This window comes from Bacteroides sp. FSHCM14E1, assembly GCF_019633785.1.
In the GTDB taxonomy this organism is placed as follows: domain Bacteria; phylum Bacteroidota; class Bacteroidia; order Bacteroidales; family Bacteroidaceae; genus Bacteroides; species Bacteroides hominis.
This window is the reverse complement of the sequence record NZ_JADKYL010000009.1, coordinates 1-56,786: the sequence shown is the minus strand read 5'-3', so window position 1 is coordinate 56,786 and position 56,786 is coordinate 1. Positions and strand designations below refer to the sequence as shown.

Below are 56,786 nucleotides of genomic sequence, written 5' to 3'. Positions count from 1 at the left end.
CCGTCTTCCGGACCGAAAGACACCGTCTGTTTCCTTCGGGACGCACCGTCTTCCGGAAGATCTGCCGGTGATACCACAAAAAAAGGGAAGAGTTGCAACTCTTCCCTTTTACCTCATATTAAATTGAATATATTGTATGTATCTTGTTTACAAAGATAACGCATTCTGATCCTGAAAGCAAGTTTTTTACCTGTTTTTTAGGGCTGTTGCGCACAAATCCCTGTACGGCTTCCGGATTATCTCCGCATCAAGCCATAGACCATGCCTTGCGTGCTCCGAAGAAAGCGAGTACCAGAATGGCGATATAGAGAGATTTCGGATCGAATCCCGCCGTAAGCCCGTGTTGTACCATGGATACAAAAACTTCGCGCAGCGTACTGATAGTGGCTTGCAGACCTCCGAAGGCGAAGAACAGGATGACGCACAATACTGTGCAGACCGTTCCCCATACCTGGATCAACCGGTGGTTTCGTCCCGGTAGATTACGCATGACGCGGCGGCTGAACCCATTATCTTTTACTTCTTGTTTTTGCTCGCTGAAGAATTGCTTCAGGAGTTTATCATCTGTTTCCGTCATAACCGTTTTGTTTTAAGTAAATTGCCAATTTGTCTTTAGCCCTCGACAGGTGCGATTTGACCGTTCCTACCGGGCATCCCGTTATTCCCGCAATCTTTTCTATACTGACATCTTCCATATAGAACAAAGTGATACAGGTGCGTTCTATTTCTTTCAGCGTTCTGAGTGATTGGTAAACATCCATCTGTTCGCCCACGTTCACTTGTTCGGTGCTGTTGACAGCATCCACTTCACGGGCATCCAGATCCGTTGTTTCCTTTCGGCTGCGAATATAATCATAAAATACGTTATAAGCAATTCTGTAAAGCCATGTTGAGAAACTTGAAAGGTTTTTAAAGTTTGCAATGTTTGTGTAGGCTTTTATAAACGTATCTTGTGCCAGATCGTCGCTCAGTTCGCTGTCGCCGCAGGTCAGGTTCAGGAAGAAGCGCCGGACGGGCGACTGATACTTCTGTACCAATTGGTCGAAGGCCCTGGTGTTTCTGAACACCACGACCTGTGCGACTAACGATATATCATTGAGCTGGCTCATTTCTGTTCATTCTGGGTTTCGTCTCTGTGTGTAGGAGTTGTGAAAGGGTCTTCCGGGCGTCCGTGCTGCTGGTTGCGTGAGATGATCCATTGCCCGATTCCGGTGAACAACACCAGCAATCCGATACATCCTATGCTGAATTCGTCTGTGATGGTCCAAAGGAAGATGAACAGTCCGATTCCGGTACAGATGTTCTTGATGCCTTTCGTCCGGTAGTCCTGTGGCAGGCTATCTTTGAAGATTCCTTCCGGCAGGGGTTGTCCGGTTGCCAGTGCCTGTTCCATCAGTTTGTACTTTGCTTTCCGGTTTTTGTATCGGAAGTAGAAAGCAACGAATACGATAAAGAAAGGGAATCCGAATATCAGTATGACGACTATTAAACCTGTCAGTATACCTCCGTTAATAGCTCCTTTGCCCATATTGAACGGAAATTCGTTTCCGAAATCGAAGCTGCTGCTCTGGTAGTCGGTGTCTACGGTACTGCTGTCCACAATGTCCGTGTATTCAGCAACGAAGGTAGAGTCTGAAGAGTCATTGTTGTTTTGGGTGATGGTTTGGTTCTGTGCCATTGCCAGCGAACAGAAGGTCATAGCTACCATCAAAGCGATAAAGATACGTTTCATATTACTGTTGTTTTTTAATTGTTTTTGTTTATTTGTCTGTTAGACGTAGTTCATAGTGCAGAAAGTTGCAAAGAGACGAAATATTTTTGATATTTGCAGCTATTAATACACAAAAGTGATGGAGCTACAAATCATACAGAGCAAGATTTACGAGATACGGGGGCAGAAAGTGATGCTGGATTTTGATCTGGCAGGGTTGTATCAGGTAGAAACCCGTGTTCTGAATCAGGCAGTAAAGAGGAATAGTAAAAGGTTTCCTGTCGATTTTATGTTCCAATTGAATGCGGAAGAATGGGAAATCTTGAAGTCACAAATTGTGATATCAAGTTGGGGAGGTACCCGCAAGCTTCCTTTTGCTTTTACCGAACAGGGGCTGGCCATGCTTTCCGGGGTGTTGAACAGTGATATTGCCATCGAAGTGAATATCTCCATTATGCGCGCTTTTGTGGCTGTCCGCCAATTGGTTTCGGCTCTTCCGGTGAATGATATCACCAGGTTGCAAAATGAAATCAAAGAATTAAAAGAATATGTAGAAGAGGCATTTGCCGATTACAATGACATCAATGAAGATACGAGGATGCAATTAGAATTGATTAATCAGGCAATTGCCGAGTTGCAGGTCAACGACAAACGACCGGACGGGAAATCCCGTAATCCGATCGGTTTTATATCTTATAATAAAGGAGAATGAAATTACCTATATCATTTATCGAATCGACCCGTGCGCTGATGGGGGATGAAGAGTATCAGAAATTATCCGTTGCATTAGAGCAAGAGCCGCCTGTTAGTGTCCGGCTGAACAGCAAGTTTACTGATTCGCTGTCCTGTTCTTCCATTTCAGGGCGCATTCCCTGGGCGGCAGGAGGATATTATCTCAATCAGCGGCTGACGTTCACCTTCGATCCCCTTTTTCATGCCGGATGCTATTACGTGCAGGAGGCCTCGTCGATGTTTGTGGAACAGGTGTTGCGCCGGTATGTCACGGCTCCGGTGAAAATGCTCGATCTCTGCGCCGCTCCCGGGGGGAAGTCTACTCATGCCCGCAGCCTGTTGCCGGACGGGAGCCTGTTAGTGGCCAACGAGGTCATCCGTAACCGCTCGCAGATATTAGCAGAGAATCTGACGAAATGGGGACATCCCGATGTTGTGGTTACCAATAATGACCCTTCTGATTTTTCGCGGATCGGTTCCTTCTTCGATGTCATATTGGCTGATGTGCCCTGTTCGGGTGAAGGGATGTTTCGTAAAGATCCCGGTGCCATAGAAGAGTGGAGCCCTGAAAACGTGGAAATCTGCTGGCAACGCCAACGCAGGATTATCACCGACATCTGGCCTTGTCTGAAACCGGGAGGAATCCTGATTTACAGTACCTGTACCTATAATACTCGGGAAGACGAAGAGAACATTGCCTGGATCAGGCAGGAATTCGGAGCAGAACCGCTGCCGCTTACCGTTCCCGAAGAGTGGAACATTACCGGTGGTTTGCTCGTCGGGGCCGATGCGCCTGTCTACCGCTTCCTGCCTCATAAAACACAGGGAGAAGGTTTTTTCCTCGCCGTGCTTCGCAAGCCGGAAGAAGCAGAAGAAACGGATGGAGGCTTCCATTTTCCGAAGAAAAAGAAGCCGAAAGGTGAAACGGCTGCTTCATCGGTATCCAAAGAGAATCTGGCCGTTGCCAGAGGCTGGTTGCCAACTTCCGACAAATATGATTTGTTGGTGAACGGTGCTGTGATTACTGCTTTTCCTGCACTTTTTCTGGATGATTTAGCTATGCTTCGTTCGTCTCTCCGCATTGTCCAGGCAGGCACGGAAGTAGCCGAAGTCAAAGGGAAAGATCTGATTCCGGCACATGGGCTTGCCATGAGCCGTCTGCTGGAAACATCGCTTTTCCCGACCGAAGAGCTGACTTACGAACAAGCCATTGCCTATCTGCGGAAAGAAGCCATCACTCTCTCGCCCACTGTTCCCAGAGGATACGTGCTGGTCACTTATAAAAAGACACCTTTAGGATTTGTGAAGAACATCGGCAATCGTGCCAATAATCTTTATCCGCAAGAGTGGCGTATCCGAAGCGGATATTTGCCCGAGGACATACGGACATTATGATAGTTCACTCAATATTCACACAAACAAGCTTATTAATGAAAACAAACTTTTATCATCTTTTGGTCTGGCTGGTTGCTTTTAGTATAGGTGTTCCGGCTATGGCTCAGACTGGTACGGAAAGGGTAAAACCTTTCAGTCATTTATCTGTTTCGCTGAATGCGGGAACACTGGGAGGAGGATTGCAGGTGGCTGCTCCGTTGAACGATTATCTGGGACTTCGTGCCGGATTCTCTTTGTTGAAGTTCAATTATAATTATGATTATGACGGAACCTATGAAGGTCCGTTGCCGGCAAATGCCCGTGTCGGTAATGAGGATCCGGATAGATATTATACGGTTCCTTTGAAGGCCAAAGCAAATATGGCAAACGGAATGGTGTTGCTTGATTATTTCCCGTTCAGAAGATCAGTCTTCCATGTGACTGCCGGACTGCTTTTCGGAACGTCGTCCATCCTGAAAGTGTCGGGTGAGACAGACGAACGGATTGAGGTGGGAGATATTATCATCGAGCCGGGGGCTGACGGACGTGTGGAAGCTGCTCTGAAAACCAATGCCGTGAAGCCTTACGTCGGACTCGGATTCGGGCGTTCGGTGGCTCACTCACGCGTAGGTTTCAAGTTCGAATTGGGAGCTATGTTCCATGGCAATCCGAAGATTGAAGCAACTACCGGAAAAATCGTGGAAGATGCGGTTGACCAGGAACTGAGCCGTTTCAATAAATTCCTGAAAAACTTTAAGGCTTATCCCGTACTGAACTTCCAGTTATCTTATCGGATATTCTGACGGACTTTCAGTTGGGGTGTCAAAAGTCTTTTTTACCACGGACTACACAGATTCTCATAGATAATTCATTTTGATAATCAACAGCTTGCAATTCAATCTATGTTAATCTGCGTAATCTGTGGTGAAAAGGGGGGCAACTCAACTCTTATAGTTTATTCTTATATATCTTTGCCATGGCCTTCTGATACTGGTTCTCCAATTGCAGATAGTTCTGTTTGCTCTGATATACTACCGATACTTCTACAAAATATTCTATCATACTGATTTGTCCGCCTGTCAGTGCTTGTTTCAGCAAAGATAAATCCTGTTGTGCCTGAAAGGTTTTCTCGTATTCTTCCATTGAAGTACGTAGTGTGTGGGCTTCGCGGTAAAGTTGTGTCAGTTCCGATTCCACCTGTACCGAAGTATTGGCCCGTTGCAAGTCGATGTTCAGTGACTGTGCTTTGGCTATCTTCACTTTGTTGCGGTTCTCGAACAGGGGGAATGAGAAACCTACGACAACTCCGTTGAAAGGCTCGCCCGATTCGGTATTCCGACGGTATCCCAGTTCCAGCTTCGGAAGCCATTGCGATTTGTTGACTGTGATTTGTTTGCGGGCGGCGGCACTTTCACTGTTGAGAGCCTGCAGTGTGTAGTCCGATGCCAGAACTTCCGTTTTCAGTTCTTCGTAATTGGTAGGAAAGATAACAGCCGGATAGTCGGAGTCTTCAAACACGACCGGTATGTTTCCGTTCAGTGCCGTCAGCTCCTGTATTTTATTCCGAAGGGCCGTTTCGTTTAACGATGCTTCTGTTTTCACGTTCAGCAGTTCCAGATTGATCTTATTGGTTTCGATCACGTTGGCATCTCCTGTTTGCAAACGTTTGGCATACATGGCAGATAGCTCCTCGGCGTTTCGCAAACGTTCTGCCAGTATCTGTTGTTGCTTGCGCAACATGATGATATCCAGACAAACATCTTTAGCCTGTAACAGAATATTTTGGCGGAATACATTTTTTTGCCCGTCAAAAGCACCGGACTTCAGTCGGTTCAGTTGATTGCGGGTGGCATACAGGCTCGGAAAGTCGAAACTTTGGGAGACTACAAGCTCACCGATCGTATTATTCTTATCTTTGTTGTTCCACAAATGGGCATACGAAAGGGTAGGGTCAGGCAGATTATTGTCCGTTCGGGCTTCCAGCTTCTGTGAGGCAATCAATTGTGCGTTGGCTTGCAACTCTTTATTATTGGTTTCGATGTTGCGCAGTACCCCGTCTATACCGGTTTGTGCCTGCAATCCGGATAGCGCAAAGAGGGTGGCGGCAAGTATGGTTATTCGTTTCATATGATTATTGGGGTTTATGGCTTCACATCTCTGAGGGTATATCGAAATTCGTATTCACCACAGAGTATCACAGAGTTCCACAGATGACTATCAAGTTATCAATAGATTAAGGTAACTCTGTGGTGCATGATGACACACTCTCAGGAGTGAGGCCTTTTATTATTTTCTTTTTCCGTTCATCATCAGATAAACAATCGGGATAATAAATCCGTTCAGGAAAGTCGACGTCAACAGACCGCCCAGGATTACCTTTGCCATCGGACTTTGAATTTCGTTACCGGGCAGACTTCCGCTTAATGCCAGCGGTATCAGTGCCAGAGCGGACGAGAGGGCTGTCATTACAATCGGGTTCAGACGGTCGAGTGATCCACGGATAACGCTGTCGTATACTCCCAATCCTTCTACCTGTTGCAGGTGGTTGTAATGGCTGATAAGCAACATACCGTTACGTGTGGCGATACCAAACAGCGAAATGAAACCGATGATGGCCGGGATGCTGATTTCTCCCGTTGTGATCAGCAAGGCAAACACACCTCCGATCAGTGCCAGAGGCAGGTTTATCAGGATGACCGCCGACTCCTTCACGCTGCGGAACTCATGATACAGCAGCAAGAAGATCACTACAATGGACATGAATGAGGTCAGTGCCAGAGTGCGGCTGGCTGCCTGCTCGCTTTCAAATTGTCCGCCGTATTCAATGTGATAACCTTCGGGGAGCTTGATTTGTTCGTCCACCTGCTTTTGAATATCATTTACCACACTTCGCAAGTCACGATCGGCTACGTTGGCAGAAATGACGATTTTGCGTTTTACGTTTTCGCGGTTGATGGTATTCGGCCCCATAGCCGAAACTACGTCGGCAATGTAACTCAACGGCACTTTCTTTCCGTCCTGTGTGTCTACCATCAGGTTGCGTATCTTTTCGGCTTCGTCACGGAAATTGTTTTCCACTTTCACAATCAGGTCGAAGCTCTTACCCTGTTCGTATACTTGCGAAATCACTTCACCGGCCAATGCCACATTAATAAATTCAGAGAATTCCGGCAGAGTAATGCCATATTTAGCCAGCATTTCCCGTTTGGGGGTGATCTTCAATTGCGGACGTTCGATCTGCTGTTCTACGTTCAGGTCGGCGATGCCCGGAATGTTGCCGATAGCCCCTTTTATCTGGTTGCCCAGAGAGAACATCTTGTTCAGGTCGTCACCGAACAGTTTGATGGCGATATTGGCTTTGGTACCACTGAGCATAGCGTCGATACGATGGCTGATGGGCTGTCCTATTTCGATATTTGCTCCGGTGATGGTACCTAATTTCTCTCGTACATCCGCCATCAGTTCGGTACGCGAGCGGTCTTTCAGTTCGAATGGCGCTTCTATTTCCGATACGTTCACACCTAAGGCATGTTCGTCCAGTTCGGCACGTCCGGTCTTGCGGGCCACTGTCTGTATCTCGGGGATGGATAGCAGAAGTTCCTCGGCACGGTGTCCCATCTTATCGCTCTCTTCGAGTGAGATACCCGGCAACGAACTGATGTTGATAGTGAATGACCCCTCGTTGAACGGCGGAAGGAACGAGCGTCCCAAAGTGAAGAAGAATCCCAGAGCGATGATGAATAGCCCGATGGTACTTCCCAAAGTTACGCGTTTGTGGGATAATACCCAAGTCAGTGCTTTTTCATACCCTCCTTTCATCCAGCGCGCTACGAGGGCCTCTTTCGGGAGTTTGTCCCCTTTGTCTTTACCCAGCAGATAAGAGCAAAGTACCGGGGTCAGTGTCAATGCCACTATCGTCGAGGCAAATAATGCTACGATGAAGGCAATGCCCAGCGGAACCAGCATGCGTCCTTCCATACCGGAAAGGAAGAAGAGAGGCACAAAGCTGACGACAATAATCAGCGTAGAGTTCAGGATAGGCATACGAACCTCTTTGGAAGCGTTGAATACCACCTGGATAACTGAAAGGCGTTCACTCTCGGGCAGGAGGCGGTTCTCACGCAACCGTTTGTATACGTTTTCTACATCGACAATGGCGTCGTCCACCAGCGAACCGATGGCGATGGCCATACCTCCCAGACTCATGGTATTGATGGTCAGTCCCATGAAGTGTAAGGTAAGGATGGAGACAAGCAGTGAGAGAGGCAGTGTCACCAGTGAAATGACCGTAGTCCGAACATTGGCAAGGAACAGGAACAAGACGATGACTACAAAGATGCCGCCCTCAAAGAGTGACTTCTTTACATTGCTGATGGAACTCTCGATGAAACGGCTCTGGCGGAAAATGTCGGTAGATACTTTTACATCCGGTGGCAGATTCTTTTGCAGGTCTTTCAGTGAAGCTTCCAGTTTATCGGTCAGTTCCAACGTACTGGTGGAAGGTTGTTTGGTGACGGTCATCAGTACTGCGGGTTTTCCTCTTTCCGAGGCGGTACCCAGTTTGGGAGCTTTCGGGCCAATCCGGACATCGGCTATGTCTTCCAGCAGTACGGGTACGCTATTGATGCTTTTTACCACTGCTTTGCCCAACTGATCTACTTTGGCGGTAGAAAGTACGCCGCGTACAATGTACTCGTTGCCATACTCGTAAAGTACTCCTCCGTTTGCATTCAGGTTCATTCCCCGGGTGACGGTCATCACCTCGTTCATCGATACACCGTAATGACGCATACGTTCCGGATCGAGTTGAATCTGATATTCTTTCAATTCACCTCCCAATACGGCTACCTGTGCTACACCTCCGGTAGAGAGCAGGCGCGGACGGATGGTCCAGTCGGCAATGGTGCGCAGGTCGAGCATGGAAGTCGAGTCGGCTGTTAATCCGATAATCAGGACTTCACCCAGAATGGACGACTGTGGTCCCAGTGTCGGTTTACCTACATTCGAAGGAAGTTCTTCGCCTACGATGGCCAGCTTTTCGCTTACAATCTGGCGGGCGAGGTATATGTCGGTTCCCCAGTCGAATTCTACCCATACGACAGAGAATCCGTTGGTCGAAGACGAACGTACACGGCGCACACCGGTGGCACCGTTTACGGCTGTTTCTACGGGAAAAGTCACGAGTTGTTCCACCTCTTCGGCTGCCATACCGTTGGCTTCGGTCATAATGACCACCGTCGGGGCATTGAGATCGGGGAACACGTCTACTTCGGTATGCATGGCGGTATAAGTTCCGCCAATCAGCAACAGTACCGAGGCTACAAGCACCAGGATACGGTTCTGAAGTGAGAAATGTATGATTTTATTTAACACAATATTCTTTGTTTATAGTTTGTAACCTATGATTTCCGGACTTATTTCAATCGTTCGATTGTAAATCTTCCAATCGTAAATCTTTTAATGTTCGTGACTGTGTGCAGGTATTGCGTTGCTTGCTGAAGCCAGTTTTACCTGATAAGCACCTTGGGTCACTACCCGGTCACCGGCTTTAACACCCGAAAGTATCTGTACGCTCTTGCCGTTATCGGCTCCGAGGGTGACTTCCTGTTTCTTATATCCTTCTTCATCCAGTTGCAGATAGACGAAGAATAGGCCCTGTTCTTCGGTTAGTGCGGTGCGTGGAAGCGATATCACGTTTTCCATGGGTGACGACAGCAGGTATACTTCAACGAACGAACCCGGAATGATGTCACCCTTATTGTCGAATTCGAAAGTGACCGGCACGTAAAATGAATTGTCGCCGGCCGATTTGCCGAATGACAAAAGGCGGCCGTTCAATCCTTTCAGTTCGTATACTTTATCATCATACGGTGTCTTGAAATTGGCCGAACCGATGGTGCGCAGAGACGGATAGTATTTCTCCGAAACTTCGGCTCGCAGGAAGAGACGGCGGTTCTGTGTAACGCTGACCAATGGCTGGCCGATGGTCACGTAATCTCCTTCTTTCACCAGGATATTCTTTACGAATCCGGCAATAGGGGAAACCACAGCTTGTCCGCCTGCCGAATGATTCTTGGCAAGTGCTTCATAACTGATACGTGCATTTTCATAATTTTGTTCTGCTTGTGCAAACTCTTTGTCGGATACGATTTTGTTTTTTACAAGTGCTTGCATACGCTCGTACTCCTTCTTGGATATTTCGTAGGCGATGCGGGCACGTTGTACCGGGTCGCCATCGGCAATGTTGCTGGATGAAATGGTCACCAATGCAGTGCCTTTGCCCACACTCATGCCCTCGGTCACTTTACCGCGAAAACTAACGACACCGGCCACAGTAGCTACCGCTACGGATTCGTCTCCCTGTGCAGCCAGCACTTGCCCGCTCGTTTTTATCACTTGTTCAAAAACTTCCGGTGCGATGACGCTTGTTTTCACTCCGGCTGCTTCAGCTTTTACTTTCGGCAGGATGATTTCGTCACTGTGTCCGGCTGCCGGTTCGGTACCTTGGCTGTGTTCTTCACCCTCGTGATCATGCCCTTCATGATCTTCGCCTTCGTGATTGTGGTTTTCACCTTCATGGTCGTGGTCATGTGCTTCTGTTCCATGGTCGTGGCCTTCGTGATTGCCACCCGATTTACTGTTGCAGGAACCCAGGATAAACAATCCGAGGATTCCCATAAAGATAAGTTTCTTCATGATGATATAAATTCTTTACTTTTGATGATTCTGGGAAGTAGATCTGTGTAGTCTTTAAACCAAAGGGCATTTGGTTTAAAAACAAGGCATCGTTGGTTTTAAAGGAATATCCCATTGATTTTAAACCAACCAACGGTCAGTAGATTCCTAACCTTACGAAATAGGGCTTATAAGCCTATACAACAGGGTATGGAGGGGCACGAAGACCGAAGGCACAGTTGATAACCGTGCTGTGAAGAGATTCCCGGTAGGCGTAATAATTCTTAATACGCCGCTCTTGGGGCTTGAATAAATTCTCTATGATAAGGTCCGTAAATAAGATGGCAGTAAACAGATAGTGAGGGCTGTGGTCTGCCTGTACGGATGGGGTTGGCGAATTGAGACGTGTCATACATCCGTCATTGCAGCACGAATCGTTGCCCGGATGATGATGGTGTCTGGGACACTGGGGTTCCGGTGTCACGTCGTTTTTCATACAAATCACGCCGTTGGCATGGTGGTGATGGGGAATGACAGGTACCACCAGCATAATAATGCTGATGAAGAGCAGAAAAGAGAGTATGTACCGTTTATTCCTCATTCTTATTTTTATATTGAGCCACAAAGATAGTCTATCATCGGGTAAAAAACAAACAGTGTTACTTAAAAAACAAAAAGACAAGCAGATAACTACTTGTCTTTTCAGAAGAGAACGTCAGAAACGTTTATTTTTTCTTTCCTCCTTTGTCTTTGGTGCATTGGGCGTCTTTACATCCGGTTTTAGTTTTGCAATTGGCTTTTTCTTTGCATCCGTCAGATGTTTTCTTATCAGCTTCTTTTTTGCAACATGCTTTTTCTTCCTTTTTACAGCATGCTTTACCGTCTTTCTTGTCACATTGCTCTTTTTTGACTTCTTTCTTTTTCACGTCCTGAGCTTGGGCAGTAGTACCGGCCATGCACATTGCTGCAACAAAAGCAGCACAGAAAACTAATTTCTTCATACAGTTTCTTTTTTAGTTGATTAAAATGGGGTTTGTACCTCTCTGTTTTAATTAAACGGGTAAAAGTTACCATATGTTAGTTATCAAATATTAAATAAGATAAGGTGCGGCAATTTTATTTCTCCAGCTCCCGCAGCGAATCCATTTTTTTCTTTTCAAGGAATTCATAAATGCCACACAGGTGTTCTGTTACTTTTTTGTTGCCAAACTCATATACCTTGGTCACCAGCCCGTCCAGGAAGTCGCGGTCGTGTGATACTACAATCAGTGTACCATCGAAATCTTTCAGCGCCTGTTTCAGAATGTCTTTGGTTTTCAGGTCGAGGTGGTTGGTCGGTTCGTCAAGAATCAGCAGGTTTACAGGTTCGAGCAACAGCTTGATCATGGCCAGGCGTGTACGCTCACCTCCCGAGAGTACCTTTACTTTTTTCATCGACTCTTCCGGTCCGCCAAACATGAATGCTCCCAGCAGGTCACGTATTTTATTACGTATCTCTCCTTTGGCCACGTCATCGATAGTCTGGAATACAGTCAGGTTCTCGTCCAGTAACGATGCCTGATTCTGCGCAAAGTATCCTATCTGCACATTGTGCCCCAACGTCAGGGTACCGTCATGTTCTATTTCGTTCATGATACATTTTACCAACGTTGATTTACCTTCGCCGTTTTTGCCGACAAATGCTACCTTATCTCCGCGTTCGACTGTAAGTGTGGCATTTCGGAAAACAACATGGTCACCATAGGTTTTACCTACTCCCTCCATAATGACAGGATAGTTTCCCGAACGTGGGGAAGGTGGAAACTTCAGGCGCAATGCTGATGTGTCTTCTTCGTCCACTTCCAATATTTCCAGTTTCTCAAGCATTTTTACACGGCTTTGTACCTGAAGTGTTTTCGAGTAGGTACCTTTGAAGCGTTCGATGAAGTCTTTTGTCTCAGCGATAAACTTCTGTTGTTCTTCATAGGCTTTCTGTTGCTGTTCGCGGCGTTCTTTACGCAATTCCAGGTATTTGGAATAGTTTACTTTGTAGTCGTAAATACGTCCCATGGTCACCTCGATGGTGCGGGTAGTAATGTTATCGACGAATTTTCGGTCGTGACTGATGACAATTACCGCCTTTCCGTTATTGATCAGGAAATCCTCCAGCCATTGGATGGATTCGATATCCAAATGGTTGGTAGGCTCGTCCAGTAAAAGTACATCCGGCTTTTGCAATAAAAGTTTTGCCAGTTCGATGCGCATCCGCCATCCGCCACTGAAGTCACTTGTTTGCCGGTGGAAGTCTTCACGCATGAATCCTAAACCGAGCAGTGCTTTCTCTACATCCTCTTCGTAGTTGGTGGCATCGATGGCGTAGAACTTTTCGCTGAGGGCCGACACATTTTCTATTAGCTCCATATAGCTGTCGCTTTCATAATCTGTGCGTGTTTCCAACTCTTTGTTCATACGTTCTATTTCGGCTTCCATCTCGTGAAGGTGAGCAAAAGCTTGCGCTGTCTCTTCGAAAACCGTCCGTCCGTCTTCTGTCATCAGGTGCTGGGGCAGATAAGCAATGACGCACTCTTTAGGGGCAGATATTCTGCCACGGGTAGGCTGGCGTACTCCTGCCAGAATTTTGAGCAAGGTACTTTTGCCGGCACCGTTTTTTCCCATGAGCGCGATGCGGTCTTTTTCGTTAATGACAAATGAAATATCGCTAAATAAAGTGGTTCCGCCGAATTCCACGGCCAATCCGTCTACTGAAATCATATCGCTTCTTTAAATTTTAGCCGCAAAGATAATCAAAACTATGATTTTTTTTTATACCTTGCGGGCTGAATCGAATAAGATTGAATGTAGAATTAAAAGTAAACCTATTATATAAAATGGAAAATGAAGAAATAAAAAGTCTTCGTCCTCTTATTCTTGTGGCCGAAGATGATGATAGTAACTTCAAATTGATTAAAGCTATTATCGGTAAAAAATGCGACATTCTATGGGCAAAGAACGGTGAAGAAATGCTGAATTTATACCGTGATCACGGAAAAGAAGCGTGGGCTATTTTAATGGATATTAAGATGCCGATTATGAATGGACTGGAAGCAACCCGGATCATTCGTCAACAAGGAGCTACCCTGCCTATCATCATGCAGACTGCTTATGCCTTCAGTTCGGACCGGGATAATGCCATCGAGGCCGGTGCAACCGAGGTGCTGGTAAAGCCCATTACGGTAAGTGCTCTCCGGAATTGCCTGAATAGTTATTTCCCCGAGATTAAATGGTAAGATTATATCCTCTTAAAATAAATAGGGCTGACTTCAATAATGAAATCAGCCCTATTTATTTTAAGAGGATATTTGTTTTCAGATTTCTGTTTCCATTTGGAATTTACGGCTTACCTTCATTAGATTGATCGTGTAAGTCACTACGTTTTGTGCTTCTTGAATCATGGTCAGATAAACCATGCTCACTTTAATACTGCCTGTTTGGCTCTGGATACGCTGTAACTCCTGGCGCTTCAGATGTGAGAGTTGTGAGTTCAGTTCGTTTGCACGGCGCAAATCTTCCTCAAAGTTATTGTAATTGTTGGTTTCTAACTTCTGGCGGCATTGCTGGATCAGATAGGTGATGTCCTCGGCTACATCTCCGAATTCACCTTTCTGGATGGCATCCAGCGGATTGAAGTTATTGTCGATATGTTCAAGGCAGGGCTCGCACAGACGGCTGATACTGTATACCAATTCACTGGCAAAGTCATTTCCCTGATAGTAATAAAGTCCTTTTTCAAGTACGGTGTTATTATCCAGTTTGCACATTGCTACAGTCCCGGTGCGTTTCATCTGTTTGATCAGTTGTTTTTCGAATTTGGTAGATCCCATTGCTCTGCGTAGTCCGCGGAGGTTTTCGTGTAAGAACGATGTGACGGTCAGTTCGAAGTTTTGTTCTGCATATTCCAATACTTTGCCCAGTTCTTCACGTGTGTGTTTGCGCATCAACGACAAGGCTTCGTGGCTACTTGTAGCTTGCATCAGTTGTTTCAGGGTTTCATTGCCTTTTTCCTTTTCTTTTTTCTTCTTGTATATCAACTGGCTGCGGATCAATGTGAATGCTGCCAGTCCGATCAGTGCGATGATGGCAATGCTGCCTCCGAAATGGATGATCATAGCAACGAAGAAACAGATGGTGAAAGCGGCTCCGGCTGTGATGAACCATCCGCCAATGACACTTAGTACACCTGTGATGCGGTAAACGGCTGAATCACGTCCCCAGGCACGGTCGGCAAGTGAAGTACCCATGGCCACCATGAAAGTAACATAAGTGGTAGAGAGGGGGAGTTTCAGTGAAGTACCCACGGCGATCAGAAGGCCGGCAAGTACCAGATTGACAGAGGCACGAACCAGGTCGAATGCCGCTCCGTCGGCTATGATGGCTTCGTCTTTGCGGAAGCGGGTATCCATCCAGCGTTTGGCGCTTTCGGGAGTAATACGTGAAATGCCATTGGCAAGCGTGAGGCTGAAGCGTACCAAGGTACGTGCTATCGGTGTGCTTCCGAAGTTCTCTTCTCCTTCATCCTGGCGGGAGAGGTCTACTGAAGTCTTGATTACTGCATGTGCTTTTTTGGAGGTGCACAAGGCATATACCATGATGGCTCCGGCACCTATCAGGAAGTACCACGGTGTTTTGGCTGAACCCATCAGTGAGGTCATCAGGAAACCATCAGGACCTACAGCGGTTCCGTTAGCTGTATAATCCATAAAAGAAGAGTAACCAGCCAAAGGTACACCGATGAAGTTGACAAGGTCGTTACCCGCAAATGCCAATGCCAATGCAAAAGTTCCCAGCAGGACAACTACTTTGAATACATTTACTTTCAACCAGTGTAATATCTGCATCAGGATGGTAGAGATGACGAAGAAACAGCTTACCAGCATCATTGTATTTTCTTGTACCCACTGCTTGTTTTCAGAAGTCATGAACGAGCTGTCCTTCAATCCTTTTATTACCATGAAATAGATGATGGCAGTGGAAGCGATGCCACCGAACAGGGCAATGCTGTATTTCATCTTGTTTTTATAATTGAATGTAAACACCATACGTGCCAACCACTGTACAAGCATACCGAAGAAGAAGGCAATGGCAACTGAGACAAAGATTGCCATGATGACGGACAGGGCTTTGTCGGTGTTGATAAGATCTCCCAGTCCCAGCGTGTCGCTGTTGTGCACTTTAATCAGTGCCAGGGCAAAAGTACCTCCGAGAAGTTCGAATACCATCGAAACGGTGGTGGAGGTAGGCATTCCCATTGAGTTGAAAACGTCGAGCAGGACGACGTCCGTCAGCATTACGGCAAGCAGGATGCACATGATTTCGGCAAAGTAGAAATGCTCCGGTTGGTAGATGCCGTGTCTTGCAATGTCCATCATGCCGTTTGATAAGGAGGCCCCGATGAAGATGCCGGCACCGGCTATAAACAATATTGTTTTGAAAGATGCCGCCTTCGCTCCGACAGCCGAATTCAGGAAATTTACCGCATCGTTACTTACGCCGACCATCAAATCGAATACGGCAAGCACGAATAGGAAGATAATGATACATAGATAAATTGTCTCCATAAATGTGTATGTTATTTCTGGCTGCAAAGGACGGATTTTCGTATTGCAGAGAAATGTCATACATGTTACAGAAATGTTTCATTCTTCTCTTTAAGGTAATTATAAAAGGTATACTGTGCCCTGACCGGTGCAGCACTTGCTTTGAATTTGAATATGTTATTCAGCTTTTCGTCAACGAAGCAGGCCTTTTGATTGTCTGATAGCTGGATATGCAGCATGTCGACGATTTCTTCCCGTAATTCACTGTCGAGGACAGGCACCACGGCTTCTATTCGCCGGTACAAGTTTCGGCGCATCCAGTCGGGTGAACCCAGATATACTTTGGGATGTCCGGCGTTACCGAAATACCAGATGCGGGCATGCTCCAGGAAACTGTCTACAATACGGGTGACACGTATGTTACGGCTGTATTCCTGTCCGGGGATCAGGCAACAAATGCCCCGCACAATCAGGTCTATTTTTACACCCCTTTGTGACGCTTCATAGAGTCGGTCAATCATGATAGGGTCCTGCAAGGCATTCATCTTCAGAATAATCCTGCCGCCTCTTCCTTTCTCGGCCAGTTCGATCTCCTTATCGATCAATCGGTTTAGTTCGGGAATCAGATTGAAACGGGCCACGAGCAGCCGGGTGAACTTGGGATTTTCTTTACCGCGCAAGGTACGGAAGAGGTTGGTAAGGTCATGTACGATGACCGGATTGCTGGTGAATAATCCGCAGTCCGCATATAGCGTTGCTGTCTTTTCGTTGAAATTGCCGGTACTGATGTAAGCATAGCTGTGAATCTTTTCTCCGTTGAAACTACGGCGACGTATAAGGGCCACTTTGGCGTGAACTTTCAGTCCCGGTATACTATATATGATATTGATGCCGGCGGCTTTCATCATTTCGGCAGTGGCAAGATTATTTTCTTCATCAAAACGGGCTTTGAGTTCTACAAATACCGTTACTTTTTTGCCATTCTGTGCCGCGGCAATCAAGGTATTGATGACAGCCGAATTTTCCGCTACCCGATATTGCGTCACCATGATCTCCCGGGTCTCGGGATCGTGCACGGCTTCGTAAAGGAAATGAATGAAATGGTCGAAAGAGTGGTAAGGGTAGTATAATAACAGATCTTTCTTTTCTACGTAACTGAAAATAGACTCCTTATCATTCAGCCGGTTCAGTTTCATCGGTACAGGTTTCTCCATCCGGGGAATAGAATGGCTGGGATTGGGCAGATGGCGCAGGTCTTCCAGATTCAGATGTTTGTCTCCCGGTACCAACTCTTCACGTTGGATTCGGAAGGCATCTACCAGAAAGTCCAGAAAATCGTCAGGCATGGCACGGTCATATACAAAACGGCATACAGCACCTATCTTGCGTTTTTTAATCTTTTTCTTTACTTGCTCCACCAAATCGACGCTGCTGATGGTATCGTCTATCATGATGTCGGCATCTCTCGATATCTTGATGCAATAACTACAGTCCACTTCGTAGCCCGGGAAGATGACACCAATATTGGCTTTGATAATATCTTCGATAAACATCAGGTAATAATATTTCCCATGTTTGGGCAGTTCGATGAAACGGGGCACTTTACTATATGGCAGTTTCATTACAAAGTATTGCAAATGGTTGGCATCTTCTTTCTTTGTGTCTTTCAGAAACAGGCGGACAGCCAGGTAGAGCCGGTTGTCGCGTAGAAAAGAGATCACTTTGTCTTTGGATACCGGTACCGGTTGCAAGTAGGGAAATATCTCTTCGTGGAAAAAGTCTTTTACGAACTGCTGGTGAAAAGGCTCAACGTTACGGCTTTGGTAAAAAATGACATGATTTTTGCGTAATGCAGGTATAATCTTCTTTTCATAAATGTGGATACGGTCTTCCAGTTGCCGGTTCACTTCCCTGTTGATTTCTTCCAGCAAAACCTTGGCTGACTGCTGGGATTCTTCTGATCCTTCTGTTACGCCGGAGGCAACAGCTTTGTGGTCGGCTACTCTGATTTTATAGAATTCTTCCAGGTTGGAAGAATAAATAGAGATAAAATTGATACGTTCGTAGAGTGGCAATCGATCGTTATCAGCTTCCAGAAGTACCCGGTAGTTGAATGACAGCCAACTGATATCTCTCTTAAAGTATTGGTATTTGTTTCCCATTTGCATATAAGGTTTGCCCAAATATAGTTACCTTTGCAGAGATAAACAAAGAAAGTATGACAAAAGTTGGTTTATTGTCCGATACACACGGCTGGTGGGACGAAAAATACTTGCAATATTTTGAAACTTGCGATGAAATCTGGCATGCCGGAGATATTGGTTCAGTGGAGGTAGCGCAGAAATTGGCGGCTTTCCGCCCTTTCCGTGCTGTGTATGGTAATATTGACGGGCAGGAAATTCGCCGGATGTTTCCTCAGGTGAATCGTTTTACGGTGGACGGTGCCGAAGTGCTGATGAAGCACATCGGGGGATATCCTGGAAATTATGACCCGTCTGTCAAGGGAAGCTTATTGGTGCATCCACCTAAGTTGTTTATCAGCGGACACTCGCATATATTAAAGGTAAAATACGATAAGACACTGGACATGCTTCATATCAATCCCGGTGCTGCGGGAATGTCCGGATTTCATAAAGTACGTACAATGGTCCGTTTTGCCATAGATAATGGTGTGTTCAAGGATTTGGAAGTGATTGAACTGGCCGGTTAATAAATTTGTATTTTTATTTTGTCACGTCAGATTTCTTTCCGTTCTTTGTCACAGGTTTGAGAGATGTAAGCCATAAGCAATGTGCTACAAATTACAAGTAACTGTGCGAGATACTTATGTATTGTTTATTACAGTATGTAATCTGTAGCCCGTAACTCATAATGTTCAAAATATGAAAGGAATTATTCTTGCCGGTGGCAGTGCCACCCGACTCTATCCGCTGTCAAAAGCCATATCGAAGCAAATGATGCCGGTGTATGACAAGCCGATGATATACTATCCGCTTTCTACATTGATGTTGGCCGGAATACGGGAAGTGCTGGTTATCTCTACTCCCCGTGACCTGCCGTTGTTCCGTGAACTTCTGGGTACCGGTGAGGAGTTTGGAATGTCCTTTTCATATCGGGTGCAAGAACAGCCGAATGGACTTGCTCAGGCTTTTGTATTGGGAGCTGACTTTCTGGATGGCGAACCGGGTTGCCTGATATTGGGAGATAATTTGTTTTATGGGCAGGGTTTCTCAGCCATGCTTCGCCGGGCGGCTACTCTTGAGAAGGGAGCTTGTATCTTTGGATATTATGTGAAAGATCCTCGTGCTTACGGAGTAGTGGAGTTCGATGAAAGTGGAAAGGTGATTTCGTTAGAGGAAAAGCCGGCTGTACCTAAAAGTAACTATGCGGTACCCGGACTTTATTTTTATGATGCCACGGTGACGGAAAAGGCACTTGCTCTGGAACCTTCTGTCCGGGGGGAATATGAAATAACTGATTTGAATAAATTATATCTCGGTGAGGGAACGCTGAAAGTGGAACTTTTCGGGCGCGGTTTTGCCTGGTTGGATACGGGAAACTGCAACAGCCTGCTTGAGGCATCCAACTTTGTAGCCACTATTCAGAACCGCCAGGGGTTTTATGTGAGCTGTATTGAAGAAATAGCTTGGCGTAACGGATGGATTTCTTCATCCCAACTGAAAGCTCTGGGCGAGAAGTTGGGAAAAACCGAATACGGTAAATATCTGATAGACTTAGTAAATTAATAAATCAATCATAAAGAATATGAAAACTTATCTTGTAACCGGTGCTGCCGGATTTATCGGTGCCAATTATCTGAAGTATATTCTGGCTAAACACAGCGATATCAAAGTGGTAGTGCTCGATGCACTGACTTATGCCGGAAATCTCGGAACAATTGCAAACGACATTGATAACGAACGTTGCTTTTTTGTAAAAGGTGATATTTGTGATCGTGAACTGGCTGACCGTCTTTTTGGTGAGTATAAATTTGACTATGTAGTTAACTTTGCTGCCGAAAGTCATGTAGACCGTAGCATTGAGAATCCTCAACTGTTCCTGATGACCAATATTTTGGGAACACAAAACCTGTTGGATGCGGCACGTCGTGCATGGGTGACCGGTAAGGATGAATACGGGTATCCTACCTGGCGTAAAGGAGTACGCTATCATCAGGTATCCACCGACGAAGTTTACGGTTCGCTGGGGGCTGAGGGGTATTTCCATGAAACAACTCCACTCTGTCCGCATAGCCCTTACAGTGCATCGAAGACCAGTGCCGATATGGTGGTTATGGCTTATCATGATACGTATAAGATGCCGGTGACCATCACCCGCTGTTCAAATAATTACGGTCCTTATCATTTCCCGGAGAAATTGATTCCGCTTATTATCAAGAATATTCTTGAGGGCAAGAAACTTCCGGTGTACGGTGATGGCAGCAATGTGCGCGACTGGCTGTACGTAGAAGATCATTGCAAGGCTATCGATTTGGTAGTTCGTGAAGGACTGGAAGGTGAAGTGTACAATGTGGGTGGACATAACGAAAAAACAAATCTTGAGATAGTGAAGTTGACCATTGCGACGATTCACCGCCTGATGTCGGAACATCCCGAATATCGTGAAGTATTGAAGAAGAAAGAAAAGAATGCCGATGGTGAAATCTCGGTTGACTGGATCAATGAAGACTTGATTACGTTTGTAAAGGACCGTCTGGGTCATGACCAGCGCTATGCTATCGATCCGACGAAAATCACCAATGCCTTGGGATGGTATCCCGAAACGAAATTCGAGGTGGGCATTGTGAAAACAATTGAATGGTACCTGAATAATCAGGAATGGGTAGAAGAAGTTACCAGCGGTGATTATCAGAAATATTACGAACGGATGTATAGCAAACGTTAACCGTTTATAATCAGTCCTATTGATAGTAGGATCCCCATAAACAGCATATTTCGCGAAGTTTCGCCCAATATGCTGTTTAGCTTTTTACCGCTGTGTATCTGTACCATCTTTCTCCAGGTCCGGATATGAAAAAACAGGTAAAACTGAGGCAGGAGAGTCGCATATAAATGTCCGCTGAATAAAAACCAGAAACAGAGCCAAGCGGCTATGATGCCGAGCAACAGATAGAAATATCTTCCGAAAGGTTCACCGAAACGAACTACAACCGTCTTTTTCCCGCTTTTCCGGTCGGCATCCCGGTCCCGGTAATTATTAACTACCAGTAATGTATCTACAATCAGTCCGCACACCAATGAAGCAACCGTAACGTCCGGTGTCCAGTTGAGGGCCTGTACATAATAAGTACCTCCTACCGGGACAAAACCAAAAAACACAATGACTAATACGTCTCCCCATCCTTTGTAGGATAACGGGTAAGGACCTGTGGTATACAGGAAAGCAAATAATACACATAGCGCACCTACAAGGATCAATTCCCAGCCGCCATATAATAGGAGGCTACAACCAATCAGGCAGGCGAGGGCTACTGTTATGAATATGCCCTTCTTCATGGCGTTCGCCGAAATCCAGCCTTGTGCACAAGCACGTTCCGGACCGAGGCGGTCTTCCCGGTCGGTACCTTTCAGAAAGTCAAATAAGTCGTTGATAAAATTGGCGGCAATCTGCATTAAGCCGGCAAACAAACAACAGATTAATGCCGGTATCCAACTGAATTTTCCGTCGGCATAAGCCAATGCACAACCAATCATTACCGGGGTAATGGCACCTGCCAATGTTTTGGGACGGGCAGCAAGTATCCATGCCTGTAACGAGTTCCGTCTTACTTCTTCCATTCTCTTTTTCTATATAATTCGTTTCAAGAGAACAAAGATAGGGCAAAAAAATGTATATTTTTGCTTTTTTGCCTATCTTTGCGCTCCTGATATTAGAGAATATGAAGAAAACAATATACTTATTGGCGGCACTTTTATTGCTGCTTTCGTCCTGTAAATCAAAGAAAAACCTGGTTTCTCCGATTGCCTGTCCGGTATTGAATACCGATTCCATTCGTCCGGACAGCTCCGATGTAGTGGCCCGGTTGTTTGCTCCTGATACTTCCGGACTCAAAAGACTTTCTGCCAGACGGAAAGCAGCAGAAAAGGGGCAGGTTGCCTCTTCCGGGATAACGCGTTCGATTCCGCCTGTTGTAGCCCGGGGAACAAATATCACCAGTTCTGCTGTCAGTGTATCTTCTGTTTATCCGGGGATCGACCGGGTGAAAAGATACGAGTTCACCCATCGTGATGTTCCCGAAGCCTTTGATGGTTTCCGTATCGCCTTTATTTCGGACTTGCATTATAAAAGCCTTTTCAAGGAGAAAGGGCTGGAGAGTCTGGTACGTTTGCTTAACGCACAGCATGCCGATGTATTGTTGATGGGAGGTGATTACCAGGAAGGGTGTCAGTTTGTACCCGAACTTTTTGCGGCATTGGCTAAAGTGAAAACACCGTTGGGTACTTATGGTGTGATGGGAAATAACGACTATGAACGTTGTCATGATGAAATTATCCGTGAAATGAAGCGTTATGGCATGCGCCCTCTTGAACATCAGCTTGACACGTTGAGGCGTAATGGTGAGCAGATTATTCTGGCCGGTGTACGTAACCCGTTTGATCTTGCCAATAACGGTGTTTCTCCTACTCTGTCCCTCTCTCCGGCCGATTTTGTGATTCTGTTGGTACACACTCCTGATTATGCCGAAGATGTGTCTGTCGCTAATTCTGATCTGGTGCTGGCCGGACACACGCATGGAGGGCAGGTACGTATTTTTGGCTATGCTCCCATCATTCCTTCGCATTATGGCAGTCGGTTCCTGACAGGGTTGAAATATAATTCAGCTAAAATTCCGATGATTGTAACCAATGGGATCGGTACTTCAAACAAGAATATCCGCATTGGAGCACCGGCCGAAATTGTGATGATTACATTGCATCGTTTGCGGAATGAATAGCTTTGATTTTCGTGTACACAGCCGGGTGAAGGAAATAGCGCACATCTTTTCCGGCAGCCAGAGCTTGACGGATAAAGGTGGAACTGATTTCGAATATCGGAGAATGCGCTAAGTGTACGTTCGGGGGTAGTTGTGAGGCATCTACCGGAAAACCGGGACGAGGATAAACGAGTATTTTATTTTCTGAGACAATACGTTCCGATTCGAACCATTGGTCAAATACTTTCCAGTTGTCAGAGCCTATAATCAGTTGGAATTCCCTTTCGGGATATACTTCTTTCAGACGGTTGAGTGTGTGGACAGTATAGGAGGGACGAGGTAAATGAAATTCAAAATCGGATGCACGGAATCGTGGATATCCTTCAATAGCGAGCTGTACCAGTTGCAGGCGCAGCTCGTCAGACCATAAATCTGCCTGCTTTTTGAAGGGGCTGTGCGGAGTGACCATAAACCAAACTTCATCCAGCCCTTCAAACTCGCACAGATAGTTGGCAAGTGCCAAGTGTCCGATGTGTATCGGGTTGAAAGAGCCGCTGAAGATTCCGGTTTTAGTTTTTTTCATATGCTATAATCACAAATAAGAGAACACAGATCTTATTCCGCATCGATACCCAGAAACTCTTTAATCACTTTTAATGCCTGTGCCTTGGCTGTTGCCAGGTCATCATTGATGATTACTTTGTCAAATTTCGGAGCAAAGCTTAATTCATATTCGGCTTTGGCTATTCTACTTTCAATGACCTCGGGAGCATCTGTGCCACGCCCGATCAGGCGGCGACGTAACTCCTCGATACAAGGGGGCTGGATAAAAAGTGAAAGTGCACGGTCACCATAGAATTTTTTTATATTGCAACCGCCCACCACATCTACATCGAACACTACGTTCTGGCCGGCAGCAAGCTGTTTCTCTACCTGTTCTTTTAAAGTTCCGTAAAATCGATCGGTATAAACTTCCTCGTATTCCAGAAATTCATTGTTTGCAATGCGTTGGCGGAATTCGTCGGGAGTGAGGAAAAAATATTCTACTCCATGCTTTTCATTTCCTCGTGGCGGACGGCTGGTAGCTGAAATGGAGAATGCAAGATTCAGCTGCTGGCCCAACAAATAATTTATAATTGTCGACTTGCCCGATCCGGAAGGAGCAGAAAAGATGATGATTTTGGCTTCACCCTTTTGAGGTGGGGTAGTTATTCTTTCTGTTAAATTCATAATCTGTCGTTGTTACATCACATTCAGCACTTGTTCTTTGATCTGTTCCAGCTCATCTTTCATCTGTACCACAATCTTTTGCATTTCAGCATGATTCGATTTGCTGCCGAGCGTATTGATTTCACGTCCCATTTCCTGAGCGATGAATCCCAGCTTTTTACCTTGTCCGTTACCGTTTTCAAGGGTACTGATGAAATATTTCAGGTGGTTGCTCAAGCGTTGTTTCTCTTCATTGATGTCGAGTTTCTCAATGTAGTAAATCAGTTCCTGTTCAAGACGGTTTTTATCATAATCTACGCTCAGTGTTTTTTCCAGCGCATCTGTGATTCGTTCTTTAACTTTATCCACCCGTTCTTTTTCATAAGGTGTTACCGATTCAAGTAAACGATGAATGTTTTCAATCTTTTCACGGAACTTCTTTTCAAGGGCGGCACCCTCCTGCTTACGGAAATCTACTAAATGTGAAACAGCTTCCTTGACGGTTGCATATACTATTCCCCATTCTTCCTCGCTTAGCTCCTGTGTTTCGGTACGTGTCATCACGTCCGGCATGCGGAGCAGAGTCTGAAACCAGTCAGTGGGTACTGCAATGTGGAGGTTTTCGGAGATAGCTTTGATTTGGTTATAATATCCTTCTACCAATACCTGGTTGATGGGAGTGGCGGCTTCTGCGCACTCTTTCTTTTCCACCCAGAGGCTGAAGTCAACTTTTCCACGTTCCAGCACACGTGCAATTTCATTGCGGAGTTCCATCTCTTTTTCACGGTATGCCGGTGCGATTCGTGCCGACAAATCCATCGCTTTACTATTGAGCGATTTTATCTCTACATTAATCTTCTTATCGGGAAGTTCGGCAGTTGCTTTGCCATATCCCGTCATGGATTGTATCATATTACCAAAAGTTTTGTGCAAAAATACGGGATAATTTTAAGATAACCGCTGTAAATGGATAAAAAAGAAATTTTGTTTAATCGGGCGGCACGGCTCTTTCATTTCTCCCGCCTTCCTCTCATACAAAAAACACGTTTCGATCTTCCATCTTCCACCTTTTAGAGTGCATATCGTTGATTGTGAGATGTATAGATTGGTGGAAGATGCGGTTTTTATGCCATTTATCTTCCACCCCCATCTTCCATCTTCCACCCGCTGTTTTAGGGGATATTTCAGTAGTAACGGTTTGGAAAACAAATGGATATGTCCAATTTCTTATCCGTTAATCTCTCTAAAAGCATTTCATTTCCCTTACTCTCTTTAGTGCAAATGGTCGGATCCTTATCTCAGCCCGGGCATGCGGGCTCATCGGCCCGGGTATGCGGGCTCATCAGCCCGGGTATGTGGGCTTATTAGCCCAGGTATGCGGGATGGGATAAAGAGTTGTATGACAATGGTTAATCTACTACACTTCTCCGGTAATAGCCGGCCGGATTCTTTCTTAAAAAAGAAACAACGAAGTGCTGCTTCCGCATTGTTGTGTGCGAATGGAGGGTTTTGTGGGGGGGACAAGGGAGGAAGGCGGTTGTTAAATGAAAGAGCCGTGGTCCGGCGGAGCATCTTTTGCTTCTGCCGAACTTTCGTGGTAGGCCTTTTCGAGCATTTCATCCAATAGCGAAGTCAATTGCTGGCAGCTCTCTTTTATCTGTTCCGAACATTCTGCCTTTTGGGTGGGCGAAAGTGAAGTGCCTACTATCAGTTGAGTCTGTTTGTTGATGTGATTGAGAGGAATGTGCACATCGTTACACATCGACCGGATGAAGTTCGATTGCATTCGTTCGCTTTCCTGAGCCTTTTGGGTCTGGCGCAGCAACTCTTTTTGTAGTTTGCGGGTACGTTTCAGGTTGATTGAAAGATAAACAGTAAAGCCGATGACAACGAAAGTCAGTAGGATGGTACTGTAAAAAGCAATGTTCCTGATTCGGGTAATAATGTCCGCTTTTTCCAGTTCCAGTTGTGCGACTTCATTTTTTACCTGTATTTCTCCAAGTTCGCCGAGTTGTTCTTTACGGGTCAGTGAATCGGCCAGAAACATAGCCCGGTCGTAAACCTGACAGGATTCTTCGGCACGTCCCATTTCCCGGAGTAATTTGGCTTTGGTCTTATAGTGCGTCACCGAGGCCGTATTGATAGCCTTACCGGTTTCTACCATCTGGATCAGTGAATCACAAAAGGCGAGTGCTTGTGGATATTCGCCCAGACTACTGAAATAACTTTGACTTAAATCGTAGAAAAAAAGTTTATTGCGTAACAGGGCATCTCCTTTTCCGTGACGGACGTAGTTACAATAACGCAGATAATATTCATGTGCTTTCTGTCGCCCTATCAGTTGATGGTTTAGCATCAGTTGCTGGTAGCACAGCACATATAAACTGTTTTTGTAGAAGTAAGGGCGCCGGTGGATTACATCTTCCCGACTGAAATATTCATCCAGTCTTTGCAAGTACTGGTTAGATACTTCCATCAGGCGTTTGCTGTCTTTCAGACTGCGGTAACTCACGCTTAGCATGATATATAGATTGCCTGTAAAGTTTTTGCGGGCAGTAGGTGGAAAACCCTCTGCCAAATTCCATCCTTCTTCCCAATAGGGGAGGGCGTTTTTATAATCTATATTTTCGGTCATAGCCATTAACAGATAATGGATCACTCCGGTGAGGAATAGACGTTCGGCCTTTTCATAAGGCGTTTCCGACTCTTTCCGGTCGTTCAGTTCCTGCTGTATCCGGTTGCAGACTTTTACCCTTTCTTTCCGGGGAGCAAGTTGCAGGAGCCGGGCTTTATAAGTCATTTTGTAATAGGTGGCAAGTCCCTCTTCATCTGAGTTTTCCAGGAGCTTTTCTGCTTCGTTCAGCAGAAGGGTAAGTGAATCTTTCTTTTCCGGATCCTGCATATAGTGAATGGTGAGTGTACTGAGAGATGCGCCGATGGCCATTTTATCGTCCGCTTTCTTCCCTTCGGTATAAAGTTTCCGGGCGATTTCCAATTCATCGGGTGAGGAATCGGACAGGTCTAATATATTGATTAGTAATTCGGCACGTTGAGTAGGCTCTTTCGTTTTTTGCAGTATGTTTTGTAAACTGTCCTTGATCGAAGGGGCGGCTTGGGATATTGTTACAATGAATAGCAATATAATCCAGATGTAGTATTTCTTTTTCATTTCTTAGCGTTCTCCATCGGTAGGGTAAATATAAAGCGGGATCCTTTCGTATACGTCTTGTCAATGTAGATATCTCCTTGCATGTGCCTGATGATCAGTTTACAAAGGTAAAGTCCCAATCCGCTTCCTTGCCTGAAAGTATCCAGTTTGGTGAAGCGCCGGAAAACATATTCGTGCTTGCCCGTCGGTACTCCACATCCCGTATCTGTAACACTGACCATCAGCATCTTCCGTCTGCTGTCTTTCCGGCAACTGAGATTGATGAACCCCTGAGTCGTAAACTTATTGGCGTTGTTCAGCAAAGCCCGGAGCAATAAGCTGAGATATTGCGGGTGGGCATAGACTTTATAATCGTTCTCCGGTAAATTGAGTTGATAATCTATTTCCGGTTTTCCTTCCGTTTCTTCCAGATATTGCATTTCGAGACGGCAATAGTGGTTTATTTCTATAGGTTTCAGTGTGAGACTTGCTGTCAGGCTATCCAGATTGGCCACTTCTACCAGGCTATGGAGCAGTGAGGTGAGCAGACGGGTGTTTTCCTGAATAATAAGCTGGTAATCCTTTTGTTCTTCGGGAGTAGAGAAATCATCGCTTAATATTTCGGAGAAGCCGTTGATAGAATTGAGCGGTGTACGTATTTCGTGACAGATGGATTTGATAAAAGATGCTTTCACCTCTTCGCTCTCCTGTGCTTTGATGCTCTGTTGCAATACCTCTTTTTGAAGTCTTTGAGTCTTGGCCAGTGTCTGGTAGTAATATAAGCTGATGCAGATAGCTATGAACAAGATGCATAGAGCAAAGATGAAAGCTACCTGACGCTTTTCTGACTGCAAATTTATTTTTTCAAGTAATAATGTATTTACATCATGTTTCTGGCGGAGGGAGTCGACCTGTGCACCATACTCTTTCTTAATTAGTGAGTCGGAAACGATCATTGATCGGTCGTAGGCTGCGCAAGCCTCTTTATATCGGTGAAGACAACGCAACAGATGCCCTCTGTTCTGGTAAATTTCGACGATGTTGATGTTTTCCGGAGCTTTTCCTGCTTCTATGCTGCGGATTAGTGAGTCATGCCGTGCGAGTGCTTTTTCTTTTTGTGCTTGAGTGAGTGACAGGTAACAACTGTCGGGAAGGAACTTCCCCTTTGCAGATGTACCGTAGTCACTGTACTTTTCTGCCGGGCTGTCATTTGACAAAACGGCAAAATGCTTCGTTTCGCTTGATTCTGTAGCTTGTACGGTCGTCGGGATACCTGCCAACTCTACAAATAATAACAGCATTATATAGTAGCATGCCTGTTTCATCTCTAATTTTAAAACTTGTTATATTTATCTTTTGCTTGTATAAAATAGTCTGCTAAAGTACGCAAAAACTTAATTTAATGCAATGATTTTGAATGGAAATGCGCTTTATTTATATCTCGGTGCGGTAATCTGAAAATAATCATGTAAATTTGCGTCAATTTAATAATCTGATTATTATGTCGTGTATCCTACATATTGAAACCTCTACCGCCGTTTGTTCGGTAGCTGTGAGTGAAGACGGGCAGAATATTTTTGTGAAAGAGGACCTTAAGGGGCCTTCACATGCCGTTTCGTTGGGAGTATTTGTAGATGAAGCATTGTCTTTCATCGATAGTCATGCTATTCCGTTGGATGCGGTTGCCGTCAGTTGCGGTCCCGGATCGTATACCGGATTACGTATCGGTGTTTCAATGGCAAAGGGCATTTGTTACGGGCGTAATGTCCCGTTAATCGGTATTCCTACACTGGAGGTACTGAGTGTACCGGTATTGCTTTATCACGAATTGCCCGAAGACGCACTGATTTGTCCGATGATCGATGCCCGGAGAATGGAGGTATATGCGGCTATATACGACCGTGCGCTGAATGTGAGGCGTGAGATTTCAGCCGACATTGTAGACGAAAATTCTTATCTTGAGTTTTTAGAGAAGCACCCGGTTTATTTCTTTGGGAACGGGGCAGCAAAGTGCCGTGAAAAGATTACGCATCCCAACGCGCATTTTATTGACGACATCCATCCATTGGCAAAGATGATGTTTCCACTTGCCGAAAAAGCGATTGCTATTAATGATTATAAGGATGTGGCTTATTTTGAGCCCTTCTATCTGAAAGAGTTTGTGGCTTCCCAACCCAAGAAGTTACTTTGATACTTTTCAACCCTTTAGATTTTCTATTTTCAAATTAAAATTTAACTACATGCAGTATAATACTCAACAGAAAAGAATGCCGCTGCCCGAATATGGGCGCAGTATCCAGAATATGGTCGATTTTGCATTGACTATACAAGACCGTTCCGAACGCCAGCGTTGTGCCAATACCGTTATCAATATCATGGGTAACATGTTTCCTCATTTGAGAGATGTACCCGATTTCAAACATAAGCTGTGGGATCATCTGGCCATTATGTCAGACTTTAAGCTGGATATAGACTATCCTTACGAGATTATCCGCAAGGACAATCTGGTGACGAAACCCGATTCGATTCCTTATCCGAGCACTAAGATCCGTTATCGCCACTATGGCCGTACATTGGAAGTGTTGATTAAAAAGGCATGTGAGTTTCCGGAAGGGGACGAAAAGAAGAATCTGGTAGCCCTTATCTGCAATCACATGAAGAAAGATTATATGGCTTGGAACAAAGATACGGTGGACGACCGGAAGATCGCTGAAGATCTGGCTGAATTCTCAGGAGGTAAATTGCAGATGGATGACGAGATTTTGCGTTTGATGTCTGAACGTATTGCCCAGAATTATCGTCCGCGTACGAATAACAACAATAACCAGAGAAATAATAATCAGAGAAGAAAATTCTAAGCAAGGAGATTATTATCATTAATCATTAACCACTAATCACCTAAAACATGGCTTCATTTGTAATCGAAGGAGGACACAGGCTCAGTGGGGACATTCATCCGCAAGGTGCCAAAAACGAAGTGTTGCAGATTATCTGCGCTACGTTGCTTACCGCCGAAGAAGTGACAGTAAATAACATCCCGGATATTCTGGACGTTAATAACCTGATTCAATTGATGCGGGATATGGGAGTAACGGTGGCGAAGACAGGTGTCGATTCATATAGCTTTAAAGCTGAAAATGTAGATCTCGCTTATCTGGAGAGCGACGAATTCCTGAAGAAATGTTCCAGCCTGCGGGGATCGGTGATGTTGATCGGACCGATGGTTGCCCGTTTTGGCAAAGCAATGATATCCAAACCGGGCGGAGATAAAATCGGTCGTCGGCGATTGGATACGCACTTTGTGGGGATCCAGAACCTGGGAGCTGACTTTGCTTATAATGAAGAACGTGGTGTATACGAGATTTCGGCACAAGAGCTGAAAGGCACTTATATGCTGCTCGATGAAGCCTCTGTTACCGGAACAGCCAATATAGTGATGGCTGCCGTGCTTGCCAAAGGGATGACTACGATTTATAATGCCGCTTGTGAACCTTATTTGCAGCAGCTTTGTAAAATGTTGAACCGGATGGGAGCAAAAATCAGCGGCATAGCTTCGAACCTGCTGACGATTGAAGGGGTGGACGAACTCCATGGAACGGATCATACCGTATTGCCGGATATGATTGAAGTAGGCAGTTTCATCGGTATGGCTGCAATGACCCGTAGCGAAATAACCATTAAGAATGTCTCTTACGAGAATTTAGGCATTATTCCTGAAAGTTTCCGTCGGTTGGGCATTAAGCTCGAACAGAGAGGAGATGATATTTATGTACCGGCTCAGGACTGTTATCAAATCGAATCTTTTATCGACGGATCTATTATGACCATTGCCGATGCTCCCTGGCCGGGGCTGACTCCGGACTTGTTGAGTGTCATGCTGGTAGTGGCTACCCAGGCGAAAGGGAGTGTGCTGATTCATCAGAAGATGTTCGAAAGCCGCCTCTTCTTTGTGGATAAGTTAATTGACATGGGGGCCCAGATCATTCTTTGCGATCCGCACCGTGCAGTCGTTATCGGTCATAATCATGGATTTACTTTGCGGGGTGGCAATATGACATCTCCCGATATACGTGCCGGTATCGCCTTGCTTATCGCTGCGATGAGTGCCGAAGGCATTAGCCGGATCCATAATATTGAGCAGATCGACCGGGGATATCAAAACATTGAAGGGCGTCTGAATGCCATCGGAGCCAGAATCACACGCATATGATAAGAAGAGAAGACGTATATAAGATCGGATTATTCAATAAACCGCATGGTATCCACGGAGAATTGTCGTTTACCTTTACGGATGATATTTTTGACCGGGTGGACTGCGATTACCTGATTTGCCGGCTGGATGATATCTTTGTTCCCTTTTTTATAGAAGAGTACCGTTTTCGGTCCGACTCTACCGCTTTGGTAAAACTTGAAGGGGTGGATACGGCCGAACGTGCCCGGATGTTTACCAATGTGGAAGTCTATTTCCCGGTGGAGCACGTAGAAGAGGCCGAACCGGGAGAACTGTCATGGAGCTTTTTTGTGGGTTTTCGGGTGGAAGATGTTCACCACGGTGCTTTAGGTGAGGTGACAGACGTAGATACATCTACCGTTAACACTTTGTTTGTGGTGGACCGGGATGGAGATGAACTGCTGATTCCGGCACAGGAAGAATTTATAGCCGGTATTGACCAGAAACACAAAATCATTACAGTCGATTTGCCCGAGGGCCTGCTGTCTTTGGACGAGTGCGATGATGAAGAAAGTTAAATAGCATAAAGAAACAGGCGGCAAGTAAAGCGAAATGCTTACATTTGTACGCTATATCCTATAATAATGCCGAAAAAGAAACGCAGTAAAGCTTTTTGGAACAATATTAAGTTCAAGTACAAACTCACTATCATCAACGAGAATACGCTCGAAGAGGTGGTGGGACTTCATGTATCCAAGTTGAACGGGCTTTCCGTGTTACTTTCGGTTCTGACCCTGCTTTTCCTGTTTGCTGCTGCCATTATCACTTTCACCCCTTTACGCAACTATTTGCCGGGATATATGAACAGTGATATTCGTGCGCAGGTTGTAGAGAATGCCTTGCGGGTGGATTCTTTGCAACAGCTGGTGGACCGTCAGAATATGTATATCATGAATATACAAGATATTTTCAGCGGAACAGTGCGGGTGGATACCGTACAGTCAATGGATTCACTGACCACTATGCGTGAAGATTCGTTGATAGCCCGTTCCGAACGCGAAGAAGCTTTCCGTCGCCAATATGAAGAGACCGAAAAATATAATCTGACCTCTATTACCTCTCAGCCCGATGTGAACGGATTGATTTTCTATCGTCCGACCCGTGGTATGATATCCGATCATTTTAATGCTGAGAAGAAACATTTTGGAACCGATATTGCCGCTAATCCCAATGAAAGTGTTCTGGCTACCCTTGACGGTACAGTCATATTGAGTACTTATACGGCCGAAACCGGTTACCTGATCGAGGTACAGCATAACCAGGATTTTGTATCAGTCTATAAACATTGCGGTTCGTTGCTGAAGCGTGAGGGAGATACTGTGAAAGGCGGTGAAGCAATTGCTCTGGTCGGGAATAGCGGAACGCTCACTACCGGTCCGCATCTCCATTTTGAACTTTGGCACAGAGGACGGCCGGTTAATCCTGAAAAATACATTGTATTCTAATAATGAACGAGATAAAGAAAAAACAAATAGCTATCTTAGGTTCTACGGGCTCTATCGGTACACAGGCCTTACAGGTTATCGAGGAGCATCCCGAACTGTATGAGGTTTATGCACTGACTGCCTATAATAAGGTAGATCTCCTGATAGCTCAGGCACGTAAGTTCCTGCCTGAGGCTGTGGTTATAGCTAACGAAGAGAAATATGTACAACTGAAAGAGGCCCTCAGCGATCTGCCTGTTAAAGTTTACGCCGGTACTGCCGCTTTATGCCAGATTGTAGAGTCCGGTCCTATCGACGTCGTACTGACAGCTATGGTAGGCTATGCAGGGCTGAAGCCGACCATGAATGCCATTCGTGCCGGAAAAGCGATTGCGCTTGCCAACAAGGAGACGCTGGTTGTTGCCGGAGAGCTGATTAATCAGTTGGCACAGCAATACCGTACACCGATTCTTCCTGTCGATTCTGAACATTCAGCCGTGTTTCAGTGTTTGGCCGGAGAGGTGGGCAATCCGATCGAGAAAGTAATTCTGACTGCTTCCGGTGGTCCTTTCCGTACATGTACCATGGATCAGCTGAAAACCGTGACGAAGGTGCAGGCATTGAAGCATCCGAATTGGGAAATGGGAGCCAAGATCACCATTGATTCTGCTTCGATGATGAACAAAGGCTTTGAAGTGATTGAAGCTAAATGGCTGTTTGGAGTACATCCCAGTCAGATAGAGGTGGTAGTACATCCGCAGTCTGTTATCCATTCGATGGTACAATTCGAGGATGGAGCCGTAAAGGCCCAGTTGGGTATGCCGGATATGCGTCTGCCTATCCAATACGCTTTCTCTTATCCGGATCGTGTCAACTCGTCTTTTGACCGGCTTGACTTTTCGAAATGTACGAACCTTACTTTTGAGCAACCCGATACCAAGCGGTTCCGTAATCTGGCCTTGGCTTACGAATCGATGTATAGGGGAGGGAATATGCCCTGCATTGTCAATGCGGCTAATGAAGTGGTAGTGGCTGCTTTCCTTCGTGATGAAATCAGCTTTCTCGGCATGAGTGATGTGATAGAACAGACCATGGGACAGGTATCTTTCGTACAGACTCCTACCTATGATGACTATGTGGCAACCGATGCGGAAGCACGCCGGATTGCCCGTGAATTAATTTGTAAATAAATAAATTGTAAATAATCTGATGGAAACATTTTTAATCCGTGCCCTGCAATTGATTATGAGCTTATCTTTGCTCGTCATCATTCATGAAGGGGGGCACTTTCTCTTTGCCCGCCTGTTTAAAGTACGGGTAGAAAAATTTTGCTTATTCTTTGACCCTTGGTTCACACTATTCAAATTTAAACCTAAAAAAAGTGAGACAGAATATGCTGTCGGTTGGCTGCCTTTGGGAGGTTATGTCAAGATTGCCGGTATGATTGACGAGTCAATGGATACGGAGCAGATGAAACAACCCGAACAACCATGGGAGTTCCGCTCCAAACCTGCATGGCAGCGCCTGTTGATTATGGTAGGCGGCGTGTTGTTCAACTTCCTCCTGGCCTTGTTCATCTACTCGATGATTCTGTTTAAATGGGGAGATCAGTACGTTCCCGTGCAGCAGGCACCGTTGGGTATGGAGTTTAATGAAACAGCTAAGGCTGTCGGCTTTCAGGATGGAGATGTTCTGTTGTCAGCCGATGGAGTTGACTTTGTACGTTATGACCCGGATATGCTTAGCCAGATTGCCGATGCTCGTGAGGTGACCGTGTTGCGTGAGGGTAAAAAGGCTTCTGTGTATATTCCCGAAGATATGATGCAACGCCTGTTGGCTGACAGTGTTCGTTTTGCTGAATTCCGCATTCCTTATGTGGTTGACAGTGTAATGGCTCATTCGCCTGCGGCAATGGCCGGTATCCAACAGGGAGACAGTATCATTGCCCTCGATGGAAAGTCGATTTCTTATTCGGACTTCCTGATGGCTATGGCTGACCGAAGAAAGAATGCAGCAGCATTACAGAAAGATAGCCTCGATCCGCACCAGATCACGTTGACTTATGTACGCGACGGAAAGACAGATATGCTGACTGTGGTCACTGACTCCGCTTTCAAGATGGGGGTAGTGGCTATTCTGTATACAGATCAGCTTCTTCCTGTTATAAAGAAGGAGTATGGCTTTTTCGAATCATTCCCTGCCGGTGCGGCGTTGGGAGTGAAGACGTTGAAAGGTTATGTGGGTAATATGAAATATCTCTTCTCCAAGGAGGGTGCCAAACAGTTGGGTGGTTTCGGAACCATCGGCAGTATTTTCCCTGCAACTTGGAACTGGCACCAGTTCTGGTACATGACCGCTTTCCTGTCTATCATCCTTGCGTTTATGAACATCCTGCCTATCCCTGCACTGGATGGTGGACACGTACTGTTCTTGTTCTATGAAATCATTGCCCGCCGCAAGCCGAGTGATAAATTTATGGAATATGCACAGATGACGGGTATGATCCTGTTGTTCGGTCTCTTGATTTGGGCAAATTTCAATGATATACTGAGGTTCTTCTTTTAGACGGAAGTAACATCTTATAAATAAACTACGAGCTGCAAGTGATTGCGTGATTATTCCGCGGATACTTGCAGCTCGTGGTTTATGATCGTTAATGGTAGTTTTTTATATTTTCAGCATCTTCTTTTCTCTCTCCAGATCCGATTCATCCAACTTGGGTGACGGTACTGTACAGGTTTTTATGTAGTCGCCTTCCTGGCATGTATAGTTATAATAGATCTCTTCTTCCGGTGTCAGTTCCGCTTTGGGAATCAGTCTGCCTTCCATTTTCAGAAATGCGTCTATATCCGTGCTGTCCGATTGCTTCACCAGGACGATTCTCCGCGCTATCGGGTTGTGGTTGTAGTCCAGATATAGATACAATCCCTTTAGCATGTTGGGATATTCATAATGTGGCAGTTGCAGATAAATGGTGACCATGGCAAACTGTGGCAGTTCCCGTTCGTTGAACATCAGATAGGAGTTTTGATGATTGCTGATGATGCCGCTTCCCCAATGTACCGATTTATAAGCATTGATCATGCCTACCTTGACGTAATCATTATTCTCTGATGCGCAGATCAGATAGGGTTCTGCCTTGAGACTGTCAGTCGATGAAGAGAGACTGTAACTCAGATATGTACCGCTATAATTATACACTTCTTCTACAGACCCCTGCATTTCTTTTTCCAGGAGTTTCAGGAACGTATTTCCCATGTTGTTTGTTTCCTGATCGGGTTCCAGGTCGAACAAGCGCTCCTTCATTCCGCTCAGATTGCCAAGCAGGCGTTTTTTCGACACATTGTTCACCAAAGCCAGTGCTTCGTCCAGTGCCTCTTCCTGTGTTTTGGTTTTTTGCAGATTCAGGTAAGCAGGAAGTACACTCGAATAGAGTGCGGACAACACACTGGGGGCCATATTGATCCAGTCGGCTATTTCCTTCATTTTCACTCCGTTGTTACGGAGGTATTCTATTCTTTTGTATATCTCTTCAAGTTCGTTCATGGTATATCGACACGTTGTTTGCATTGCAAATATATGACTTTTGGATTATATAATCATGATATGAATGTTACATTAATATTTCAGCAGAACCCTGCAGAATATAAATGAAATGAATCCTGCAAATTCATTTTTGCTCTGTCCGCTATGCCCTACATTTGCACCGGATTCAAAAACAAGGAAAAATAGATATAAAATGAAAAAGATTGAATGTATCATTATGGACTGGGCCGGAACTGCGGTCGACTACGGATGTTTCGCTCCGGTGGCCGCCTTCATCAAGGCCTTTGCCGAAAAAGGGCTGACGATTGACGTCGTGCAAACCCGCAAACCGATGGGGTTGCCCAAGATTCAGCACATTCGTGAACTGCTGACTATGCCCGAAGTGAACGAGCAATTCACTGCCCGCTATCAGCGTGACTGGACGGAGGAAGACGTGGTGGAACTGAACCGGCTGTTTGAGAAATATCTTTTTGCTTCTCTGAAAGAGTACACAGATCCTATTCCGGGTGTAATCCCTACCTTGGAAAAACTCCGTGCCGAAGGACTGAAGATAGGCTCTACTACCGGTTATACGCGTGAAATGATGGACGTGGTGCAACCTGCGGCTGAGGCTAAAGGTTATCGTGTAGACTATTGTGCTACTCCGAATCTGCTGCCTGCCGGACGTCCGGCTCCGTATATGGTTTTCGAGAATCTCACAAAACTGGGCGTGCCGTGTCTCGATACCGTGGTTAAAGTAGGTGATACCATTGCTGACATCAAAGAAGGTGTCAACGCTAAAGTATGGAGTGTGGGAATCGTGTTGGGCAGTAATGAAATGGCACTTACTGAGAAGGAGGCCGGCAGTCTGTCCGAAACTGAACTCGAAGCCCGCGTCTCCGAAGTCAAAGAACGTATGCTGGCTGCGGGAGCCTCTTACGTCATTCGTAGCATCGAAGAACTTCCCGCACTGATTCAAACTATTAATTCAAAACTCAATTCTTAAAACGATATGAAACCTTATTTGTTATTAACTCCCGGACCTCTTACCACATCAGAAACCGTAAAAGAAACCATGATGACCGACTGGTGTACATGGGACGAGGATTATAACCTGCACATTGTGGAGGAAATGCGTAAACAACTGGTAGGTATTGCCACTCGCAATACGGAGGAGTACACTTCCGTACTTTTGCAAGGTAGTGGCACTTATTGTGTGGAAGCAGTTATCGGTGCTGCCATCGGAAAGAACGATAAACTTCTGATTTGCAGTAATGGTGCTTATGGTGACCGTATGGGAAATATTGCCGAATATTATCATATCGACTATGATCTCCTTGCTTTTGAAGAAACGGAACAGGTATCGGTAGACTATGTGGACGATTACCTGAGCAATAACTCAGACATTACTCACGTGGCTTTCGTTCACTGCGAAACGACTACCGGTATCCTGAATCCGTTGAAAGAGTTGGCGCATGTCGTGAAAATGCATGGTAAGAAGCTTATTGTGGATGCTATGAGCAGCTTCGGAGGTATCCCGATGGATGTCAGTGAACTGGGAATCGATTTCCTGATCAGCAGTGCCAATAAGTGCATCCAGGGTGTGCCGGGTTTTGGATTCATCATTGCCCGTCGTTCCGAGCTGATGCGTTGCAAAGGAGTTGCCCGCTCACTTTCACTCGATATTTATGACCAGTGGGAGACAATGGAGAAAGGACATGGCAAATGGCGCTTCACTTCGCCCACCCACGTGGTGCGTGCATTCAAGCAAGCTCTTACCGAACTGATTGAAGAGGGAGGAGTAGAGGCGCGCTACCGGCGTTATTGCGAGAATCACCGGGTATTGGTGGAGGGTATGCGTTCGCTGGGATTCAAGACTTTGCTCGATGATGCCATCCAGTCGCCTATCATCACTTCCTTCCTTTACCCGAAAGCAGGATTCGATTTTAAAGATTTCTATACTGCTCTGAAAGCTAAGGGATTTGTTATCTATCCCGGAAAAATCTCAAAAGCGGATACTTTCCGTATCGGTAACATCGGAGATGTACATCCGGAGGACTTTGCCCGCTTGGTAGAAGTTGTGAGAGAGACTGAATACTAATGAATGATTATTGAGTTTTTGTCTTTAACGTAGAAGGTTGTGAAAGCCGCATACTACTCACTACTGCTGCGACAAAAGCAAATCCGCTGCCTGCTATCAGACAGACCGCTGTACTTTTTTCGTGTACTACGAAACTGAAGAGTAAAGCAACCAGCGTTGTACCGAATGTCTGTCCTAAAAGCCGTGCCATACCCAACATTCCGCTGGCTCCCCCCGAACGTTGTGTAGGGGCGGAAGAGATGATTGTACTGTTGTTGGGCGTCTGGAAAATACCGAAACCTGCACCGCAAAGCATCAATCGCAGAATGATACTGATGACCGATGAATCTGCTGTTAATGTAGATAAAGAATAAAGCCCGATGCAGAATAATGCCATACCGATACTGCCCAGTATGCCGGGATGGATGCGCTCCACAAGGTATCCGGCTGCCGGTGCTGTTACCAATGTGGCGATGGGCCACGGAGTCAGCAGCAATCCCGTCATTACTTCGCTGTATCCCAGTGAGTTTTGCAGGAAAAAAGGAAGAGAAACCATAGCCAGCATCTGTGCTGTGAACGAACAGATGGAAGTCAGGATCGATAACCTGAAGATAGGTATTCCCAGCAGGTCGAGCGGTAAAAGAGGGGATGGCTGGTTCAGTTGCCTGTGGACATAATACGTGCCGACAATGGCCAATACAGCCAGTTGGATGGCTATATAATCGTTTTTCTCGTGATGGGCAAATCCGTCCAGTGTATAGATAAGCAGTCCGAAGGTGATAGCGTTGGCTATGGCACTGAGCTTATCGAATTTCCGGTTGGAACGTTCTTCTTTTCTCGGCAGGTACTTGCATCCCAATATCAGGGCTGCAAGCCCCAGAGGGACATTGATGGCAAACAACCAATGCCACGAGGCGATGGAAAGAATGCCGCTTGCCACCGAAGGTCCGGCTGCAGCCGATATGGCCACTACCATGGCATTGATCCCCATCCCTCTTCCTATCTGATTTCGGGGATAGATGGTACGTAACTGGGCAGTGTTGACACTCGTGATGGCTGAGGCGCTGAAGCCCTGGAAAATGCGGGCAAGGGTCAGAGTCCAGAACGAATGGGACAGCGCACATATCAGGGAAGTGACTATGAACATGGCAATGCCTGAAAGAAAGATCTTCCGGTATCCGTATATTTCGCCTAACGACGAAAACGAAAGCAGCGATATCACAATGGCGAGCTGATACCCGTTGATGATCCAGGTTGTGACCGCAGGTGAAGTTCCGAAGTCGTGCGAGAGGGTCGGGAGTACTACATTGATGATATTGATGTCGAGCACCGACATACATAAGGCGAAAGAGATGCCGACAACTGCCCAGATGCGGCGATGGAGGGGGAGACCGTCAGTTTCGTCAATTTCCGAAGTTTGTGTAAGCTGAGTCATAAAGAACCTTTTAAAAGAACTGCCACAAAGGTAAACAAAGTCAAGCTTCTTCGGTTTGAGAGGACAATGATATATAAGTTTTTTTAATTCATGAATTTCAGCGAGGCATGTAGCGGAAGTCTTTTTCAATACGGATGACACAGATTTACACTGGATCTTATTGTTGATAATCAGCAAAATGAATCAGCAATCCATGTAAATCTGTGTCATCTGTAGTTCTGCTTCCGATACGCCTTCATGTGTATGTCAGCCTGATAATCCTCTGATTACTGCTACCTCTGAATTCCAGATGTGGAGAGTAAAGTTCTTGTCTGAAGCGTCCGTCCACCAATACATCTATATAAGGTAGTACGGCAGCCAGTGCCGGATCTGCCTGAATCTCTTCGTACGTATATCCTGTATAGCACCAGATATTCTGTCCTGTCTCTTCTTTTATCCTCCGGATAAGCGGAAGAAACGCTTCCGGGTTGTAAAGGGGATCTCCACCGGAGAAAGTCACGCCATCCAGTAACGGATTCGAATTGATTTCACGGATGATGCAGTCCAGACGCTTTTCTGTCAATTCATCTCCGGCCTGCGGATTCCAACTTTCCGGATTATGACAACCCGGACAGCCGTGCCGGCAACCTGCCAGATAGATGGAATACCGGATACCTTCTCCATCGACAATCGTTTCCGGATATGTATAAAGTATATTCATGACTTTATTACAGATGCTTCACGCGATCTCTCTCTTCTGCCCGTTTGGCGGAGTTCCACGAACTCAGGTCGCCCGTCAGATAACCTGTGATGCGGCGCATGCGCAGGATATTCTCACTTTGGCATACGGGACATTTATCGTAAATCACTCCCTTGTATCCGCAGTTGTGGCAGGTGTCTACCGGGTGGTTGATAGAACCGTAGCCGATACCTTCGTCAAACATTACTTTTACGATCTTGGCAATGGCGCGTACGTTTTTCTGGGCTTCTCCGTCCAGTTCCACATATGTGATGTGCCCTCCGCGGGTGATGGCATGGAATGGAGCTTCCCGTTTGATCTTTTCTACAATGCTGATCGGTTCTTTTACATCCACATGGAAAGAATTGACATAATAATCGTTGTCTGTCACTCCTTTGATTTTTCCGTATTTACGGCGGTCCATACGGGTGAAACGTCCCGAAAGTCCTTCGGCGGGTGTAGCCAGCACCGAATAGTTCAGATTGTATTTGGCTTTGTATTCATCAGCCACCTTGTTGATTTCCAGCACGGCTTCATAAAGGGTGTCCCATGCCTTCTGGTTGTGTCCGTGTCCCTCTCCATAGAGAGCCACCATGGCATTGTGTCCACCCAGGAAGCCGATACCCAGCGTACCACTGCGCAGCACGTCGCCTACTTGTTCGTTCGGGTTCAGGGCAGCTCCTCCTTTCCATACATCATTTCCCATCATGAAGGGGAATTGGCGTGCCAGGGCTGTACGCTGATATTGATAGCGCTCGTAGAGTTGTTCGGCTATCAAGGTAGCCGTTTCATGTATCGATTCGATGAAAATTTCTTTAGCCTTTCTCTCGATGGCATCTTTATTGTGTCCGTCCTCCGTCATATTTTCTGCTTTGATACGGGCTTCGATGGCAAGGCGTGGCATATTGAGTGTAGTGAACGAAAGGTTTCCGCGTCCCAAAGACGATTTCTCGCCGGCTACGTTCTCAAACACACGTGTGCGGCATCCCATGGTGGCCAGTTCGTAACGGTAACGTTGCGGGTCGTTGGCGTCCCATTTTTCGTTTTGGTTGAACGGGGCATCCAAGAACATAAAGTTAGGGAAGAGTGCTTTTGCCGTAGTGTGGCAAGCTTTCAGGAACAGGTCGAAGTTGGGTGCTTCAAATTTTAATTTACCTTCCATGGCAGCATCGAAATTAGCCATAGCCTTTTCATAATCGGCTTCTGTGTACGATACTCCGTTTTTTATCTTGAATATCTGGATGGGGAATACCGGCACTTCTCCCCTTGTGCCCAGTCCCTCTACGGTTGCTTTCAGTAATTCTTCAATCACCATGCGTCCTTCGGCCGAAGTGTCTGTTCCATAATTGATCGAACTGAACACTACCTGGTTTCCACCGCGTGAGTGCATTGTGTTCAGGTTATGGATAAAGCCTTCCATGGCCTGGTGCGTATCTTTCTGAGTCTGCACAAATGCTTTCTCTATAATTTGGTTCAGATGTTCTTTGTCGATATTGATTTGTAGGGCAGTCAGGGCCATGCGCAATGTTTCGCGTTCCAGTTCCGATGCTTTGATGGACGACAGATGTTCGGCAATCACTGTACGGATAGCCTTTTCTTCTATTTCTTCACCCTTGTTCATCTGTACATAGAAGCTGATGAATGATGCCAGGTGTTTACGGAATGATTTGCTCACACCTTTTGCCATAAAGAAGTCGAATGCCGGTATGGCCTGACCTCCGTGCTGTTCGTTCTGGTTAGTCTGGAAAATAATGGTAGCCAGGGTAGCATAACTTTGAATGCTTTGCGGGGTACGTATACTGCCATTTTTGGTGCGGAATCCACGTTCGAAGAGGTCATCCATATCATACTGGATGCAAGTCGTGGTTTTGGTCGGGTAGTAATCCAGGTCATGGATGTGGATGTCTCCCAATTGGTGCGCCTCGGCAAAACGTTTCGGCAACAGATATTTATATGTATAGTCTTTGGTTACTTCCGAGGCAAATGTCATCATCTGTCCGGCGGGGGTATGACTGCTCATATTGGCATTGCTCAGGTTGACATCGTTTTTATCGATAGCTACGATACCGTCCATCACATGCTTCATTTGAGTCTTTTTGTCTCGTTCGGTGTTTCGCCATTCCCGATAGATGATGTACTTTTTGGCTACTTCCGGACGAACCTTCATCAGCTCTTTTTCTACCAGGTCCTGAATTTCTTCTACCGTAATGGTAGGAGATGCAAATTGTCCGATTACGTTCATCGTGATGTCAGCAATCAATTGCTGTTCATCATTGATTCCTGTGGCACTAAACGCTTTTGATACAGCGTTCTTGATTTTACTGATGGAGAAGTCCTCCCTTTTACCATCTCGTTTGATGATACAAATTTCCGCGTAGTTCATAACTTTAACTCCCGAAAGCTTTAGATTTTTTTTAATATGTTTACTTTTTCAGCAGGTCTTCTGACTTATCTCTCCCTCGCAACGCCTTCCCACGCTGGGCGCAGTGGCATAGTGTGCGGATTCTCAGAGAATTACAGCAGCGGGTACTGTCGCCGATTTGCACAGCGTTCCCTTATGACTAAACCTCTTTTTAGTACTGAAATCTGCTACAAAGGTAACAGTTAAAGCAATAAGTTGTTCTTGTTTTAACAAGAATTTTTGGAGAACTTTTCTTTCTTCCTGATACAGAAAGTTTTCCAAAACGGGAAACTTTCGGGCATGAAATTTAAATGAAGTTTGCTAAAGAATCAGCCAGATAGCTATGATATGCCCTATGCTTCCGCCCAGACAAAACAGGTGGAAAACAGCATGTGTATAAGGTTTTCGCAACGAATAAAATACGGCTCCCATGATGTAGGAAGCCCCTCCTCCGATAAGCCACCAGAAGGCGGGAGAAGCTCCGATGGCGGAGAGGCAGTCCATCAAAGGTTTCAGGGCTACCAGGATGGCAGAACCCATTCCGACGAAGCAGACTGTTTCAAGATTACTGTGTTCTTTCAGCTTTTTGAAGGCCAGTATGAAGCCTACGATGGCCGACAGCCATACGAAAGCGAATATTCCCCAGCCCCAGCCACCGGCATGGCGCAATACCAATAAGGTAAACGGGGTATAAGTGCCTGCTATGTGCAGGTAGATGGCGCCGTGGTCGAATTTGCGGAGAAGTTCTTTACGGCTGCCGGGTCTTGAACCGTGATACCAGGTAGAACTGATATAGGATGCCAGCATTCCCGCCAGGTAGACCAGCACACAACCTGCCGCCCAATGGGGATGTGGGTTGGCAAGTGCTTTTTCCAACAGAAAATATCCTGCGGTGATACCTAACAGAATACCTGCACCATGACTCAGGGTGTTGGATAATTCTTCGCCGTGTGAATATCGCTTGTTCTCCATTCGTGTGTATATAGGTGATGTGGTAGCAATTTAATAAGATGACCGCAGATTTGAGAGTTTCGACACACCCTCTTAAAATCTGCGGTCATCCTTTCCTTTTTAGAAGTATCTTGTATCAGGCAGCAGATTTATACCAGATGTCCGATCCATTCTTCGCGGTCGCCCGGCAACAAGTCGATTACCGGTACTTCCACCATGGTGTAGCATCCCGGTTGCTGCTTCATCGAAGCGCGTGCCACGCATACCAGTACCTGTGCGGTCAGTGCGGGATTGTTGATGCGCATGTTGAATTCGAACAACTGATTCTGGGTTTTTCCCGATACACCTTTGCGGGTCAGGTTTACACCGTGTCCCATGTCCAAGAGTGCATCCACGCTCGGCACTTGCTTTACGTGGGTTTCGTCGTTCACGAAATAAGCGTCCGATTTGATTGCGGCTGCCACGTCTTCAAATTTATATCCGTCTTTCAGTTCGATGTATACCATGCGGCGGTGGATTCCCGTTCCTGTGGGGATGGTCATTGACAAAGCCGCTTTCACTCCGTCGATTGCTTTCACGGCTACCGTGTGGCCCATGCTCATACCCGGACCGAAGTTGGTGTAAGTGATGCCTTTCGGAGCAATAGCCTCGAGCATGGTGCGTACGATGGAGTCGCTTCCCGGATCCCATCCGGCCGAGATGATCGATACCGCCCCGTGTTCTTTGGCACAAGCACCCAGTTCACGGCGGAGATCTACGATTCCGGTGTGGATATCGAAACTGTCCACTGTATTGATTCCCATTGCGAGGATTTCTTTTGCGTATTTCTCAACGCTGCGGGTCGGAGTACAAAGAATAGCCACGTCTACTCCCTGAAGTTCCTTTATATCTTTAACTACTGCGTAATCATTCAGTTCAGCCGGTTTGTTCTCTGCTCCTGCACGACGAACCACACCTGCTATCTCAAAATCGGGAGCCGCTTGGAGGGCTTCCAGCACATAACGACCAATATTGCCATAACCTACGATGGCTGCTCTTACTTTTTTCATCTTTTTATTGGTTTTGTTTAACACATTTCTTTATTTCGGTTGCAAAATTAGTCATTTTCTTTGTTTTTGAGTCTCTTAGGGGTGTTAAAGTTAGTTTTTGTTATTCAAGGTTCGTGAAGCACAATATTTATTATCTTTGCGTTCTGATTATAACCATTATGATAGAATACATCAAAGGCGAGATTGCCGAACTGAGTCCGGCAACCGCAGTTATCGATTGTAACGGATTGGGATATGCCGTTAATATATCACTCAACACTTATTCTGCCATTCAGGGTAAGAGCAGTTGTAAACTCTATATCTACGAAGCCATCCGCGAAGATGCTTACGTTTTATATGGCTTTGTCGACAAGCAGGAACGGGAACTTTTCCTGCTGCTGATTTCCGTTTCGGGCATTGGAGGAAACACGGCCCGCATGATTCTTTCCGCTCTTTCACCGGCCGAACTGGTGAATGTGATCAGTACCGAAAATGCCAATATGCTGAAGACGGTGAAGGGTATCGGACTGAAAACAGCGCAAAGGGTCATTGTCGATTTGAAAGATAAAATTAAAACAGGTGCCATGGCTGCTGCCACCGGAGGAGTGACCGGTACATTGCTTCCGGCCATGAATGCTGAAGTGCAGGAAGAAGCCGTTGCCGCCTTGACGATGCTGGGCTTTGCCGCAGCGCCTTCTCAGAAAGTGGTGCTTGCCATTCTGAAGGAAGAGCCCGATGCTCCGGTGGAGCAAGTGATAAAGCTGGCCTTAAAGAGACTCTGAGAACAGTTCGGCAGTATAAGGAGGCTTATAAGATTTTCTGATACATCCTCAAATCCAGTTTTTTGCCGAACTTTTCCGCTACCTGCCGGATGTTTGCGCAACACTCGAAGCCACATCTCTCAAACAGGCGTATGCTGGCTTCGTTTTCTCCCGAAACCAGTGCCATTATATTGCTGAAGCCTTCTTGCCGGATGATATCTTCCAGTCGGAGTATGGTTTGTTTTCCATACCCCTGACCTGTGAACTCCGGCTTCAGGTAGAGGGTCAGTTCTACCGAAATGCGGAAGGCTTCTCGGGGCTTGAAACGTGCGAAGTAGCAGAATCCGCAGGGAGTTCCTTCGGGAGTTTCAATGATGAACGACCGGTAGACGGGATCGCCTACGGGGATGTAGTTTTTCAGTTCGTCGATGGAGGCGCAGTGTACAAAGTACACCACTGTCGTGTGGAGGGTGTAATAATCGTAGATGTCTTTTACAAAAGGCAAGTCGTTTTCCGTGAGCGTTCTGAGCGTAATATCCATTGCCGTAAAGTTCATTAATTGCCGCAAATGTAGCTAATCTTATCAGAAAAGAAGTACATTTGTTTCCGTAAATCAACACTCCAATTCATGAAATTGCAAAAAATATATCGTCAACAGTGGATGGAAGCCCATCCACGCATGCAATCGGCAGATACCGATCAGTGGTACGTGGATTTTGCCAACAGGCTGTTGCCCGTATTTGAGAAGTCGGAGCTTACCGGACAGATGATTCATAAGAACCGGGCTGTTCTCTATTTCACTTGGTATCTGGAAGATTGTGTGAATAATTCCGGTAGCTGGAATACATTCATCCGGTTGCATAAACAGTTGTATGGACGTTTCCTGCCTTTTTACACACTGACAGAGTCGTATGCCGATGATGAAATAAATCCCGAGGATGTATCTTTTCTGCTGTGGACGCTTCTTTCTCCCGTTACGGATAGTTCTCCGTCTCCTTGGAATCCGTTTGACAGTTCTCTGCTTCAGCTCGCATCCGATGTATATGCGGTGCTCGATGCCCATTTTGAACAGGCTCCCCTTACCGGTGATGAATCCACGGAGTGGTTTCCGGATGTCCGTGCCTTGTTACCCCCTCCGGGTCCTGTTTTGGATGTCTTGCCGGAAATGAATCTCCCCCGTGATGTAGCGAACTTCCTGAGTGCTTCCGGAGGAAAACAGATTGTATATTTAAAAGACTATGTTGATTTGCGTCGCTTCTGTGTCGATGCGTTGAAGTGGGCCGATGAAGACGATTCGTTAATGCCCGAGTTGGGCGATGAAGAAGATTTTGTGTTTTTTGCCAATCCGAAAGGTGTCTTGCTGGCTCCCAATATTGCCGCTTGTTTCCGCGACGAACGAAATCCGGAATATAATCCGGAGATTGCCGAACAAGAAGGGGCCGAATTGTTTTATATTCCGGGGCTTTGTCCCATCGACTTGTTGCACTATGCCATGCAGCACGGCTTATTGCCGGAGGTTGCTTTTCCTTTCGGGGATGGCAGGAGGCTGTTGCACGAGAACTGGGATTTCATAGCCCGCAGGTATTTAGGTAAATATTATAATGAAGATTTTTATGAAGAAGAGCGGAAATAGCAGTGACCGTCCGGGTAGCGGACGTCCCAAAGCTTCGGGAGGCAAGAAACCTACCGGTAAGCGGATCGGAAAGTCGAAACCCTCAAAAGCCAATAACCAGCTGAACCGTAGGGTGAAATAAGTTGTTATCTGTTATAAACAGGTTTTATTATGAAATGGGAAAGTAGTTTGATGGAACATCTCCAATGGTCGGACACGATAACCAACCGAGAGAGTAAAGAGAGGTTGGCCCGTATGATTGCCATGCGCGTACAAGAAGGCGAGGTCATTGGGGCTGGCTCCGGATCGACCGTATATCTGGCATTGCTCGCTATTGCCGAAAGGATACGTACGGAGAATCTGCACGTCACCGTGATTCCTGCTTCGATGGAGATATCGATGGAATGTGTCCGCTTGGGCATTCCGCAGACTACTTTATGGATGTGCCGTCCCGACTGGACCTTCGATGGAGCAGATGAAGTAGATCCCGACCGCAATCTGATCAAGGGAAGAGGCGGAGCGCTGTTCAAGGAGAAGCTGCTGATAAGCAGCAGCAACCGTACTTTCATTTTGGTGGACGAAAGCAAACAGGTTTCTTTTCTGGGAAGCCGTTTTCCTGTCCCCGTCGAAGTCTTTCCGATGGCTTTGCCCTACGTAGAGAGGGAAATCCGGGCAATGGGTGCTTCACGTACCCAACTGAGGCCGGCTAAAGGTAAAGATGGTCCTGTGATCACCGAAAGTGGAAACTTGATTCTCGATGCCTGGTTCAGCAATATTCATTCGTCTCTTGAAAAAGAAATCAAGTCGGTGACGGGTGTTATAGAAAACGGACTGTTTATGGGATATGATGTCGAGGTGATGGTAGCAAAATAAGATCGGAAACGGTTGATAGTACGAAAACTGAAGAGGATGTATCAAAACCCACCACAGAGTGACACAGAGGTGAGTTTAAGTTGTTGATTATTAATAAAAAGACTCTGTGATACTCTGTGCTACTCCGTGGTGAAAAGAGTTATGACACATCCCTTTTAGCTTTCGTTGCCTACAAGTTCATCGCATTTCCTCCAAGGACTCCCAGTATGGCAGATGCCACTGCGATCATTACTTTTAAAATTGTGTTCCAGTTTGATTTCTTCATTTTTTTACACCTCCTTTCATGTGATTCTGATTTATGCCGTCGGGTCATCCACAATGTCTCCGTCACCGTCTTTTCCCGTTTCCTTTCCTTCCAGTGCCGCTTTGATGTCGATAAACTCGATTCTGTCACCGGCCCGGGTCGATGTCAGGTTCGGACGTACGCTCGACGACGGACGAAAGTTTATTTTCACCGCCATTATGTTTTTGGCCGTACAGTCTTTTTCCGCATCCACCCCTTTGGTGCGTGCCGAAAGGCTGAATACTCCGAAATCTCGGATATTGACCGACTGCCCGTTGTAGAGTGAGGTACGCATCGCCTCTACAAAATTGGTGAGTACACTTTTGATATCTCCCAATGATAACGAACTTTTCTCCTTCATTTCGTACGCAATGCTTTCCAGGCTTGCGCTTTGACCTAAAGTGACCAGTTGCGGATAAAATTTCTCTATAGCATCCGCTTTTCGCGGATCCTTTCTCGCGATTTTTTTGTATGGAACTGCCATTGTCCGATAATTTTTTATGGTTAATAATTAAGAATGCATCCGGAAGGTCGGACGAGCTCTTTCCCTTTCTTCCGGTATGTCAAAGATACCGCTTTCTAACCCCTGTTTTGTGCTTGTTGACGTGGGTTGAGGCGGTATGGATAAAAGATTGAAAATCAATGAATGTTTTGTGAAATAGTATGACTTCTGCTATGATATGTCGTTTGTTTTTGTTATCTTTATGCTATTGTAAAGTTCCGATTATTTATTAATTTAAAATTGAAAAACATGAAAGATTTAGAAGATGACGAGAGAGAGTTTCCTATCCGTGTATATACAAAAGTCGAGTTGGCTCTGCTTTATGCACCCCATTTGTCTGAAAATGCCGCCCTCAATAATCTCAGCCGTTGGATGCGGCACAACAAACTCCTGATGGCTGCACTCGAGGAGGTGGGATACTATAAATACCGCCATTCATTTACGCCCAAGGAAGTTCGTCTGATCTTTCGATATATGGGAGAACCGGGAGCATAAAATTAGAGAGAAGAGGCTGTGTCAAAACTCACCACAGAGGACACAGAGTAACACAGAGGCGATTTTAAGTTATTGATTATTAATAAAAGACTCTGTGATACTTCGTGTTACTCCGTGGTGAAAAGAGTTATGACACATCTCCTTTACTTCTTGTACCGCACAGAAAAAAGATTGTCACCCTGAAAGAAGATACTTTCAGGGCTCTTTCGGTTATGGCAGCAAAGCAGGGTACGAACCTGAAACGGTTGATAGAGTCCATGCTCGACAAGGCAGCGGATGAATACGATGGGAACGAATCCTACCGCTACCTGTCTGAAAATTACCCTGATGGAAAGGTAATGCTGGGAAAGGAAGAACATAAAGAGTTTATAGACTGGTTGGGAGTGGTTGAGAAATGAGAGTTGAATTTTCAAAGGAGTTTGAAAAGGCAGCCCGTAAACTATCCGGCAAAATGCTTGAATCTGTACGTATAGCAGTACAGGTGCTGATTTCGAATAGGATAAACTACCGGCCATAATTGATAGTTTAAATGAAGAGAGGCGCGACTCGTGAAGAACCGTGCCCCTCGTGGTTAAAGTGGGCGCAACTCTACCGACAAACCCATAGCGGCCGCAATGCGGTAAAGCGTAGAAACGGTAGGAGTAATCAATCCCCTTTCTATTTTTGAGATGTAAGATTTGTCCGCACCAATTCTGTTGGCAAGCTCTTCCTGTGTCAAACGTGCATTTTTGCGGGCATCCAGCAATATCTGCCCGTTATATTCTTCCCATGCCTTTTCAATAGACGCTTCGCGTTCAGGAGTTCCCTCCTTGCCAAGTTCTTCGTCCAGCCACGCATCTACATCGTAGATGTCTTTACTTATTTCCTTTAGCTTCATAATATTCTTTTTTTAAGTTTATAGCTTTCTTTATTTCGTTATCAGGGGTTTTCTGCGTCTTCTTCCTAAAACAATTGAACAATACCACTACGTTCTCACCGTCGTAGATAAAAAAGATGCGTAATTCATTGTTCCCACAGGCCACACGAAATTCATATACTCCATCACGAATGAATTTAATGTAATGGCTCGGTATCTTGTCTTCTGCCTTAAAAAGAGATAGAGCGCGTTGTATCTTCTTCCGTTCAAGCTCAGAGAGTTTATCCATAAACTCTGCAAAGTAATTCTTGTACGTTATTATTTTCTTCATGACGCAAAGATAATAAAGGTTGTATTAAGATGCAACTTTATTAGGACTTTTTTGGTAAGTTACAATACTCTTCACCATACGCATTTAAATAACATAAGGAAGTATCCCATTCCGCTTGTCAATAAAACGCCAATATATGTCCTGCCCCGTAAGAATATATGTAATCGAAATAACATATATTGTTACGGGGCATTTCTCTTCTATCTCCTTCTTTCCGATACTTTTAAAACGGTAACTCTTCCATCTCCTTTCCCTTCTCCCTTTTCCTGAAGTTTTCGCTCACCTCCTGTTGGCTGAGTTCCACTACGGCATACTCCGTAATGCCATGGACGTTTACACGCTTGCCGAAGGCATCCCTTTCCAGAATCTGTACCAACACTTGTTGCGTTTGCGCGTTGGCTTGTGTCCGTCCGTATACAGATAGAGTAGCCAGTATTGCGGCGGCGGGTTTCCATTTCACCTCAAAGTCCTTTTCTCCTGCCGGACGGAAGTAAACATACAGGTTCTCTTCCAGTGGGTCTTTCATGCGGTGGCGTTCGTTTCGGGTGTTGATGTCGTCTATCTCGTTTCCTTCAAACCAATAGCGGAAACCGTCTTCTATCAGTTGCACCGCCTGTGCGTATACCCCTGTGTGGTCTACCGGAGTGCGGTAGTCGATGGCTTTTACGGGAATGACCAGGAAGCGCCGGTTTCCCCCGTAATCCCTGAGGAACTGCATGTTGTTGGTGCTGCCAATGAACGATGCCCTCCGGGGATAAAGCTGCGCCTGAGTGTCGTATACTTTCCGGATGGTGACGTTCTCCTGTCCGATGATCCGTTTGAGTTCGGCGATGTCTCCTGTCTTCACACCTTCAAACTCCTCCATGTTGATCAGCAGCCGGGTGGATAGCAGCAAGAGGTCGTCCTTGTTTGCCGGGTCTATCATTCCGTTGCGGTAATATTCTCCGAGTTCCGGGGGCAGCAGGTGCCGTATCCAGGTGCTTTTTCCTTTTCCCTGTGCCCCGTGCAGCACCAGGGCTTGCTGGTTGGCTTTACCCGGTTGGAGTGCCGAGGCCACCATGGCTACGATCCAGCGCCGGAATCCTTCCCTCCAGAATTCCTGATCCTCCGCTTGTATGGTGTCCGCCAGTTTCCCGATGTGGTCGGTTGTCCTGTCCCACCGCACGTTTCCTCCGAAGTAGTCGGTAAAGGGATTGAACTCCGGTGTATAGTCCGAGTCGATGACCGACTTCAGGCTGTTGAGCGGATAGGCGATGCCCTGTCTGCTGATGTTCAGGAAGATGGAGTTGAGATCCTTGTTCCGCATGGCGTAGAATGATTTTCCCTCCTTCGTTTTGGACAAGTCGCACATCTCCAGTCGGTCGAGTACCGTGTTTCGCCTGAAAGCATAATTCTTGTTCAGATAGTCTATCACCTGTTCCACGGGCGGTATCTTTTTTTTCTCCTCTGCCCGTTCCGTTCTGTCCGTATATGTGTAGGCGTTCGCGATGGGGGTGTCTGTATCCATCTGTCCGTCCTCCCCTAATTTCACTGCTGCCAGACGCTTGACTTCCGTCTCTTCAAGTCCCTTTCGGAAACATTTGTTTCCCAGGGTGAAGAGGAACGAATTGCGGTTTCCCTCTGTGTATTTCATCAGCCTGCGGGTAGAGCTGAGGCATTTGTTGAATTCCATGCACGTGTAGGCGCTGACTTCCCCTGTTGGGTCCGTTGCGGGCTCTTCCTTCTGCCTTCCCCTCCGTGCAGGTTCGGGGGCTTCGATGGTGAATGTCCGTTGCGGGATGTGTGCCACCCGCCGGGGAGAGTAAAACGCCCTCGGGTCATACGAAGCGAAGACACCTCTCGACAAGTCCTTTCCGCTGGTGTCCACTTCCGTCTCCAGAAGTTTTTCGTAGTGTTTACGGGCCAGTTCGTACATTCCCGCGTGATACTGCTCCAACCGGCTGTAAGTGATTGCCGGTGTCCGGAAGAACGCGTTTCGCCACCCTTCCGCTTCGAGGCTTACCGGATAGGCGAGCACCTTGAATCCGTGTTGCTTGGCGGTGAGGAAACAGGCGAGTGTCGCTTCGTCTGTTTCTATCAGGGCCCGTATCCGGTCCAGCTCCTTTTCGGGCAGATGGTCCAGGTCGATGGTGATGATGTCATTGTATGCGGCGATACTATGCGCCAGCCTGCATTCGTGGTAGTTTGCCGTGACGGTGAAGTAGTCCAGCTGCCGTTTTACGTTCTCCGCTTCCTTGGTTTTCCCTTCACTGATAAGCCTTCCTATTTTCTCAATCAGGGCGGCATAGCGACTGCTGCGTACCTTTTCGATTAATTCATTCAGGGAGCATCTCCCTTTTACTTTGCTGAAGCCCCTGTAAGTAGTAATACTAATGTTTTCCATTTTTCTGTTTTCTTTAAGCTCGACGTAAGTGTCTGCGGCTGTAAAATTAGGGATGATTTTATAAACCTTGTTAGACGTTTTCTTTGAAGAATGTCTTTATTTCGTCTAAGATGTTTGTTTCCAGATCTTTATCCGTTCCCTTTTTCTCCTCTTTCAAAAATTTTAGTGTGTTAAATATTTCTGTTTCAATGGATTGTACTGACATTTCCTTTGTGGGGTTTTGTTTCTGTCCGAAGTATAGCATACGGTACATGATATGTGCCAATTCACGGATTCCTTTGCGCTTTTTCGTTCCTTTTTGCTGGTAATTCAACCATAAGAAAAAGAGGATAACCAGCTCTCTGTGAGTAGTTATGTCGAGTTTTTCCGGTTTCTTTTCCAGTGTTTCTAAAATTCTCTTACTCTCGTCAGTTTTTCCGTTTGTAATTACTACATAAGGAATGTCTTCTATGTTGAGAATCATTCCTTCATTCGGTTTTTTTTGCTCATTTTGTCTAATATGATTTATTATTACGAAGGCAAAATTAACTGTTTTTAGTATATAATCCGTTATATACGCGTATATTGTTTACTTTTAATTGATGTTTCACCCCGTCCTGAAAATAGGTTAAGTATACCTGACCTGTTTCCATGACAGGGTAAAATCAGTTTAAAAAGAGAGTATTATGCGTGTACGCGTGTGCGCGATTATATAAAGGGCGTCGGTGAATAGGGGGATTTTAGTGTAAATAGAAAAGAGTATGTTTCAAAAAACGTTCGTTCAATGGAACAAAGGTAAACAGCATTTTTATTATAGCAAAATATTTTTATAAATAAATTTATTTGTTCCTTTTTGAATGCTTTTATTTGTTTGTAAATCAATTAATTATTAGAATTTTTAAATTAGCTTTTCTCTTTTTGAATTTTTCTTTTTGGAGATTTTAAAATTCTGTCAAAAATGGTGTTTAAACAAACGAACGTTTTTTGAAACATCAATGACTTCTAATTCATTCGTTCATAGAGCTTTATCTCTGAAATCCTTCCGTTTCCTGGAAATGGTCAATTTCAGGGTACTTACATAACATTTCATCGTTCTCCTGCTGTGATAGGGGAGAGTCTTGAGATCACATGAATGCAAGTAATACTGATATTCGCATTACATCATCTGACCGGGAGGTACTTTCGTACTCCGGTGTCCCCAAAGAATACCCTTTAGTGAAGGAATCCGACAACATCCATTGGTATGCTGTGCGAGTCACCTACAGCCGCGAACTTTCTTTGAAAACGTACCTTGACAGCGAATCCATCGAGAATTTCATCCCGATGCGCTACGAGTATATCGTGAAGAACGAACGCCGAGTACGTAAACTGGTTCCCGCTGTTCATAATCTGGTATTCGTCCGTTCGTGCCGTGAACGTATCGACCGTATCAAAGAAGAGATGGGTGTATCCCTTCCGATCCGTTATATCATGGATCGGGAAAGTCGCCAGCCGATTGTTGTTCCGGACTCCCAGATGCGCAGCTTCATGGCGGTTGCCGGCAGTTACGAGCAGCAACTGGTTTACCTGGAGCCTTCCGCTGTAGCCTTCCGTAAAGGACAGCGTGTGCGTGTGACGGGTGGGCTTTTTGCCGGTGTCGAAGGTGAGTTCATCCGTGTGAAAAACGACCGTCGCGTGATGGTTTCCATTCAGGGAGTGATGGCCGTTGCCACCACCTACATCCATCCTTCTCTAATCGAGCCGCTCGATCTTTAAACAGTAAAATAGCAGACAGTAAATCGTAAATAGTAAATATTCCCATGAACTCTTTAGATTCTCAAATTACCGCTTTGTACACCTTGGCGCACGAACTTCTGTATCTGGGTTCCGATGGCAGCCCCATCTACAGCGACCACTTCAGCCGGTTGAACGGTGATGTACTCAGCCGTGCCAACACTTTATATCCCCATCATGGCTCCACCGACGAGGAAGAAGCCCGTTTGTGCCTTTCGCTTCTGATGGGTTATAACGCGACGATCTACAATAACGGTGACAAGGAAGTCCGCATCCAGCAGATCCTGAACCGTTGTTGGGAAGTGCTCGACCGCCTGCCCGCTTCTTTGCTGAAGGTGCAGCTTCTGACTTATTGCTATGGCGAAGTATTTGACGACGACCTCTCCCGTGAGGCACACAGCATCATCGACAGTTGGGGAGGACGTGCCCTTTCCGGCGATGAATGTGAGATTGCCGAACAACTCCGCAGCCTTGAAGAGAATCCTTATCCCAACTGGGAAGTAGAGGAGTGAACTCTTTTCTTTTTCGACACAACACTGTATATAACCTAAATCCCCTTTGTCTTGAATATCCTTTTCATCATATTGGCTTTTGTCATCTCTGCTTCGATTGCCCGGCTTATCATTCCCCGCATCCTGCTTATCTCTTTGCGGAAGAAGCTTTTCGATATGCCGAGTGAGCGCAAGGTTCATAAACGTGCTATTCCCCGTTTGGGCGGTGTCTCTTTCTTTCCCACCATCCTGTTATCCTCTTGCGGTGTGTTCGCACTTCGCATCCTGATGGGTTATGATGTTCCTGTCCTCCGTGCGGTGTACTTGCTGCCCGAGTGCATGTTTCTGGTCTGTGGGATGACTTTGCTTTATCTGACGGGTATCGCCGATGACCTTGTCGGAGTGCGCTACCGTCAGAAATTTGTGATCCAGATCATCTGTGCCTCGTTTTTTCCCCTGGCCGGCCTTTGGATCAATAACTTCTACGGGCTTTTCGGTCTGTATGCCCTTCCTGCCTGGATAGGTATGCCTTTTACGGTTCTTCTGGTTGTCTTTGTCACCAATGCCATCAATCTGATTGACGGTATCGACGGTCTTGCTTCCGGTCTGAGCAGCGTTGCCTTGCTTGTCTTCGGCTTCCTGTTCATGCAGAAAGAACTTTGGACGTACAGCATGCTCGCCTTTGCCACGTTCGGTGTGCTGGTCCCTTTCTTTTACTATAACGTGTTCGGCAGTGCGGAACGTGCCCGTAAGATTTTTATGGGTGATACGGGCAGCCTGACTTTGGGCTATGTGCTCTCTTTCCTTGCCATCAAATACAGCCAGTACAATCCGGATGTCACCCCGTATACCGAAGGTGCTTTCGTGATTGCTTTCAGTACGCTGATTGTCCCAGCATTCGACGTGATCCGTGTGGTGATGGTTCGTGTTCGCAGTGGCAAGAGCCCTTTCGAACCGGACAAGAACCATATTCATCATAAGTTCCTGGCAATGGGTTTCACACCAAGAAAGGCGATGATAACGATCTTGCTGATTTCTTGTGCATTTAGTGCGGTGAATATTCTGTTGGTTCCGGTGGTTGACAACACGGTGATGCTTTTGGCGGATATTGCTGTGTGGGTGGGACTGAATTTATGGTTTGACAGGGTAAGAGATAAAAAACAGAAATAATATGAAAGGCATTGTTTTAGCTGGAGGTTCCGGCACTCGTTTATATCCGATCACTAAAGGAGTAAGTAAACAGTTACTTCCAATTTTTGATAAACCGATGATTTATTATCCTATCTCAGTACTTATGT

General features: G+C 45.9%; 57 protein-coding genes and 1 riboswitch. Of the genes, 27 read left to right on the top strand and 30 right to left on the bottom strand.

The genetic code is table 11. The features are described from left to right. Positions 1-247: 247 nt before the first annotated feature. From ISX59_RS14285 to ISX59_RS14275, 3 genes are read right to left on the bottom strand one after another with little or no spacing between them, the layout of a single operon-like run. On the bottom strand, positions 248-577 hold the full coding sequence (locus tag ISX59_RS14285) for a DUF5056 domain-containing protein (protein WP_032531961.1): 330 nt from the start codon (positions 575-577) through the stop codon (positions 248-250). Continuing rightward, on the bottom strand, positions 561-1,109 hold the full coding sequence (locus tag ISX59_RS14280; RefSeq protein ID WP_005808274.1) for an RNA polymerase sigma factor: 549 nt from the start codon (positions 1,107-1,109) through the stop codon (positions 561-563). The genes ISX59_RS14285 and ISX59_RS14280 overlap by 17 nt, the downstream gene beginning before the upstream one ends. Beyond that, on the bottom strand, positions 1,106-1,732 hold the full coding sequence (locus ISX59_RS14275; RefSeq protein WP_005808272.1) for a DUF6249 domain-containing protein: 627 nt from the start codon (positions 1,730-1,732) through the stop codon (positions 1,106-1,108). Before ISX59_RS14275 ends, ISX59_RS14280 begins: the two co-directional genes overlap by 4 nt. 118 nt (positions 1,733-1,850) lie before the next feature. Here ISX59_RS14275 and ISX59_RS14270 point away from each other — a divergent pair, with 118 nt between their 5' ends. The 3 genes from ISX59_RS14270 to ISX59_RS14260 are packed head-to-tail and all read left to right on the top strand — an operon-like array spanning position 1,851 to position 4,620. Beyond that, on the top strand, positions 1,851-2,423 hold the full coding sequence (locus ISX59_RS14270) for an ORF6N domain-containing protein (protein ID WP_080720228.1): 573 nt from the start codon (positions 1,851-1,853) through the stop codon (positions 2,421-2,423). Continuing rightward, complete coding sequence (locus ISX59_RS14265; protein WP_186992893.1) at positions 2,420-3,838, top strand: rRNA cytosine-C5-methyltransferase; 1,419 nt, start codon at positions 2,420-2,422, stop codon at positions 3,836-3,838. The genes ISX59_RS14270 and ISX59_RS14265 overlap by 4 nt, the downstream gene beginning before the upstream one ends. Positions 3,839-3,873: 35 nt before the next feature. Continuing rightward, a complete protein-coding gene (locus ISX59_RS14260) occupies positions 3,874-4,620 on the top strand; it encodes a hypothetical protein (protein WP_044302044.1) in 747 nt (248 codons plus the stop codon). Between the two features lie 145 nt (positions 4,621-4,765). Here the strand turns inward: ISX59_RS14260 and ISX59_RS14255 are convergent, their stop codons facing one another. The 6 genes from ISX59_RS14255 to ISX59_RS14230 form a co-directional block, all read right to left on the bottom strand. Then, positions 4,766-5,944: a TolC family protein gene (locus ISX59_RS14255; protein WP_044302042.1), complete on the bottom strand. Its 1,179-nt coding sequence runs from the start codon at positions 5,942-5,944 to the stop codon at positions 4,766-4,768. A gap of 159 nt (positions 5,945-6,103) precedes the next feature. After that, positions 6,104-9,190, bottom strand: a complete 3,087-nt coding sequence (locus ISX59_RS14250) for an efflux RND transporter permease subunit (protein WP_044302041.1) — start codon at positions 9,188-9,190, stop codon at positions 6,104-6,106. Positions 9,191-9,274: 84 nt separating this feature from the next. Beyond that, positions 9,275-10,513, bottom strand: coding sequence for an efflux RND transporter periplasmic adaptor subunit (locus ISX59_RS14245; protein ID WP_044302040.1), 1,239 nt, complete (start codon positions 10,511-10,513; stop codon positions 9,275-9,277). A 175-nt stretch (positions 10,514-10,688) separates the two neighbouring features. Beyond that, positions 10,689-11,093, bottom strand: coding sequence for a DUF6769 family protein (locus tag ISX59_RS14240; protein WP_032531957.1), 405 nt, complete (start codon positions 11,091-11,093; stop codon positions 10,689-10,691). Between the two features lie 124 nt (positions 11,094-11,217). After that, positions 11,218-11,493, bottom strand: a complete 276-nt coding sequence (locus ISX59_RS14235; protein ID WP_005781230.1) for a hypothetical protein — start codon at positions 11,491-11,493, stop codon at positions 11,218-11,220. A gap of 115 nt (positions 11,494-11,608) precedes the next feature. Then, complete coding sequence (locus ISX59_RS14230) at positions 11,609-13,243, bottom strand: ABC-F family ATP-binding cassette domain-containing protein (RefSeq protein ID WP_005821617.1); 1,635 nt, start codon at positions 13,241-13,243, stop codon at positions 11,609-11,611. A gap of 116 nt (positions 13,244-13,359) precedes the next feature. Between ISX59_RS14230 and ISX59_RS14225 the strand changes: the two genes are divergently transcribed. Continuing rightward, positions 13,360-13,758: a response regulator gene (locus ISX59_RS14225; RefSeq protein ID WP_005781227.1), complete on the top strand. Its 399-nt coding sequence runs from the start codon at positions 13,360-13,362 to the stop codon at positions 13,756-13,758. Positions 13,759-13,836: 78 nt separating this feature from the next. Here ISX59_RS14225 and ISX59_RS14220 read toward each other — a convergent pair whose 3' ends face one another. Beyond that, positions 13,837-16,086, bottom strand: a complete 2,250-nt coding sequence (locus tag ISX59_RS14220) for an inorganic phosphate transporter (RefSeq protein WP_005808257.1) — start codon at positions 16,084-16,086, stop codon at positions 13,837-13,839. Positions 16,087-16,151: 65 nt separating this feature from the next. Then, on the bottom strand, positions 16,152-18,227 hold the full coding sequence (locus ISX59_RS14215) for an RNA degradosome polyphosphate kinase (RefSeq protein WP_032539753.1): 2,076 nt from the start codon (positions 18,225-18,227) through the stop codon (positions 16,152-16,154). Between the two features lie 56 nt (positions 18,228-18,283). On the opposite strand from ISX59_RS14215, the gene ISX59_RS14210 reads away from it, so the two are divergent. From ISX59_RS14210 to rfbB, 3 genes are all read left to right on the top strand, one after another. Then, a complete protein-coding gene (locus ISX59_RS14210) occupies positions 18,284-18,775 on the top strand; it encodes a metallophosphoesterase (RefSeq protein WP_005808255.1) in 492 nt (163 codons plus the stop codon). 172 nt (positions 18,776-18,947) lie between these two features. After that, positions 18,948-19,811 (top strand): glucose-1-phosphate thymidylyltransferase RfbA, encoded by an 864-nt coding sequence (gene rfbA / locus ISX59_RS14205; protein WP_032539754.1) that lies wholly within the window; start codon positions 18,948-18,950, stop codon positions 19,809-19,811. 19 nt (positions 19,812-19,830) lie between these two features. Continuing rightward, the gene (gene rfbB, locus ISX59_RS14200) at positions 19,831-20,970 is read left to right on the top strand and encodes a dTDP-glucose 4,6-dehydratase (RefSeq protein ID WP_005821615.1); all 1,140 of its coding nucleotides are present in this window, start codon (positions 19,831-19,833) and stop codon (positions 20,968-20,970) included. Here the strand turns inward: rfbB and ISX59_RS14195 are convergent. After that, positions 20,967-21,863, bottom strand: a complete 897-nt coding sequence (locus ISX59_RS14195; protein WP_005808253.1) for a 1,4-dihydroxy-2-naphthoate polyprenyltransferase — start codon at positions 21,861-21,863, stop codon at positions 20,967-20,969. The two genes, rfbB and ISX59_RS14195, sit on opposite strands and share 4 nt — an antisense overlap. A 101-nt stretch (positions 21,864-21,964) precedes the next feature. Here ISX59_RS14195 and ISX59_RS14190 point away from each other — a divergent pair, with 101 nt between their 5' ends. Continuing rightward, on the top strand, positions 21,965-23,020 hold the full coding sequence (locus tag ISX59_RS14190) for a metallophosphoesterase (protein WP_032538092.1): 1,056 nt from the start codon (positions 21,965-21,967) through the stop codon (positions 23,018-23,020). Here ISX59_RS14190 and nadD read toward each other — a convergent pair. The 5 genes from nadD to ISX59_RS14165 all read right to left on the bottom strand — a co-directional run bounded on the left by nadD (position 22,992) and on the right by ISX59_RS14165 (position 28,681). Continuing rightward, complete coding sequence (gene nadD, locus ISX59_RS14185) at positions 22,992-23,582, bottom strand: nicotinate (nicotinamide) nucleotide adenylyltransferase (protein ID WP_005821613.1); 591 nt, start codon at positions 23,580-23,582, stop codon at positions 22,992-22,994. The genes ISX59_RS14190 and nadD overlap by 29 nt on opposite strands. Before the next feature lie 32 nt (positions 23,583-23,614). Beyond that, positions 23,615-24,229, bottom strand: coding sequence for a guanylate kinase (gmk, locus tag ISX59_RS14180; protein WP_005781211.1), 615 nt, complete (start codon positions 24,227-24,229; stop codon positions 23,615-23,617). A 12-nt stretch (positions 24,230-24,241) separates the two neighbouring features. After that, positions 24,242-25,120, bottom strand: a complete 879-nt coding sequence (locus ISX59_RS14175; RefSeq protein WP_032539757.1) for a YicC/YloC family endoribonuclease — start codon at positions 25,118-25,120, stop codon at positions 24,242-24,244. 628 nt (positions 25,121-25,748) lie between these two features. Then, entirely contained in the window at positions 25,749-27,377 is a 1,629-nt protein-coding gene (locus ISX59_RS14170) for a histidine kinase (RefSeq protein ID WP_220576004.1), read from the bottom strand. Next, positions 27,374-28,681, bottom strand: coding sequence for a sensor histidine kinase KdpD (locus ISX59_RS14165; RefSeq protein WP_032539759.1), 1,308 nt, complete (start codon positions 28,679-28,681; stop codon positions 27,374-27,376). The genes ISX59_RS14170 and ISX59_RS14165 overlap by 4 nt, the downstream gene beginning before the upstream one ends. Before the next feature lie 176 nt (positions 28,682-28,857). Here ISX59_RS14165 and tsaB point away from each other — a divergent pair, with 176 nt between their 5' ends. The 7 genes from tsaB to rseP all read left to right on the top strand — a co-directional run bounded on the left by tsaB (position 28,858) and on the right by rseP (position 35,576). Beyond that, positions 28,858-29,547 carry a tRNA (adenosine(37)-N6)-threonylcarbamoyltransferase complex dimerization subunit type 1 TsaB gene (tsaB, locus tag ISX59_RS14160; RefSeq protein WP_005808245.1) on the top strand — a complete coding sequence of 230 codons (690 nt, stop codon included), beginning with the start codon at positions 28,858-28,860 and terminating at the stop codon, positions 29,545-29,547. A gap of 49 nt (positions 29,548-29,596) precedes the next feature. Further along, complete coding sequence (locus ISX59_RS14155) at positions 29,597-30,214, top strand: DUF4290 domain-containing protein (RefSeq protein ID WP_005781202.1); 618 nt, start codon at positions 29,597-29,599, stop codon at positions 30,212-30,214. A 47-nt stretch (positions 30,215-30,261) separates the two neighbouring features. Then, positions 30,262-31,566, top strand: coding sequence for a UDP-N-acetylglucosamine 1-carboxyvinyltransferase (gene murA / locus ISX59_RS14150; protein WP_005808243.1), 1,305 nt, complete (start codon positions 30,262-30,264; stop codon positions 31,564-31,566). Beyond that, the gene (rimM, locus tag ISX59_RS14145; RefSeq protein ID WP_005808241.1) at positions 31,563-32,105 is read left to right on the top strand and encodes a ribosome maturation factor RimM; all 543 of its coding nucleotides are present in this window, start codon (positions 31,563-31,565) and stop codon (positions 32,103-32,105) included. Before murA ends, rimM begins: the two co-directional genes overlap by 4 nt. Positions 32,106-32,171: 66 nt before the next feature. Further along, a complete protein-coding gene (locus tag ISX59_RS14140; RefSeq protein ID WP_005821606.1) occupies positions 32,172-33,032 on the top strand; it encodes a M23 family metallopeptidase in 861 nt (286 codons plus the stop codon). Between the two features lie 2 nt (positions 33,033-33,034). Further along, positions 33,035-34,201: a 1-deoxy-D-xylulose-5-phosphate reductoisomerase gene (locus ISX59_RS14135; protein ID WP_032535443.1), complete on the top strand. Its 1,167-nt coding sequence runs from the start codon at positions 33,035-33,037 to the stop codon at positions 34,199-34,201. 19 nt (positions 34,202-34,220) lie between these two features. Further along, positions 34,221-35,576 carry an RIP metalloprotease RseP gene (gene rseP / locus ISX59_RS14130; RefSeq protein WP_032539760.1) on the top strand — a complete coding sequence of 452 codons (1,356 nt, stop codon included), beginning with the start codon at positions 34,221-34,223 and terminating at the stop codon, positions 35,574-35,576. A gap of 102 nt (positions 35,577-35,678) precedes the next feature. Here rseP and ISX59_RS14125 read toward each other — a convergent pair whose 3' ends face one another. Continuing rightward, positions 35,679-36,557, bottom strand: coding sequence for a hypothetical protein (locus tag ISX59_RS14125; RefSeq protein ID WP_220576021.1), 879 nt, complete (start codon positions 36,555-36,557; stop codon positions 35,679-35,681). A 193-nt stretch (positions 36,558-36,750) separates the two neighbouring features. Between ISX59_RS14125 and phnX the strand changes: the two genes are divergently transcribed. Beyond that, a complete protein-coding gene (phnX, locus tag ISX59_RS14120) occupies positions 36,751-37,542 on the top strand; it encodes a phosphonoacetaldehyde hydrolase (protein WP_005808231.1) in 792 nt (263 codons plus the stop codon). 6 nt (positions 37,543-37,548) lie between these two features. Further along, complete coding sequence (gene phnW / locus ISX59_RS14115; RefSeq protein WP_005808229.1) at positions 37,549-38,637, top strand: 2-aminoethylphosphonate--pyruvate transaminase; 1,089 nt, start codon at positions 37,549-37,551, stop codon at positions 38,635-38,637. Between the two features lie 7 nt (positions 38,638-38,644). Here phnW and ISX59_RS14110 read toward each other — a convergent pair whose 3' ends face one another. The 5 genes from ISX59_RS14110 to ISX59_RS14090 all read right to left on the bottom strand — a co-directional run bounded on the left by ISX59_RS14110 (position 38,645) and on the right by ISX59_RS14090 (position 45,170). Further along, entirely contained in the window at positions 38,645-40,051 is a 1,407-nt protein-coding gene (locus tag ISX59_RS14110; protein WP_220576003.1) for an MFS transporter, read from the bottom strand. 235 nt (positions 40,052-40,286) lie between these two features. Then, the gene (gene nrdG / locus ISX59_RS14105) at positions 40,287-40,751 is read right to left on the bottom strand and encodes an anaerobic ribonucleoside-triphosphate reductase activating protein (protein ID WP_005781186.1); all 465 of its coding nucleotides are present in this window, start codon (positions 40,749-40,751) and stop codon (positions 40,287-40,289) included. Between the two features lie 7 nt (positions 40,752-40,758). Next, the gene (locus tag ISX59_RS14100; RefSeq protein ID WP_220576002.1) at positions 40,759-43,152 is read right to left on the bottom strand and encodes an anaerobic ribonucleoside triphosphate reductase; all 2,394 of its coding nucleotides are present in this window, start codon (positions 43,150-43,152) and stop codon (positions 40,759-40,761) included. A 32-nt stretch (positions 43,153-43,184) separates the two neighbouring features. Beyond that, positions 43,185-43,368: riboswitch (cobalamin riboswitch) on the bottom strand. Between the two features lie 123 nt (positions 43,369-43,491). Next, positions 43,492-44,142 carry a hemolysin III family protein gene (locus ISX59_RS14095; protein WP_005808222.1) on the bottom strand — a complete coding sequence of 217 codons (651 nt, stop codon included), beginning with the start codon at positions 44,140-44,142 and terminating at the stop codon, positions 43,492-43,494. Positions 44,143-44,270: 128 nt separating this feature from the next. Then, a complete protein-coding gene (locus ISX59_RS14090) occupies positions 44,271-45,170 on the bottom strand; it encodes a diaminopimelate dehydrogenase (RefSeq protein WP_005821599.1) in 900 nt (299 codons plus the stop codon). A gap of 158 nt (positions 45,171-45,328) precedes the next feature. Here ISX59_RS14090 and ruvA point away from each other — a divergent pair, with 158 nt between their 5' ends. After that, the gene (ruvA, locus tag ISX59_RS14085) at positions 45,329-45,931 is read left to right on the top strand and encodes a Holliday junction branch migration protein RuvA (RefSeq protein ID WP_032531946.1); all 603 of its coding nucleotides are present in this window, start codon (positions 45,329-45,331) and stop codon (positions 45,929-45,931) included. Between the two features lie 25 nt (positions 45,932-45,956). Here ruvA and ISX59_RS14080 read toward each other — a convergent pair whose 3' ends face one another. Then, positions 45,957-46,466, bottom strand: coding sequence for a GNAT family N-acetyltransferase (locus tag ISX59_RS14080; RefSeq protein WP_032542745.1), 510 nt, complete (start codon positions 46,464-46,466; stop codon positions 45,957-45,959). A 72-nt stretch (positions 46,467-46,538) separates the two neighbouring features. On the opposite strand from ISX59_RS14080, the gene ISX59_RS14075 reads away from it, so the two are divergent. Genes ISX59_RS14075 through rpiA form a run of 3 tightly spaced genes read left to right on the top strand, consistent with a single transcriptional unit; the run spans position 46,539 to position 48,395 of the window. Next, on the top strand, positions 46,539-47,543 hold the full coding sequence (locus ISX59_RS14075) for a DUF3843 family protein (protein ID WP_220576001.1): 1,005 nt from the start codon (positions 46,539-46,541) through the stop codon (positions 47,541-47,543). Next, a complete protein-coding gene (locus tag ISX59_RS14070) occupies positions 47,524-47,664 on the top strand; it encodes a hypothetical protein (RefSeq protein ID WP_005808208.1) in 141 nt (46 codons plus the stop codon). Before ISX59_RS14075 ends, ISX59_RS14070 begins: the two co-directional genes overlap by 20 nt. Positions 47,665-47,693: 29 nt before the next feature. After that, complete coding sequence (gene rpiA / locus ISX59_RS14065) at positions 47,694-48,395, top strand: ribose 5-phosphate isomerase A (protein WP_005781172.1); 702 nt, start codon at positions 47,694-47,696, stop codon at positions 48,393-48,395. Between the two features lie 169 nt (positions 48,396-48,564). Here rpiA and ISX59_RS14060 read toward each other — a convergent pair whose 3' ends face one another. Beyond that, entirely contained in the window at positions 48,565-48,660 is a 96-nt protein-coding gene (locus ISX59_RS14060) for a smalltalk protein (protein WP_156127618.1), read from the bottom strand. A 31-nt stretch (positions 48,661-48,691) separates the two neighbouring features. Then, a complete protein-coding gene (locus tag ISX59_RS14055) occupies positions 48,692-49,162 on the bottom strand; it encodes an HU family DNA-binding protein (protein WP_005781170.1) in 471 nt (156 codons plus the stop codon). 267 nt (positions 49,163-49,429) lie between these two features. Between ISX59_RS14055 and ISX59_RS14050 the strand changes: the two genes are divergently transcribed. Together ISX59_RS14050 and ISX59_RS14045 are read left to right on the top strand one after the other, a co-directional pair. Continuing rightward, positions 49,430-49,675, top strand: a complete 246-nt coding sequence (locus ISX59_RS14050) for a DUF4248 domain-containing protein (protein ID WP_005790540.1) — start codon at positions 49,430-49,432, stop codon at positions 49,673-49,675. A 212-nt stretch (positions 49,676-49,887) separates the two neighbouring features. Then, the gene (locus tag ISX59_RS14045; RefSeq protein ID WP_234058332.1) at positions 49,888-50,073 is read left to right on the top strand and encodes a hypothetical protein; all 186 of its coding nucleotides are present in this window, start codon (positions 49,888-49,890) and stop codon (positions 50,071-50,073) included. 173 nt (positions 50,074-50,246) lie between these two features. On the opposite strand, the gene ISX59_RS14040 is transcribed toward ISX59_RS14045, so the two are convergent. The 4 genes from ISX59_RS14040 to ISX59_RS14025 all read right to left on the bottom strand — a co-directional run bounded on the left by ISX59_RS14040 (position 50,247) and on the right by ISX59_RS14025 (position 53,708). Further along, positions 50,247-50,552 (bottom strand): helix-turn-helix domain-containing protein, encoded by a 306-nt coding sequence (locus tag ISX59_RS14040; RefSeq protein WP_005797912.1) that lies wholly within the window; start codon positions 50,550-50,552, stop codon positions 50,247-50,249. Further along, positions 50,530-50,862: a type II toxin-antitoxin system RelE/ParE family toxin gene (locus tag ISX59_RS14035; protein WP_005797911.1), complete on the bottom strand. Its 333-nt coding sequence runs from the start codon at positions 50,860-50,862 to the stop codon at positions 50,530-50,532. Before ISX59_RS14035 ends, ISX59_RS14040 begins: the two co-directional genes overlap by 23 nt. Positions 50,863-51,085: 223 nt before the next feature. Further along, a complete protein-coding gene (locus ISX59_RS14030) occupies positions 51,086-53,245 on the bottom strand; it encodes a VapE domain-containing protein (protein WP_220576000.1) in 2,160 nt (719 codons plus the stop codon). Between the two features lie 70 nt (positions 53,246-53,315). Beyond that, entirely contained in the window at positions 53,316-53,708 is a 393-nt protein-coding gene (locus ISX59_RS14025) for a hypothetical protein (protein ID WP_005781156.1), read from the bottom strand. A 731-nt stretch (positions 53,709-54,439) separates the two neighbouring features. Between ISX59_RS14025 and ISX59_RS14020 the strand changes: the two genes are divergently transcribed. The 4 genes from ISX59_RS14020 to ISX59_RS14005 all read left to right on the top strand — a co-directional run. Continuing rightward, positions 54,440-54,979: a UpxY family transcription antiterminator gene (locus tag ISX59_RS14020; protein WP_005781154.1), complete on the top strand. Its 540-nt coding sequence runs from the start codon at positions 54,440-54,442 to the stop codon at positions 54,977-54,979. Positions 54,980-55,023: 44 nt separating this feature from the next. Continuing rightward, positions 55,024-55,509, top strand: coding sequence for a UpxZ family transcription anti-terminator antagonist (locus ISX59_RS14015; protein WP_032535434.1), 486 nt, complete (start codon positions 55,024-55,026; stop codon positions 55,507-55,509). Positions 55,510-55,560: 51 nt separating this feature from the next. Continuing rightward, positions 55,561-56,658 (top strand): MraY family glycosyltransferase, encoded by a 1,098-nt coding sequence (locus tag ISX59_RS14010; protein ID WP_188521194.1) that lies wholly within the window; start codon positions 55,561-55,563, stop codon positions 56,656-56,658. Position 56,659: 1 nt separating this feature from the next. Further along, positions 56,660-56,786, top strand: a 127-nt coding sequence (locus tag ISX59_RS14005) for a sugar phosphate nucleotidyltransferase (protein WP_250727506.1), incomplete at its 3' end; no start/stop codon positions are given.

Bases quoted from the DNA above. Each gene is read 5' to 3' on its own strand.
- gmk (WP_005781211.1), bottom strand. From the start codon at position 24,229: ATGAATTTAACAGAAAGAATAACTACCCCACCTCAAAAGGGTGAAGCC.
- ISX59_RS14240 (WP_032531957.1), bottom strand. From the start codon at position 11,093: ATGAGGAATAAACGGTACATACTCTCTTTTCTGCTCTTCATCAGCATT.
- ISX59_RS14100 (WP_220576002.1), bottom strand. From the start codon at position 43,152: ATGAACTACGCGGAAATTTGTATCATCAAACGAGATGGTAAAAGGGAG.
- tsaB (WP_005808245.1), top strand. From the start codon at position 28,858: ATGTCGTGTATCCTACATATTGAAACCTCTACCGCCGTTTGTTCGGTA.
- ISX59_RS14070 (WP_005808208.1), top strand. From the start codon at position 47,524: ATGAAGAAGAGCGGAAATAGCAGTGACCGTCCGGGTAGCGGACGTCCC.
- ISX59_RS14095 (WP_005808222.1), bottom strand. From the start codon at position 44,142: ATGGAGAACAAGCGATATTCACACGGCGAAGAATTATCCAACACCCTG.
- ISX59_RS14230 (WP_005821617.1), bottom strand. From the start codon at position 13,243: ATGATTTCAGTAGACGGATTGGCCGTGGAATTCGGCGGAACCACTTTA.
- ISX59_RS14060 (WP_156127618.1), bottom strand. From the start codon at position 48,660: ATGAAGAAATCAAACTGGAACACAATTTTAAAAGTAATGATCGCAGTG.
- ISX59_RS14025 (WP_005781156.1), bottom strand. From the start codon at position 53,708: ATGATTCTCAACATAGAAGACATTCCTTATGTAGTAATTACAAACGGA.
- ISX59_RS14195 (WP_005808253.1), bottom strand. From the start codon at position 21,863: ATGGAAGAAGTAAGACGGAACTCGTTACAGGCATGGATACTTGCTGCC.
- ISX59_RS14270 (WP_080720228.1), top strand. From the start codon at position 1,851: ATGGAGCTACAAATCATACAGAGCAAGATTTACGAGATACGGGGGCAG.
- ISX59_RS14155 (WP_005781202.1), top strand. From the start codon at position 29,597: ATGCAGTATAATACTCAACAGAAAAGAATGCCGCTGCCCGAATATGGG.
- ISX59_RS14040 (WP_005797912.1), bottom strand. From the start codon at position 50,552: ATGAAGCTAAAGGAAATAAGTAAAGACATCTACGATGTAGATGCGTGG.
- nrdG (WP_005781186.1), bottom strand. From the start codon at position 40,751: ATGAATATACTTTATACATATCCGGAAACGATTGTCGATGGAGAAGGT.
- ISX59_RS14125 (WP_220576021.1), bottom strand. From the start codon at position 36,557: ATGAACGAACTTGAAGAGATATACAAAAGAATAGAATACCTCCGTAAC.
- ISX59_RS14175 (WP_032539757.1), bottom strand. From the start codon at position 25,120: ATGATACAATCCATGACGGGATATGGCAAAGCAACTGCCGAACTTCCC.
- murA (WP_005808243.1), top strand. From the start codon at position 30,262: ATGGCTTCATTTGTAATCGAAGGAGGACACAGGCTCAGTGGGGACATT.
- ISX59_RS14210 (WP_005808255.1), top strand. From the start codon at position 18,284: ATGACAAAAGTTGGTTTATTGTCCGATACACACGGCTGGTGGGACGAA.
- ISX59_RS14110 (WP_220576003.1), bottom strand. From the start codon at position 40,051: ATGACTCAGCTTACACAAACTTCGGAAATTGACGAAACTGACGGTCTC.
- ISX59_RS14075 (WP_220576001.1), top strand. From the start codon at position 46,539: ATGAAATTGCAAAAAATATATCGTCAACAGTGGATGGAAGCCCATCCA.
- ISX59_RS14135 (WP_032535443.1), top strand. From the start codon at position 33,035: ATGAACGAGATAAAGAAAAAACAAATAGCTATCTTAGGTTCTACGGGC.
- ISX59_RS14090 (WP_005821599.1), bottom strand. From the start codon at position 45,170: ATGAAAAAAGTAAGAGCAGCCATCGTAGGTTATGGCAATATTGGTCGT.
- ISX59_RS14190 (WP_032538092.1), top strand. From the start codon at position 21,965: ATGAAGAAAACAATATACTTATTGGCGGCACTTTTATTGCTGCTTTCG.
- rseP (WP_032539760.1), top strand. From the start codon at position 34,221: ATGGAAACATTTTTAATCCGTGCCCTGCAATTGATTATGAGCTTATCT.
- rfbA (WP_032539754.1), top strand. From the start codon at position 18,948: ATGAAAGGAATTATTCTTGCCGGTGGCAGTGCCACCCGACTCTATCCG.
- ISX59_RS14140 (WP_005821606.1), top strand. From the start codon at position 32,172: ATGCCGAAAAAGAAACGCAGTAAAGCTTTTTGGAACAATATTAAGTTC.
- ISX59_RS14015 (WP_032535434.1), top strand. From the start codon at position 55,024: ATGAACTCTTTAGATTCTCAAATTACCGCTTTGTACACCTTGGCGCAC.
- ISX59_RS14165 (WP_032539759.1), bottom strand. From the start codon at position 28,681: ATGAAACAGGCATGCTACTATATAATGCTGTTATTATTTGTAGAGTTG.
- ISX59_RS14285 (WP_032531961.1), bottom strand. From the start codon at position 577: ATGACGGAAACAGATGATAAACTCCTGAAGCAATTCTTCAGCGAGCAA.
- ISX59_RS14055 (WP_005781170.1), bottom strand. From the start codon at position 49,162: ATGGCAGTTCCATACAAAAAAATCGCGAGAAAGGATCCGCGAAAAGCG.
- ISX59_RS14045 (WP_234058332.1), top strand. From the start codon at position 49,888: ATGGCAGCAAAGCAGGGTACGAACCTGAAACGGTTGATAGAGTCCATG.
- ISX59_RS14080 (WP_032542745.1), bottom strand. From the start codon at position 46,466: ATGAACTTTACGGCAATGGATATTACGCTCAGAACGCTCACGGAAAAC.
- rfbB (WP_005821615.1), top strand. From the start codon at position 19,831: ATGAAAACTTATCTTGTAACCGGTGCTGCCGGATTTATCGGTGCCAAT.
- ISX59_RS14220 (WP_005808257.1), bottom strand. From the start codon at position 16,086: ATGGAGACAATTTATCTATGTATCATTATCTTCCTATTCGTGCTTGCC.
- rpiA (WP_005781172.1), top strand. From the start codon at position 47,694: ATGAAATGGGAAAGTAGTTTGATGGAACATCTCCAATGGTCGGACACG.
- nadD (WP_005821613.1), bottom strand. From the start codon at position 23,582: ATGAAAAAAACTAAAACCGGAATCTTCAGCGGCTCTTTCAACCCGATA.
- ISX59_RS14215 (WP_032539753.1), bottom strand. From the start codon at position 18,227: ATGGGAAACAAATACCAATACTTTAAGAGAGATATCAGTTGGCTGTCA.
- ISX59_RS14280 (WP_005808274.1), bottom strand. From the start codon at position 1,109: ATGAGCCAGCTCAATGATATATCGTTAGTCGCACAGGTCGTGGTGTTC.
- ISX59_RS14030 (WP_220576000.1), bottom strand. From the start codon at position 53,245: ATGGAAAACATTAGTATTACTACTTACAGGGGCTTCAGCAAAGTAAAA.
- ISX59_RS14225 (WP_005781227.1), top strand. From the start codon at position 13,360: ATGGAAAATGAAGAAATAAAAAGTCTTCGTCCTCTTATTCTTGTGGCC.
- ruvA (WP_032531946.1), top strand. From the start codon at position 45,329: ATGATAGAATACATCAAAGGCGAGATTGCCGAACTGAGTCCGGCAACC.
- ISX59_RS14170 (WP_220576004.1), bottom strand. From the start codon at position 27,377: ATGAAAAAGAAATACTACATCTGGATTATATTGCTATTCATTGTAACA.
- ISX59_RS14235 (WP_005781230.1), bottom strand. From the start codon at position 11,493: ATGAAGAAATTAGTTTTCTGTGCTGCTTTTGTTGCAGCAATGTGCATG.
- ISX59_RS14245 (WP_044302040.1), bottom strand. From the start codon at position 10,513: ATGAAGAAACTTATCTTTATGGGAATCCTCGGATTGTTTATCCTGGGT.
- ISX59_RS14050 (WP_005790540.1), top strand. From the start codon at position 49,430: ATGAAAGATTTAGAAGATGACGAGAGAGAGTTTCCTATCCGTGTATAT.
- ISX59_RS14265 (WP_186992893.1), top strand. From the start codon at position 2,420: ATGAAATTACCTATATCATTTATCGAATCGACCCGTGCGCTGATGGGG.
- ISX59_RS14035 (WP_005797911.1), bottom strand. From the start codon at position 50,862: ATGAAGAAAATAATAACGTACAAGAATTACTTTGCAGAGTTTATGGAT.
- phnX (WP_005808231.1), top strand. From the start codon at position 36,751: ATGAAAAAGATTGAATGTATCATTATGGACTGGGCCGGAACTGCGGTC.
- rimM (WP_005808241.1), top strand. From the start codon at position 31,563: ATGATAAGAAGAGAAGACGTATATAAGATCGGATTATTCAATAAACCG.
- ISX59_RS14260 (WP_044302044.1), top strand. From the start codon at position 3,874: ATGAAAACAAACTTTTATCATCTTTTGGTCTGGCTGGTTGCTTTTAGT.
- ISX59_RS14255 (WP_044302042.1), bottom strand. From the start codon at position 5,944: ATGAAACGAATAACCATACTTGCCGCCACCCTCTTTGCGCTATCCGGA.
- ISX59_RS14275 (WP_005808272.1), bottom strand. From the start codon at position 1,732: ATGAAACGTATCTTTATCGCTTTGATGGTAGCTATGACCTTCTGTTCG.
- phnW (WP_005808229.1), top strand. From the start codon at position 37,549: ATGAAACCTTATTTGTTATTAACTCCCGGACCTCTTACCACATCAGAA.